A 47,576-nucleotide genomic window follows, 5' to 3' on the forward strand; every position below is an offset into this window, starting at 1 on the left:
TGAAACAAGCCTACTCCGCTGACAATCAGCAAGGCCATGAGCGCCAACGACAACAGCAAGGTGATCTTTATTTTGATAGTCATCCACCACTCCCTCATTCTTCTCATTGTTAGGTTTTCACCAAGCGAAATGGCAATTTAAATGGTATACACAGTGCCGACAAGAGCATGATTGACTACAGGCGTATCTTGTTCAGGCTAGGAAAGGCCATTACGACATACAAGCGGAATCCGGGAATGTGGCGACAAGGGATGGCAGATCAGCAAACGGCGTCCAACGCCAGGCACCCAAAGGAGAATATGGGTATGCGAAGGACAGCAAATCAGGGGGCGGACGATACAAATGAAAAGACCCAGTCATTGCTGACTGGGTCTTGAATGGGTTGGCTCCCCGAGCAGGGCTCGAACCTGCGACCTGCGGATTAACAGTCCGTCGCTCTACCAACTGAGCTATCAGGGAATTGCCTGAGAGACGCGTATATTACTGACAGCGTCCCTCCCTGTCAAGCCTTTTTACTGCTGGCCTGGCCGCGTTTCCACCTGTTGCAGCGGAGCCGCATCACCCTCACCGGATTGAGCGGTTTGACGCAACGCATCACGGCGACGCAAGCCGCCCGCCATGCCGTCATCCGCCGGCGCCGCAGCCGGCTCATTGCCGGCACGGGTGTTCACCATCACCAATTCGCCCAAATCAACCGGCTGGGTCACATCCTCGACCGCCGGCGCAACCTTCTCGACCGCAACAGGCTCGGCGACGACCGGTTCGACGGCAACGGGCTCGGCAACCTCCGGGGCAACAACGGATTCGGCAACCACCGGCTCGGCCAAGGCCATCACCGCAGGCTCACTGAACGACGTCGGCACCGGTTCGGGCTCGATCGCGGCAACGGTTTCCACCACGACCACGGCAGTCGGTTCGCTCACGGCTTCCGCCTTGGGTTGCGCCGATTCCACTACCACCGGCGCAGCGGGCACATCAAGCGGCATCGCAAGTTGCTCGGCCACGGGAGAAACCGTGCTTACCGGCGCCGGTTCGCTTGCGGGCAACGCCTGCGATACGGACGTAGCCACTGGCTCGACCGGCGCAATGACAGACTCTTCAATCTGGGGCGCAGACACAGCCTCTTCAGCCGCCATCGTTTCCTGTTGGCCTGCCTCAGCGGCTACCTCGGCCTCCGATTCCACGCCACCTTGCTCGCCGTTGTCGCGTCGGCGACCCCGGCTGCGACGGCGGCGGCTACGCTCGGAGCGCTCGCCACTTTCCGCTCCATCGGCGGCAACAGGCTGCTCAACCTCTTCGCCTTCCACCAATTTTGCTTCTTCGATAGGCGCCTCATCCACCGGCAGCGGCTGACGGCGTCGCGACGGCACGTTCTGCTCGCGCGGCGCACGTTCGGCGCGCGGCGCGTCGCTCGCGGTCTCCTCGCGGGTCTCGCGCTCTCGGCGCGGGCGCTGCTCGTTGCGGTCCTGACGCTCGTTGCGGTCCTGACGCTCGTTGCGGTCCTGACGCTCGTTGCGATCCTGACGCTCGTTGCGCTCCTGACGCTCGTTGCGCTCCTGACGCTCGTTGCGCTCCTGACGCTCGTTGCGCTCCTGGCGCTCGACACGGTCCTGACGTTCGCCACGCGGCTCCTGGCGGTCTCCACGCGGCTCCTGGCGGTCTCCACGCGGCTCCTGGCGGTCTCCACGCGGCTCCTGACGTTCACTACGCGGCTCCTGGCGGTCACCACGCTCTTGGCGACCTTGGCGGTTATCCGCCTGACCCGGATTGCGACGGCGATTCCCCTCCTCGCCGGGCGCGGCGCGGCGCTCCTCACGCGGCGCATCGCGCCGTGCCTGACCAGCGGCGGGCCGACGGTCGCCACGGCGTGGCGGACGTTGAGCCTCGCGCGCCTGCGGCGCCTTCTTCGCGGGCTTCTTCGCCTGCTCGTCGCCATCGGCGAACAGTCCCTTCAACCAGCTGCCCAGACGGGCGAACAGTCCGGGCTCTTCCGTCTCGGTCGGGCGGGCCGCCACTTGCGGCGCCGGCTGCTGTGGCGTAATGCCTTTCACCGCCGCTTCCTGGCGCTCGACCTTCGGCTTTTCTTGACCGAAGTTGGTCACCACGTCTTCTTCCTGCACTTCGACGCGGCTGTAACTTGGCGCATCGCCCAGTTCGCTCAAATCATCGTGACGCAGACGCACGATTTTGTAGTGCGGCGTTTCCAGATAAATGTTCGGAATCAGCACCACGCTAACGTCGAGCCGCTCTTCGATCATGTGGATCTCGGCGCGCTTTTCGTTCAGCAGGAAGGTGGCGACATCAACCGGCACCTGCGCGTGCACGGCGCCGGTGTTTTCCTTCATGGCCTCTTCCTGAATGATGCGCAGGATATGCAACGCCGAGGATTCGGTGCCACGAATGAAGCCAATGCCGTGACAACGCGGGCACGGCTCGTGGCTCGTCTCGCCCAGCGACGGCTGCAGGCGTTGGCGCGACAGCTCGAGCAGACCGAAACGCGACAGTTTGCCCATCTGAACCCGCGCGCGGTCATGCTTGAGCACTTCGCGCAGACGGTTTTCGACGTCGCGCTGGTTCTTCGCGCTCTCCATGTCGATGAAGTCGATGACGATCAAGCCGCCCAGGTCGCGCAGACGCAATTGACGGGCAATCTCTTCCGCGGCCTCGAGGTTGGTCTTGAATGCCGTTTCCTCGATGTCGGCACCCTTGGTGGCGCGCGCCGAATTCACGTCGACGGATACCAACGCCTCGGTGTGATCGATGACGATCGCGCCGCCGGAAGGCAGTTGCACGCTGCGCGAGAAGGCGGTCTCGATTTGGTGTTCGATTTGGAAGCGGGAGAACAGCGGCACCTGATCCTTGTACAGCTTGACGCGGCTCAGGGTATTGGGCATGACGTGGCTGATGAATTGGCGCGCCTGGTCGTGAATTTCTTCCGTATCGATCAGAATTTCACCGATATCGGCATGGTAGTAATCACGGATAGCGCGGATCACCAGGCTGCTTTCCTGCAGGATCAGGAACGGTGCGCTTTGCGCGCCCGCCGCGCCCTCGATGGCACGCCACAGTTGCAGCAGATAGCCCATATCCCATTGCAGCTCCTCGTAGCTGCGGCCGATCCCTGCGGTGCGGGCGATCAGGCTCATGCCCTGCGGCACTTCCAACTGGCCCAGCAGATCCTTCAGTTCCTGCCGTTCCTCGCCCTCGATACGACGGGACACGCCGCCGCCGCGCGGGTTATTCGGCATCAACACCAGGTAACGCCCAGCCAAGCTGATGTACGTGGTCAGCGCGGCGCCCTTGTTGCCGCGTTCGTCCTTTTCCACCTGCACGATGACTTCCATGCCTTCGCGCAGCACATCCTGGATGCGCGGGCGGCCGCCGTCGTAATTTTGGAAATAGGTGCGGGAGACTTCTTTGAAGGGCAGAAAACCATGGCGTTCGGTGCCATAGTCGACGAAGCAGGCTTCCAGCGAGGGTTCGATACGGGTGATGACGCCTTTGTAGACGTTCCCCTTACGTTGCTCCTTGCCGACCGTTTCGATATCCAGATCGACGAGCTTCTGCCCATCGACGATCGCCACGCGCAGCTCTTCCGCTTGCGTGGCGTTAAACAACATCCGTTTCATTCTATTTTCCTTGCGCGGCACTCACGCAAGGCACAGCAAGTATTTGACGGCCCAGTGGCTAAAATGGGCGCTTTCCGAAAGAAGTGTCTGTATAAAGAACAATAAATCAATATATCAAGCCGACTTCCTGAAGTACGTCACACGGGCGTTGCATTTTCCGTCGCGCGTCGGTCCGTCTTGCCTGGACCTGCTTCGGCGCCGTGACACCCGTGCCGGGTCAAACTTTGCCATGGTACCCCCTGACTGGCTTTTGCATCAGGAGATGGAATACTGGTGAGTGCGCTATGTGTCCAAATGCATTACCATCGCTGCTTTTCGGTGAGCGAGTTAACCTCGGCTGCGTGCGCAGATTGCGGCGTCAGGTCAGGGCCATGCCCTGCCGGCCGTATGGCTGCGCAGCAGCAGCGTCTTTGAGCGGACACCGCTCGCGACCTTGCTCTGCAGGTTTTGCCATGACCATTTCTTTGGTCAAGCGCAGGAAGTATAAGCAAAATGACTGATATTCGCAAAGATTCCGTTACCTTCCACCAGGTCGGCGAAGACGCGGCCGGGCAACGGATCGACAATTACCTGACGCGCCTGCTCAAAGGGGTGCCCAAAAGCCATATTTACCGCATCCTTCGCTCCGGCGAAGTGCGCGTCAACAAAGGCCGCGCCGACGCCTCGCGCCGCCTCCAAGCCGGCGACACGCTACGCATCCCACCGATCCGGCTTGCCGAGCGCGACGAATCCGTCGTACCCGGCGCCACCTTCCCCGTCGTGTATGAAGACGACGCCATGCTGGTGATCGACAAACCCGCCGGCGTGGCGGTGCACGGCGGTAGCGGCGTATCGTTCGGCGTCATCGAACAGTTGCGCCGCGGCCACCCGGAATACCGCTATTTGGAGTTGGTCCACCGGCTCGACCGCGAGACCTCCGGCCTATTGATGCTGGCAAAAAAGCGTTCGGCGCTGGTAAAGCTTCACGACATGATGCGCGAAAGCACGCCGGACAAGCGCTATCTGGCGCTCGGGGTCGGCCATTGGGACGCCCAGAAGAAGCATGTCAAATTACCGCTGCATAAATTCACTACCGGCGATGGCGAGCGCATGGTGCGCGTGACCGAGGACGGATTGAGCGCGCACACCATTTTCAGCGTCGAACGGCGCTTTCGAGATTTCACGCTGGTCGAGGCCCGGCTACGCACCGGCCGCACGCACCAAATCCGCGTGCACATGGCCGCCAGCGGCTGTCCGATCGCCGGCGACGAAAAGTACGGCGATTTCGCGCTGAACAAGGTCTTGGCCAAGCGTGGGCTGAAACGCATGTTCCTGCACGCCTGGCGCCTTTCGCTGCCGCATCCGCTGACCGGCGCGCCGCTCGAATTGAGCGCGCCGCTGCCGCCCGACCTGCAACGCTTCCTGGACACCCTGCAAAACGATGAGCCAAGCCTTTGATTTGATCGTCTTCGACTGGGACGGCACGCTGATGGACTCCACGGCGCACATTACCCGCGCCATCCAGCATGCTTGCGCCGATCTGGGGCTCGCCGTGCCGGATGCCCGCCAGGCGCGCGCGGTCATCGGGCTCAGCCTGGCCGAGGCACTGGCCACGGCCTGCCCAGACCTGCCGCCGGATCGCTATCCGGAAATGGTAACGGCCTATCGCAATCATTTTTTCATCGGCGACGAGGAAGTGGATCTGTTTGCCGGCGTCGACGCGGCCCTGGCCGAATTGTCCGCGGGCAGCGCGCTGTTGGCCGTGGCCACCGGCAAGAGCCGGCGCGGCCTGGAACGGGCACTGACGGCAACCGGGCTTGCACGGACATTCGCCGCGACGCGCACGCAAGACGATTGCCCATCCAAACCCCACCCCGCCATGCTGCTGGAATTGATGGACCAGCTGGGCGCAGCCCCCGGCCGCACGTTGATGGTCGGCGACACCACCCACGATTTACGCATGGCCGAAGCCGCCGGCACGTTGGCGGCCGGCGTGCTGTCCGGGGCGCACACGCGCGAAGAGCTGGCGACTTGCCCTACACTAGGGTTGTTCGAAGACTTCGAGGCGTTCTACGCATGGTTGAAGACACAGACCACCTGATCTGCCCGTCGGCCGAGCTGGTCGAACGCGGCCCGGCCAGGCGCTTCGACATACCGGCCGAACCGTGCGCCTGGCCCGCCTTCGTTGTCCGCTATCAAGGCAAGGTGTACGGCTATCTCAATGCTTGCCGGCACGTCCCCGTGCAGCTCGATTGGCGCGAAGGCGAGATATTCGATCTGAGTGGGCATTATCTGATCTGCAGCATGCACGGCGCGCGCTATCTTCCCGATAGCGGCGTGTGCGTCGCCGGCCCGTGCAAGGGACAGCGCCTCATCCCGGTCATCACAAAGGAGTTGAACGGGATGATATATTATGTCAAACCAATCGCCGCGCCAGAGCGGCCCGCCCCTGGAGTCACCGAGTGAGCGATCAAAACTGGGAACGCACCCTGCTAGAACAACTGGCCAGCGCCGCGCTGGTCGAACAACGGCGCGCGCGCCGCTGGAAGATCTTCTTTCGCTTCGCGTGGCTCCTGTTGTTCGCCGCCGTGGCCGCCTCGCTGTTCTGGCGCGGCGACGACAAGTCCGTCTCACGCCTGACCGGCGGCGGCCATGCGGCGATCCTGCGTCTGGATGGCGAAATCAGCAGCGAGAACGAAAGCGCCGACAAAATGATCCAGGGACTGGCGGACGCCTATGCCGACAAAGACACGCGCGGCATCATCGTGCGCGCCAACAGCCCTGGCGGCAGTCCCGTTCTCTCGGGCATGGTCTATGACGACATCCGCCGACAGAAAAAACTGCACCCGGCCATTCCGGTGTATGTTGTCGTCGAGGAAATGTGCGCGTCAGGCTGTTATTATATTGCTAGCGCAGCGGATAAGATTTTCGTCGACAAAGCCAGTGTCGTCGGCTCGATCGGCGTGCTGTCCGACGGTTTTGGCTTCACCGGCCTGATGGACAAGCTGGGCATCGACCGCCGCTTGAAAACATCCGGCGAGAACAAGGCGATGGGCGACCCCTTCTCGCCGGTCAATCCGAAACAGGAAGCGGTCCGCCAGCAATTGCTGGACGACATTCACGCACAGTTCATCAAGGCGGTGCGCGACGGACGCGGGCAGCGGTTGAAGGAAACACCCGACATGTTCAGCGGGCTGATTTGGATTGGAGAGAAAAGCATCCCGCTCGGCTTGGCGGATGGCTACGGCACCGTGGCCTCGGTCGCGCACACCGAGTTGAAAACCGACCAGACGGTGGACTACACGCCAACCGACGATCTGGGGAGCCGCGTGGCGCGCCGCTTCGGCGTTGCCTTCGGCACCGGCTTGAAGAGCTTGTTCGACACACACCTGTTCTGACACGAGGACTGGAAAGAGGAATTCGTCATGCCACGAAAACTGCCGGACGATCACGACAATCACGACCGTTGGCTGGTCTCTTACGCCGACTTCATTACGCTGTTGTTCGCCTTCTTCGTCGTGATGTATGCCATTTCCTCGCTCAACGAGGGCAAATATCGCGTACTGTCCACATCGCTGGTCAACGCCTTCCGTTCCGGCACCAACATCAGCCTTAGCACGAACCCGAGCGGCTCGGCCAACACGCTGATCCAAGTACCGGAAACCAAGCCGATCGCCAAATCGGTTCAAAGCGAGGCGGCCGTGCGCGAACAAGCCAAGCTTGGCAAGCTCGCGGCCGACATGCGGCGCATCCTGGAGCCACTGGTCAAAGGCGGCCAGGTCAAGATTTCGCAAAACCCCAAGGGGATCGAGATCGAAATCAAGGACAGCGCGCTCTTCCAGACCGGTCAGGCACAACCGTCGGACAATTCGGTCCAGGTGTTGACCCAGGTCGCCACGCTGCTGACCCGCGTCGACAATTCGGTCAGCGTCGAGGGCTTCACCGACAACGTGCCGATCAAAACCGCCAACTTCCCGTCCAACTGGGAATTGTCCGCCGCCCGCGCGGGCAGCGTGGTGCGACTGTTCCAGGAAAACGGCGTGGCGCCGGATCGACTAGTGGCCGTAGGCCGCGCGGAAAACATGCCGGTGGCCAGCAACGACGCGAGCGATGGCCGCGCCCGCAATCGCCGGGTCTCCATCACGGTACTGACCAATGACGTCTCTTCGGCGTCTGGGCAATCGGTGCCGGTGGAGCAGATGCGGGCACTGAAGGATTTCGCGGCGTCGGCGCCGCTCAGCGCGGCACCGCCAGCGCAATAACCCTAGCCACGCAGTCAACGGGAGACTTTGCATGACCACCCCCATTGGAAAATCAGCCCTGGATCAGCTGTTCTACAATGCCCGCACGCACAGCCACTGGCAAAAGCGCCCGGTGCCGGAGGCCCTATTGCACCAGCTGTTCGAACTGCTCAAGCAGTGCCCGACCAGCGCCAACTGCTCGCCGGCCCGTTTCGTCTTCATCACCAGCACCGATGCCAAGGCCCGGCTGCTGCCTTGCCTGGCGGAAGGCAACGTGGAAAAGACCCGCGAAGCGCCGGTCACGGTGATCGTCGGCATGGACTTGGCCTTCCACCAGCACTTGCCGCGGCTGTTCCCCCATGCCGACGCGCAAAGCTGGTTCAACGGTCATGATGAACTCATCAAGAGCACCGCGTTCCGCAACAGCGCGCTGCAAGGCGCCTACCTCATTCTCGCGGCGCGCGCGCTGGGGCTGGATTGCGGACCGATGTCCGGTTTCGACGCCGCGCTGATCGATGCGGCCTTCTTCCCGCAGGGCAACGTGCGCACCAACTTCCTGATCAATCTCGGATACGGCGAGGCAAGCAAGCTTTATGGCCGCTCTCCGCGTTTCGACTTCGACGAAGTCTGCCAAATCCTGTAAAATCGCGCTTGCTTCTCGATCCCATGCCCGGCGCCGCCGGGCATTTTGCTGGAGAAAATCCGCGATGCTCTATCCGCTGCTACGCCCGCTACTGTTCCGGCTCGATCCGGAAAAAGCGCACGAACTGACGCTGCGGTCGCTCGATCTGGCGCATCACTGTCATCTCATGCGGCTAGCCGTGCCTGCACCGGTGATCGCGCCGGTCACGGCCATGGGCATCACCTTCGCCAACGCAGTGGGCTTGGCGGCGGGCCTGGACAAGAATGGCGCTCATATCGACGCCTTGTTCGACATGGGGTTCGGCTTTGTCGAAATCGGCACCGTGACGCCCCTACCCCAGCCGGGCAACGACAAGCCGCGCATGTTCCGCGTCGTCGAACAGCAAGGCATCATCAACCGCATGGGCTTCAACAACCTCGGCGTCGACGCGTTGGTGGCCAACGTCCGCCACAGCAAGCGCGCGGGCATACTAGGCATCAACATCGGCAAGAACGCCGTCACGCCCATTGAACGCGCCGCGGACGATTACTTGGCGGCGATGGACAAAGTCTATCCGCTCGCCGATTATATTGCGGTCAACATCTCGTCGCCGAATACCAAGAATCTACGCCAGTTGCAGCAGGGAGACGAATTGTCCGCCCTGCTGCTGGCACTGAAAACCCGCCAGCAGGCGCTCGCCGATCAGCATGGCCGCTACGTGCCGCTGGCGGTCAAGATCGCACCCGACCTTGATGCCGCGCAAATCGCCGATATCGCACGCTTGTTGATTGCGCATCGCATCGATGGCGTCATTGCGGGCAACACCACGCTGTCGCGCGACGCCATCGCCGGACACCGTCATGCGGCCGAAGCGGGCGGCCTATCCGGCGCGCCGCTCACCGACAAAGCGACTGCACTGATTCGCGCGCTCGCCGTGGAACTCGACGGCGCTTTGCCTATCATAGGCGTAGGAGGTATTTTGTGCGGACGTGATGCTACGGATAAAATCGCAGCGGGCGCCACACTGGTACAGCTATACAGCGGCCTGGTCTATCGCGGCCCGGCCCTGATCGCGGAAATCGCCCGGGCAATTGCCCAGCGTGCCGCGAACGGTAATTGAATTCTGTTTCACTGTAAGGGAGACCAAACATGTATAAGAAGGCAATGGCGATGACACTCGCCGCCGCGCTGGCAGGCGGCATGCTGGCAGGTTGCGCTACCGATTCGGCCATGGTGTACTCGCAAGGCCAGACGCGCCAAGCGCAAAGCGTTCAGTTGGGCACGGTCATTTCGGTCCATGCCGTTAAGCGCGAAGGCAGCAACAACGAACTCTTGACGCTGGGCGGCGCCGCACTGGGCGGCATCGCCGGCAGCAACCTCGGCAACGGCAACAGGGCCAACGCCGCTGGCGCCATCGCCGGCGCCCTGTTGGGCGGCTTTGGCGCGCAAGCCGCGCAAAAGAGCATGGGCACGAAGGACGCCTATGAAATCACCGTCAAGCTCGATAGCGGACGCCTGATTTCCATCGTGCAGGACACCGACGTCCAACTGGAAGTCAACCAACGCGTGCGCGTCCTATCCGGCGGCGGCACCGACCGCGTCGTACCGCTGTAAACAACGCGGCTGAAAACGACGACGCCCCGCTTTGGCGGGGCGTCATTTTTTAGCTGTGCGCCGGATCAAACGGCACCCATCGCCCGGCAGATAGTCGCTCCAGCGGCCGGTAAGACGATTTGTAGGCCATCTTGCGGCTCTGGGCGATCCAGTAGCCGAGATACAGATGGGAAAGCCCTAGCTGGCGGGCCAAATCGATCTGCCACAGCACATTGTAAACGCCGTAGCTCGCGTGTTTGTCGTCCGGGTCGTAATAGGTGTACACCGCGGACAGTCCATCATCCAGCCTGTCGATCAAGCTCACCATCTTCAGCGTTTCTCCCTCGCGGAATTCCGCGAGCCAACTCTCCACGCCGCTTTTCAAGATGAACTCGGCGTATTGGGCCGGATCATCTTCGGACATGCCGCCGCCTCGGTGCCGCGCCGCCTGATAGCGGCGGTACAACGCATAGTGCTCGGCGGAATATTTGAGCGGCAGCAGGTGCACAGTGAGATTGCCGTGGAGCTTCCAGGCGCGGCGCTGGCTGCGATTAGGCGCGAAGTCGCGCACGGGCACCCGCACCGGAACGCAAGCCTGGCACAAATCGCAATAGGGGCGATACGTATGCAACCCACTGCGGCGAAACCCCAACTGCACCAGTTGACTGTAGACGCGGCGATCGATCGATTCGGCGGGGATGGCCACCTGCGAGCGCGCCTCACGGCCTTGCAGATAGCTACAAGCATAGGGCGCGGTCGCGTAAAAGTGGATGGCCACAAACTGGCCGGCGTCACGATGGCTCATTGCGGTAATGGTAATTCCACAGGTTGATGGGCTGCGCTCGGGCAAGCTGCTCTTTCAGAGTAGCAAGAAACGCGTCGCGTGGAATCAATCTCGCACCTAAACTGGCCAAGTGCGCGGTGTGCATCTGACAATCGATCATACCGCAGCCGTGCGCCGCCAAGTGGCGCACCATATGCACGAAGGCCAGCTTCGACGCGTCGCTTTGGCGCGAGAACATCGATTCACCGAAAAACATCGTGCCGAGTGAGACGCCGTAAAGTCCACCCACCAGCTCGCCATCGATCCACGTTTCCCAAGAATGCGCGACGCCGCGGTCGAACAACCGGCAATACGCATCGACCATCTCCGGCAGAATCCAGGTGCCGCGCTGGCCGCGCCGCGGCGCGCCACAGGCCTCCATGACCTGGCGAAACGCGGTGTCGACTCGGATTTCGTAACGGGTATTGCGCAAGGTCTTGGCGAGCGAACGGCTGACCTTGAGCTGAGGAGGGAACAACACCATGCGCGGCGCCGGACTCCACCATAGGATGGGCTCATCCGGACCATACCAGGGGAAAATGCCGTGCGAATAGGCAGCAAGCAGACGCGCAACGGACAAGTCGCCCCCCGCGGCCAAAAGGCCGGGTGGGTCGTCAAGCGCGGACTCGGGCGGCGGAAAGACCGGCGCGCGCCCTAGCCAAGGAAGCATCAGGACTCCTGTCCGGCTCCGTGTTTAGCCAAGCAATCCGGACACTCGCCATACATGTACAGCGCGTGTTCCATGATGCGGAAACCGTGTTCGCCGGCAATCCGGTCCTGCAACGCTTCGATCTCCGGATCGAAAAACTCGACCACCCGCCCGCACTGCACGCACACCATATGGTCATGGTGCCCACCCTGGTTCAATTCGTACACGGCCTTGCCGGTCTCGAAATGGTGCCGCACCAGGATACCGGCCTGCTCGAACTGCGTCAGCACGCGGTAAATCGTGGCCAGACCGATGTCGATGTTTTCGGCCAGCAAAGTGCGGTAAACGTCCTCAGCGGACATATGGCGCACGCCGGCAGTCTCGAACAGGTCCAGAATTTTCAATCGGGGGCCGGTCGCTTTCAGGCCGATATCTTTGAGGTGACTGGCTTTGCTCATCGTGATATAAAGTGGCATCAGATTTAGGCCATCATAATGCCTTTTGGCTGGTTTGCCTAATTCATCCCGAATTTTTCGCTACTCGTTGTGGAGTCTCATGCGCGCCCTGACCCTCGTTGCCGTCATAGCCCTTTCAGGCTGCACCTATCTCAACCCCGCGAACTGGCACCCCTACCATATGGATATTCAGCAGGGCAATCTAGTCACCCAGGACGACGTTGCCCGGCTCAAGGTCGGCATGACCCGCTCGCAGGTGCGTTTTGTGCTCGGCACGCCGCTCATCGTCGACAGCTTCCACGCCAACCGCTGGGACTACAAATACCAACTGTTCCAAAACGGCAAGAAGGTCGCCGATAAACACCTGACGGTCACCTTCAACGGCGACGTATTGAGCCAGATCGACGGCGACGCCATGCCGCCGGAAGTGCCGGCCGCGCGCCTCGACACCTCGGCGCCCGCGGCTTCCGCACCCGCCGCGGCGACTCGCCCATGAAGCCGCTGAACGTCGTGATCGTCGGCGCCGGCGGGCGCATGGGCAAGACCCTGATCGAAGCCGTCCTCGACCAGCCGCAGGCTTTCCGCCTGCACGCCGCGCTCGACCGTCCCGAATCGCCCGAACAGGGCCGTGATGCCGGCGCATTGCTCGGACACGACACCGGCGTTGCCATCACCCATGACGTCGAGGCCGCGCTCGCGGACGCGGATGTGCTGATCGACTTTACCCGTCCCGAGGCCACGCTGGACTACCTCCAGACCTGTGCCGCGCGCGGGGTCAATATGGTGATCGGCACCACCGGTTTCGACGCGGAGGGCAAGCGGGCCATTACCGCGGCCGCTCAGCGCATCGGCATCGTCTTCGCGCCGAATTTCAGCGTGGGGGTCAATCTGACGTTCAAATTGCTCGACATCGCCGCCCGGGTCTTGTCCCAGGGCTACGATATCGAGATCGTCGAAGCGCATCATCGCCATAAGGTCGACGCACCGTCCGGCACAGCGCTGGCGATGGGCGAGGTCGTCGCCCAGGCGCTAGACCGCGATCTCGACGCCTGCGCCGTCTATGGCCGCGAAGGCACGACCGGCGCGCGAGACCCGTCCACCATCGGCTTCGCCACCGTGCGCGGCGGCGATATCGTCGGCGACCATACGGTGCTCTTCGCCGGAACCGGCGAACGCGTCGAAATCACCCACAAGGCATCGAGCCGCGCCACCTTTGCACTCGGCGCGCTCCGCGCCGCCGGCTGGCTCGCTCAGCACAAGCAGGGGCTCTTCAATATGCAGGACGTCCTGGACCTCCACTGAGGCAAGCCGTCCCATGCGTCTGTTGCCTTTCGTCGTGCTCATGTCCGCCGTCATCGCGCTGACGGCGGGCACCGCGCTGACGCTTACACCCGATGGCAGGCCCGAACCGCTCCTTGCCCTCTTTTCCGGCAATCTTCCGCCCATCGAACGCGAACTGTTGTGGCAGCTGCGCCTGCCGCGCCAGTTGCTGGCCTTTACGGCCGGCGCGCTGCTGGCCGCGGCCGGCGGCGCCATCCAGGCCCGATTCAAGAATCCGCTCGCCGAGCCGGGGCTCATCGGCATCAGTGGCGGCGCAGCGCTTTCCGCGGCGTTAGCGCTGCAATGCGGCTTACCGACGCCCTGGGTGCCGCTGGCCGCTTTCGGCGGCGGCTTGGCCGCGCTCGGTCTCACCAGTCTGATGAGCCGTCCCGGCACCGATGGCGACCGCCTGATTCTCGCCGGCATTGCCGTCAATGCCATTTTCGGCAGCCTTTTGACCATACTGATCGCCACCCTGCCGGACGGCTCGCTGCGCACCATCACTTTCTGGCTGATGGGTAGCTTCGCCAATGCCGATTGGCCGCAGGCGGAGCGTTTCGTCATCGCCGCGCCCATCCTGCTTTGGCTGCTGTTTCGCGAGTGGCGCCTGCTCAACGCGCTGCAGCTAGGCGCGGCAACCGCATTTCATCTGGGGTTCGACGTCCGTCGCGGCGGCGCCCGCGTCGTGCTGTTGGCCGCGCTGGCCACCGCGCTGGTGGTGTCTCATTGCGGCATGGTCGGCTTCGTGGGTCTGATGGCGCCGCATTTGGCGCGTCAACTGGTCGGCAGCCACGCGCGCCGGCTGCAGATCGCGGCGCCCTTGTTGGGCGGCTGGCTCGCGCTTTTGGCCGACTGGCTGGCGCATAGCTTGATCTACCCGGCCGAACTGCCCGTCGGCGTAATCACCAGTCTCGCCGGCGCGCCCTTCTTCCTGTGGCTATTATGGCAAAGCAATCGTCGGAGGCGGCATGCTTGAAGCGCGCCGCTTGACCTTGCGCCGCGGCGAGCGCGCGCTGATCGACGACCTCTCGCTCACGGCGGCTTGCGGCGAACTGACGCTGATCGTCGGACCCAACGGTGCCGGCAAAAGCACGCTGCTCTCGCTGTTATCCGGGCTCACGCCGCCCACCAGCGGCGACCTGCGGCTGGCCGGGCGCGATGTGCGCACACTCAGCGCCCGGGATCTGGCGCGCCTGCGCGCCGTGGTCGAACAAGAACCGGGTTGGCAGCCGGGCTTCAATGCCGCGGAGCTGGTCATGATGGGCGGTTACCTGCAAGGCGGTAGCCGAAACGGCTGGCGCGAGGCGATGCGGCTGATGCAGTGCGATGCGTTGGCAAAACGCCAGCTGGAGACGCTATCGGGCGGCGAGCGCCAACGGGTGCATCTGGCGCGCGCGCTATGGCAGCTCATGAGCTCCGGCGAATCGCAGCGCTTTTGGCTGCTGGACGAACCGACCGCCGCGCTCGATTTCGGCTTGGCCGATGCGCTGTTGGCCGAAGTGCGCGCCCTGGCGCAGACCCTGCGTCTCGGCGTCGTCGCCGTGGTGCATGACTTGAATCTAGCCTGGCGGCACGCCGATCAGATTTTATTGATGGAAAGCGGCCGTGGCGCCGCTTTCGGTCCCCCTGGCGAGATCATGCAAAAAGACCGGCTGGAAGCCCTTTACGGTGTCCGCTTGGCCGAGCTGATCAGCCACGATGAACAACTGCGCGCGTTCGTTCCGCTCGCCGAGCCGCGAACGCGCGATTAACACCACGCTATTTCGAGGAATTCAATTGCAAGCACGACATATTATTTCTCTGAGCCTGAGCTTGGGGCTGCTGCCGTTATCCGTTCATGCCGCGGCCACCGACCCCACTCCCCTGATCGACCAATATACCCGGCAACTCCGCGCCGCCGCCCAGCCGGTCGGCCTCACGCTGGTGGTGGTCGACGGCAACCGTACCTGGCAACGCTATCTCGGTGAAACGCACTACGGCAACCACACGCCGCCGCAATCGGACACGCTGATTCGTATTGCCTCGCTCAGCAAGCTATTCACCGGCGAAATGCTGGTATCGCTGGCCGCCGATGGCCGGCTGAGCCCGAACGACCCGCTGCAAAAATACGCGCCGGCCGGTGTTGCCGTGCCGCAAGGCGGCAAGGGACAAGTCATTCGGCTGATCAATCTGGCCACCCACACCAGCGGCCTACCGCGCGAAATGCCAGGCGAACGCCCCGCCGACGCGCCCGTATTCTCCTGGCCGACCACCGGCCAACGTTGGCAGTGGCTGGCGCAGGGACGGTTGAACGCCGTGCCGGGCACGCGCGCGGCTTACTCCAACCTGGCCTTCGATTTTCTGGCCGACGCGCTCGCGCGCGCTGGCGGCAAACCCTATCCGGTCTTGCTGCGGGAGAAGATCACCGCCCCGCTCGGCATGAGCAATACCACGTTCACCCCCTCGGCGGCGCAATGCGCCCGGCTGATGGATGGCATCGACGCGAGCCCCTGTACCGACTCGCAGTCGGCCGAAGGCAGCGGTGGACTCTACTCCACGCCGCACGACATGGCGCTGTGGCTGCAGGCACAGTTGCATCCGAAAAGCCCGGTGCTGCAGCGTGCCCAGCAAATGGTCTACCGCCGGCGCGATTTGCGCGCCATCAACGGCATGGATCACGCGGGTCAGGCGGATGCGCTGGGGCTCGGCTGGGTCTACATGGACGCGCGCGCCGGTCAGCCGGCCATGCTGCAGAAGACCGGCGGCGGCGGCGGTTTTTTGACTTATGTCGCCATTGATCCGCAACGCCGCATCGGCGTGTTCGTCGCCATGACGCGTAGCCGGCATATCTCGCCGCGCGGCATGATCAATCAGGCCAACAAGCTGGTGACGGCGCTGGCGACGCGCTAGGTTAAAAGCAAAGGCCGCCCGTTTAGGGCGGCCTTTGCGGCAAGGGAAACCGCCGCTAGGCGATCTGATACTCCTGCGGCAACGCCTTGGCCTCGAAGGTCTGACAGACGTGCCCGCTTTCGTCCATGCTTTCCAGCCGGACGTCGAAGCCCCACAACCGCGCCACGTGCTTGAGCACTTCCTCGGTGCTGCTCTCTTCCAACGGCCGGCGCTGGTACATGCTATGACGCAAGGTCAGGCTGCGATCGCCGCGAACGTTCACCGACCACACCTGGATATTGGGCTCGCGCGAACCCAGGTTATATTGCTCGGACAGCTTCTGACGCACCTGCTGATAGCCGTCCTCGTCGTGGATCGACGTGATCTCCAGTTTGTCGTCCAAGTCGTTGTCGCGGATGCTGAACAGGCGGAAGCTGCGGATCAGCGTCGGCGACAGATATTGCGAGATGAAGCTTTCGTCCTTGAAGTTGCGCATGGCGAAATCCAACACCTCGCGCCAATTCCCGCCGGCAATGTCCGGAAACCAGGCACGGTCCTCGTCGGTCGGCGCCTCGCAAATGCGGCGGATGTCCTGATACATGGCAAACCCCAGCGCATAGGGGTTGATGCCGTGATACCACTTGGCGGTCACCGGCGGCTGATAAATCACGTTGGTGTGCGACTGCAAAAACTCCAGCATCGCGCCGTCGGTCACCCGCCCCTTGTCGAACAGCCGGTTCATGATGGTGTAATGCCAGAACGTGGCCCATCCTTCGTTCATCACCTGCGTCTGACGCTGCGGATAGAAATATTGCGCCACCTTGCGCACGATGCGCACGATCTCGCGCTGCCACGGCTCCAACAGCGGCGCCGACTTCTCGATGAAATACAGCAGATTTTCCTGCGGCTCCGGCGGGAAACGCACGCTGCCCTTGTCGGCATCGTCGCGATCGCGGCGCGGAATGGTCCGCCATAGATCGTTGACCTGCATCTGCAGATAGTGCTCGCGCTCCTCCTGCCGCGCCTGCTCCTTGGCCAGCGACAGCTTCTGCGGCCGCTTGTAGCGGTCGACGCCGTAGTTCATCAGCGCGTGGCACGAATCGAGCAGGCTTTCCACCGCGTCGATGCCGTAGCGCTCCTCGCAGCGGGCAATATACCCCTTGGCGAACACCAGATAGTCGATGATGGCCGAGGCGTCGGTCCACGTCTTGAACAGGTAGTTGCTCTTGAAGAACGAATTGTGACCATAGGCGGCGTGAGCAATCACCAGCGCCTGCATGGTCATCGAATTTTCCTCCATCAGATAGGCGATGCAAGGATTCGAGTTGATGACGATCTCGTAGGCGAGCCCCATCTGGCCGCGTTTGTAGCTTTTCTCCGTCGAGACGAAGTGCTTGCCGAACGACCAGTGATGGTAGTTGACCGGCATGCCGACCGACGAATACGCGTCCATCATCTGCTCGGCGGTGATGATCTCCAGTTGCACCGGATAGACATCCAGGCCAAATTCGTCCACCGCGATGGCACGGATCTCGCGGTCGTATTCATCGATCAGGTCGAAGGTCCATTCGGAACCGGTAGAAATCGGCGTCATGGCGCATCTCCTTCAGCGTGAGGCTGGCTGGCGCTTGAACAGCTCGCGGAACACCGGATAAATATCCGCCGCCGCGTGGATCTTCTGCATGGCGAAGTGGCGGTTGCGTTCCTTGACGTTCAGATATTCATACCATAGATTTTGCGGCTCGCCGTCGGTGATCTCGATATAGGCGTAATACTGACAATACGGCAGCAGTTGCTCCTCCAGTATGCGCGCGCAGTTGGCCGAGTCGCTGTCCCAGTTGTCGCCATCCGAGGCTTGGGCGGCATAGATGTTCCAGTCGCTGGTCGAATACCGCTTCTGGATCACCTCGCGCATCAGGTTGAGCGCCGAGGACACCACGGTGCCGCCCGACTCGCGCGAATGGAAAAAGTCGTGCTCGTCGACCTCGACCGCACTGGTATGGTGGCGGATAAAAACGACCTCGATCTTGTCGTAATTGCGCTGCAGGAACATGTACAGCAGGATGAAGAAGCGCTTGGCCATATCCTTCTTGGCTTCGTCCATCGAGCCGGAAACGTCCATCAGGCAGAACATCACCGCCTGGCTCGTCGGCATCGGCAACTTGATGCGGTTGTTGTAACGCAAGTCGAACGGGTCGATGAAGGGAATGCTGGCCAGGCGCTCGCGCAGCTTGTGGATCTTCTCGCGCCGTTGGCGCACGTCGAGCGCCACGTCGTCGTCGGACTCGATCAGGGCATCGAGCTCCTCCTCCGCCTCGTTAAGCTGCGTCAAGGTCGGGGCCGCCATCGCCACACGGCGCGCCAACGCGCCGCGCAACGAACGCACGATGCTGATGTTGGTCGGCGTGCCGTCGTTGGTGTAGCCCGCGCGCACCGATTTGAGCTCGTCGATCCCCATCAGCTGGGTTTTGATCAAATTGGGCAGCGCCAGATCGTCGAAGAACACGTTCATGAACTCTTCGCGCGACAGCTCGAAGGCGAAGTCGTCCTCGCCCGAGCCGTCCTTGCTGGCCTTGCCGCCCCCGCCGCCCGCGCCGCCGCCCTGGGGCCGGTCGATGCGGTCGCCGCGCACGTAATCCTCGTTGCCCGGATGCACGTTCTCCCAGACGCCGCCTTGCCCGTGATGGAATTGCGGCTCGGAGATATCCTTGACCGGAATCGACACTTTTTCGCCGCTATCGATATCGGTGATGCTGCGCCCCTTGATGGCGCGTGACACGGCCTCCTTGATTTGCGCCTTGAAACGGCGCAGGAAACGCTCGCGGTTGACCGCGGACTTGTTCTTGCCGTTGAGACGTCGATCGATCAGATGAGCCATGGCGACCTCGCTTGGGGCGCCCGTTGGGGCGCCCCGCTTCAGAATGGTGGGAGCCGTGCCTTCATGAGGACTTACGCACGCGCAAATACCATTCGCACAAGAGCCGCACCTGCTTGGCGGTATAGCCCTTCTCGACCATGCGGTTGACGAAGTCTTCGTGTTTCTTGGCATCCTCCGCGCTGGCCTTGGCGTTGAACGAAATCACCGGCAGCAGCTCCTCGGTGTTGGAGAACATCTTCTTCTCGATCACCGTGCGCAGCTTCTCGTAACTGGTCCAGGTCGGGTTTTTGCCGCCGTTGCTCGCCCGGGCCCGCAACACGAAATTGACGATCTCGTTGCGGAAGTCCTTCGGGTTGGAAATCCCCGCCGGCTTCTCGATCTTCTCCAATTCGGCGTTCAGCGCGTTGCGGTCGAAAATCTCGCCGGTATCCTGGTCGCGGTACTCCTGGTCCTGGATCCAATAGTCGGCGAAGGTCACATAGCGGTCGAAGATGTTCTGGCCGTACTCGGAGTAGCTTTCCAGATAGGCGGTTTGGATCTCCTTGCCGATGAACTCGACATACTTGGGCGCCAGGTACTCCTTGATGAACGACATGTAGCGCTGCTCGGTCTCGGCCGGGAACTGTTCGCGCTCCACCTGCTGCTCAAGCACGTACAGCAGGTGCACCGGGTTGGCGGCCACTTCGGTGTGATCGAAGTTGAACACCTTGGACAGGATCTTGTAGGCGAAGCGCGTCGACAGCCCGCTCATGCCCTCGTCCACCCCGGCAAAATCGCGATACTCCTGCAGCGACTTGGCCTTCGGATCGGTATCCTTCAGGTTTTCGCCATCATAGACCTGCATCTTGCTGTAGATGCTGGAGTTCTCCGGCTCTTTGAGGCGCGAGAGCACCGCGAACTGCGCCATCATCTTCAGCGTGCCCGGGGCGCAAGGCGCGCTCCCCAGCGAGGAGTTGGTGATCAGCTTGTCGTAGATGCGGATCTCGTCCTTGACGCGCAGGCAATACGGCACCTTGACGATGTAGATCCGGTCGAGGAACGCCTCGTTGTTCTTGTTGTTGCGGAACTGTTTCCACTCCGATTCGTTCGAGTGGGCGAGAATGATGCCGTCAAACGGAATCGCGCCAAACCCCTCCGTGCCCTTGAAGTTGCCTTCCTGGGTCGCGGTCAACAGCGGGTGCAGCACCTTGATCGGCGCCTTGAACATTTCCACGAACTCCAACAGCCCCTGGTTGGCCAGGCACAGCCCGCCGGAATAGCTGTAGGCATCTGGGTCGTCCTGCGCGTATTTCTCCAGTTTGCGGATGTCCACCTTGCCGACCAGCGACGAGATGTCTTGATTGTTTTCGTCGCCCGGCTCGGTCTTGGCCACCGCGATCTGGCGCAGCACCGACGGATAGCGCTTGACCACGCGGAATTGGCCGATGTCGCCGTTGAATTCGTGCAGCCGCTTGACGGCCCACGGGCTGGGGATCGGTTTCAGGTAACGGCGCGGAATGCCGTATTGCTCTTCCAGAATCGGGCCGTCTTCCTCGTAGTTGAACAAGCCCAACGGCGACTCGTTAACCGGTGAACCCTTCAAGCAATAGAACGGCACGAGTTCGGTTAGCTCCTTCAGCTTCTCCGCGATCGACGACTTGCCGCCCCCCACCGGACCGAGCAGGTAAAGAATCTGCTTCTTTTCCTCCAAGCCCTGCGCGGCGTGACGGAAATAGGCCACCACCTGCTCGATGACCTCTTCCATGCCGTAGAAATCGCGGAAGGCCGGGTACACCTTGACGATTTTGTTGCTGAAGATACGGGATAGTCTCGAATCGTGGCGCGTGTCGACCAGTTCAGGTTCGCCGATTGCCATCAACATGCGCTCGGAGGCCGTGGCGTAAGCCCCGGGGTCCTGCTTGCACAATTCGAGATATTCCTGGATGGTGAATTCTTCTTCACGGGTACGATCGTAGCGCGTCGCGTACTGACTGAAGATATCCGGGTGCATGGCTCTCTCCTGGCAAATTGCAGGGTAACGCGGGACTGCTTGTTCGCACCCAGCGCCCCTTGCACAAATTAGAGTGACTGCAGCAAATTCCGTTCTGTTTTTTTAGGGTATAGCACAATGACAGGCCGATGACACAAGCCAGAAAGCCCGATAAATCCGTCGTTTCAGGCGACAATCGTCGCGACGGCAGGAAAAAACACTGTAGAAACAAAAACAAACGAGACAAAGAAAAGCATCAACATGTGTTGCTAACGACGGGTAAGAATCTTTGCGCCGATCTCGTATAAGCGATGACGCTCCAGTTCGTTGCAGCGACGTACCTCCACCTCAGCCTCGAACGGCCGGCCGGGCACGCTGCCGACGGCTGGCGTCAGCACCAGCACCATCAGGTGCTCGCCGTACTGCGGCACATAGGAAGTATGCAGCGCGATGCCATCGACCGAAATATCGGCGCACTCGCCATAGTGCGTCTCGCCGGTGTGCAACGATTTGATGCGCGCCTTGCAGCGCATCGACACGCGGCGCGAGCCGCGTCGGTTGTGATGGGAATCAAACGGCACCGGGCATTCTCCCTTCAAGATGAGCTTGCAGCCAGTAAAGACCGACCAGGCTCTTGCTATCACAGATTGCACCGTTGAGCGTTCGCGCGATCACTTCCGTCAGCGGTAAGGTCACCACCTCGAGAAACTCGCCATGATCGAGCTGTCGCTCCGAAAGCGTCAGTCCACGCGCCAAAAAATAATGAATCTGTTCGTCGGCATAGCCGATGCACGGGTGCGCGGTACCGAGAAACGTCCACTCGCGGGCCGAGTAGCCGGTTTCCTCCATGAGCTCGCGCCGCGCGCATTGCTCGCGCGCTTCTCCGGGATCGAGCTTGCCGGCGGGAATCTCGAGAAACTCACGCCCGGCCGGGTAGCGATATTGCCTCTCCATCACCAGCCGGCCATCGTCCGTCAGCGCCAATACCGCCACCGCGCCGGGATGGCGGATATATTCCCGCCAGCTTTCGCTTCCGTCCGGCAACCGAATACGATCGCGCCGCACTTTGAGGAACCCACCCTCGAACACCAACTGCGAATCAATCGTCTTCTCGGTCAAATCCACGGCAACCCTTTCATGCCACAGTAAAAAAATCGATGAGATCGGCCGAGCTCATTGTACCGGCGGTCGCCAGCCGTAAACACAAAATATTGAGTTCATTCTAGTACACGATCTCCAGATATACCGAAAACCTGCATCCAACTCGCCCAGCGCCCTGTGCAAAAATACAACGCAAGCCGCCCCCCGCCCCCCCTCCCGAACGTCATATAACACTTGTCAAAGGCCGAAAAATAATTTAAACAAACGTTTGAATAATTGACGCGCCGCGCAGCCTCCTCAAAGACAGGTCATGAACCGCATGGCCGCCGGGCGCCAATCTCGATGAAGCGACTGCTTAACGCCACCGCACGACCTGGAGAAACCCATGCCCGCTTATCACGCCCCGCTGCGCGATTTTGACTTCGTTCTCAACGAATTGTTTTCCGTGCAGCAGACACTGCAAACCCTGCCGGGGTTCGAAGAGCTGGACCGCGAAACGCTGTCGTCCTACCTGGAAGCAGCCGCCACCTTCTGCGAAAACGAACTGCAGCCGCTAAACCGAGCCGGCGACGAGCAAGGCTGCCAGTTCGACCCGGCGAGCCATAGCGTCACTACGCCGGAGGGTTTCGCCGCCGCCTATCGCCAGTACTGCGAACTCGGCTTCCCCGGTCTCGATTGCGATCCGCAGTTTGGCGGACTCGGCATGCCCAAGGTGCTCGCCTTCCCGGCAATGGAAATGCTGTGCTCGTCCAACGTCGCCTGGTCGATGTATCCGGGCCTGTCGCACGGCGCCTACGCCGCCATCCACGCGCATGGCAGCGATGCGCAAAAGAACCGGTTCCTGCCTAAACTTGTCGACGGCAGCTGGACCGGCACCATGTGTCTGACCGAGCCGCACTGCGGCACCGATCTGGGCCTGCTCAAGACCAAGGCCGAGCCGAATGGCGACGGCAGCTACGCCATCACCGGCACCAAGATCTTCATCTCGGCCGGCGAGCACGACCTCGCGGACAACATCGTCCATCTGGTGTTGGCGCGCCTGCCGGACGCGCCCAAGGACGTCAAGGGCATTTCACTGTTCATCGTGCCCAAGTTCCACGACGACGGCAGCCGCAACGACGTGTTCTGCGGCAGCCTCGAGCACAAGATGGGCATCCGCGCCAACGCCACCGCGGTGCTCAACTTCGAGGCGGCGCAGGGCTACTTGCTCGGCGAGCCGAACAAAGGCCTCTCCTGCATGTTCACGATGATGAACGCCGCCCGCCTGGGCTGCGGCATGCAAGGTCTGGGCCTGGGCGAGGCCTCCTATCAAGGCGCGCTGGCCTACGCCAAGGAGCGCCTGCAAATGCGCGCGCTCAACGGCCCCAAGGCGCCGGAAAAGGCCGCCGACCCGATCATCGTCCATCCCGACGTGCGCCGCATGCTGCTGACGCAGAAGGCCTATACCGAAGCCGGCCGCGCGCTGACCACCTTCCTCGCGTTGCAGTTGGACATCGAGGAGAAGCACGCCGACGCCGACGCGAAGAAGACCGCCGCCGACCTGGTGGCGCTGTTGACGCCGGTGGCCAAGGCCTTCATGACCGACAACGGCTTCATCACCACCAACCTGGGGGTGCAAGTGCTGGGCGGGCATGGTTACATTCGCGAATGGGGCATGGAGCAGCTGGTGCGCGACAGCCGTATCGGCCAGATCTACGAGGGCACCAACGGCATCCAGGCGCTCGACTTGTTGGCGCGTAAGGTGCTGTCGGACCAGGGGCAAAAGCTGCGTCAGTTCTCCACGCTGATCCAGCAGTTCTGCAAGGAGGCCGAAGAACGCGCGGAACTGGCGGAATTCACCGCGCCGCTGCAACTGTTGATGAAGAACGTGGGCGAAGTCAGCGTCAAGATCGGCATGGCGGCCATGCAGGACAAGGACGAGGTCGGCGCCGCGGCCACCGATTATCTGCGCCTGATCGGCCATCTCACCTACGCCTGGCTGTGGGCGCGCATGGCGGCCGTCTCGTTCGCCCATGACGACGACTTCCACAAGGCGAAGATCGCCACCGCGCGCTTCTACTTCGCCAAGCTGCTGCCGGAAACCCAGGGACTGTTGGCGCAGTTGAAGAGCGGCGCCAAGCCCGTGATGAAGGACGCGGACTGCGCGCTGCTGTAAATAGAACACGCCCCCGCGGGCATTGGCCCGCGGGGGCGTGTCTTTTCTCCAAGCAAAACGGGCTCAGCTATCCTTGCCGCAACACGCCTTGTACTTCTTGCCGCTGCCGCACGGGCAAGGATCGTTGCGGCCGACCTTGTCGCCCTCGCGCCGAACCGTCGCCGGCGCATTGGCCTTGGCATGCCAATAGTTGAATACCGACTGCACGGCGTCGGACAATTGTTCCTTGAAGTCGTCGAGTTCCTCAGGACTGAAGTCCACCAGATCGTCGCCGTCGTCCTCCTCGAACATGCCGCCCAGCGCCATCACCGGCAACAACAGCTCCTCGAAGCCTTCGTCGTCCGCCTTGTCGAACCAGTCGGTCGGCACGCTGTCGAGCGCGTACAGATAGGCATTGCACCACGGCCAGTAGTCCGCCTCGTCAGAATCCTCCTCGGCATAGAGAATCAGATCCAGCGGTTCTCCCGCCGCCAGCGTGTCGGCGGTGGCGTCATACAATTTTTCCAGCAGCGCCAAAAGCTCCGCCTTGTCGGCCTCGCTGCCGAATTCCGGCGCGTCGCCCAAGACCTCGGACCACCAAAACGAAGTCGCGAGCTCGTCCGGGCCGCTGATCAGCGCGGCGAAGAAACCTTGCACCTCATCCGGACGCATGGTGCTGCCGGCGGCAGACAAGGGATTGAGCAGGTGCTCGAGACGGGCCAGATCCTTATCGTCGAATACGGTGTCACTCATGATGCATCCTCGGTTGAAGGGGTTGGGGCGAATTGTAGCCAATAACGGCCCCGGGCGCGGCATATTCGTGAAAATTCATATTGCCCGCTGGCCGTGATGTCGTCCAAAAGGCAAAATTGGCGCTTTGCCGCCCATCAATTAAGATAAAACGCTATACAATCGCGACCACCGACCCTTTTTGCCGGCCAGCGCAGTCCGTAAAAAGAGCGTCAACAGGCCCAACGGGAACACGCAGGAACATCATGGAACAGGACACCTACAGCATCTCGGAACTGGCACGCGACCTCGACGTCACCGCGCGCACCATCCGCTTCTACGAAGAACAAGGCTTGATCGAGCCTGAGCGGCGCGGCCTTCAGCGCATCTTCACCCGCCGCGACCGCGCGCGCTTGAAACTGATTTTACGCGGGAAACGCATTGGCCTGTCACTGGCGGAAATCCGAGAAATCCTCAATCTCTACCAGCGCGCCCGCGACGAGGCGCCGCAGTCGCAGCTGTTGTTGCAGCTATTGACCGAACGGCGCCAGCAATTGGAGCTGCAGCGGCACGACATCGATGAGGTGCTGAAAGAAATCGACGTCCTGTCGGCGCACTGCCGCGAAGTCATCGCCAAGGCTTAGGGCCGGTTTCTCCTCGGATGGCGTTAGGCGATATCGACATTGACGTTGACGTAAACGTCATGGATGATAAAGCAAAACACCAAGGGAGAAACCAGATGGACCAACAGAGCCTGGACATGCTGCGCGACAGCGTGCGCCGCTTCGCCGAACAGGAGATCGCGCCGCGCGCCGCCGACATCGACAAGGACAACGCCTTTCCGCCCGACCTATGGCAGAAGCTCGGCGACATGGGCCTCTTGGGCATCACGGTTACCGAAACCTACGGCGGCAGCGACATGGGTTATCTGGCGCAGATCGTCGCCATGGAGGAAATCAGCCGCGCCTCGGCCGCCGTCGGCCTATCCTATGGCGCCCACGCCAATCTGTGTGTCAACCAGATCTACCGTAACGGCAGCGACGCGCAAAGGCGCCGCTTCCTGCCCAAGCTCATCAGCGGCGAGCACGTCGGCGCGTTGGCCATGTCCGAGCCCAATGCCGGCTCCGACGTGGTCGGCATGCAGCTCAAGGCGCGGGCCGACGGCGATCATTTCGTGCTCAACGGTTCGAAAATGTGGATCACCAACGGCGGCGACGCCGACGTGCTGGTCATTTACGCCAAAACCGACGAACGCGACATCACCGCATTCCTGGTGGAAAAAGGCACGCCGGGCTTCTCGGCCGGCAGCAAGCTCGACAAGCTCGGCATGCGCGGCTCCAACACCTATCCGCTCTTCTTCGACGATTGCCGCGTGCCGCGCGCCAACGTGCTCGGCGAGGTCGGCCAGGGCGTCAAGGTATTAATGAGCGGCCTCGACTACGAGCGCGCCGTGCTCGCTGCCGGGCCGGTAGGCATCATGCAGGCCTGTCTCGATCTGGCGCTGCCCTATCTGAAGGAACGCAAGCAGTTCGGCCGCGCCATCGGCGACTTTCAACTGATGCAGGGAAAATTGGCCGATATGTACGTCGCGCTGTCCGCCACGCGCGCCTACGTCTACGCGGTCGGCGCGGCGCTCGACGACGGCCGCGAGGGCCGCGCGGTGCGCAAGGATGCCGCCGGCGCCATTCTGTTCGCCGCCGAGCAGGCCACGCAGATGGCGCTACAGACGATCCAGTGTCTGGGCGGGAACGGCTACATCAACGATTTCCCCGCCGGCCGGCTGCTGCGCGATGCCAAGCTGTACGAAATCGGCGCCGGCACCAGTGAAATCCGCCGCTGGCTGATCGGCCGCGAACTGATGACCGATCAGGCCTGACGGAGGGCGTCATGTCGATACTCGAAACCCGACTGTCGCCGCAGGCGGCGGACTTCCAGGACAACGCCCGCGCCATGCGCGCGCTGGTCGACGACTTACGCGCCAAGCTTGCCAAAGTAGCCAAGGGCGGCGGCGCGGCGGCGGCGGCCAAACACGTCGCCCGCGGCAAAATGCTGGTGCGCGACCGTATCGACGCGCTCTTGGACGTCGATTCGCCGTTTTTGGAGCTCTCGCCGCTCGCCGCCTGGGACATGTACCACAACGAGGCGCCTGCCGCCGGCATGGTGTGCGGCATCGGCCGCGTCAGCGGCGTGGAGTGCATGATCGTGGCCAACGACGCCACGGTCAAAGGCGGCACCTACTATCCGATGACGGTGAAAAAACACCTGCGCGCCCAGGAAATCGCTCTGGAAAACCGGCTGCCCTGCCTGTATCTGGTCGACTCCGGCGGCGCCTTTCTGCCGCTGCAGGACGAGGTGTTTCCCGATCGCGACCACTTCGGCCGCATCTTCTACAACCAGGCCAACCTATCGGCAGCCGGCATCAACCAGATCGCCGTGGTCATGGGCTCTTGCACCGCAGGCGGCGCCTACGTGCCGGCCATGAGCGATGAGACCATCATCGTCAGAAACCAGGGCACGATCTTCCTCGGCGGCCCGCCGCTGGTGCGCGCCGCCACCGGCGAGACGGTCAGCGCCGAGGAGCTCGGCGGCGCCGACGTCCACACCCGGCTATCCGGCGTAGCCGACTACCTGGCGGAAAACGACGGCCACGCGCTGGCGCTGGCGCGGCGCGTGGTCGACAGCCTCAATTGGCAAAAGCGCGGCACGCTCGACCGCACCGCCGCGCGCGCGCCGCGCCGCGCCGCGGAGGAGCTGTACGGCGTCATTCCCAACGACAGCAAAAAACCCTTCGACGTGCGCGAGATCATCCTGCGGCTCGTCGACGATTCCGACTTCGACGAATTCAAGCAGAACTATGGCGCCACGCTCGTCACCGGCTTCGCCCGGCTTGACGGCTACCGTGTCGGCATCATCGCCAACAACGGCATTTTGTTCTCCGAGTCGGCGCTCAAGGGCGCGCACTTCATCGAGTTGTGCTGCCAGCGCGGCATCCCGCTGATCTTCCTGCAGAACATCACCGGCTTCATGGTCGGCCGCAAGGTGGAAAACGCCGGTATCGCCCGCGACGGCGCCAAGCTCGTCAGCGCCGTCGCGGCGGCGCGCGTGCCCAAGTTCACCGTGCTGATCGGCGGCAGTTTCGGCGCCGGCAACTACGGCATGTGCGGCCGCGCTTTCGGCCCGCGCTTTCTGTGGATGTGGCCCAACAGCCGCATCTCGGTCATGGGGGGCGAACAGGCGGCGGCGGTGTTGGCCCAAGTCAAACGCGACCAGTTGGGCGACGCCTGGAGCGACGCGGAAGAAACCGCCTTCAAGGCGCCCATCCGCGAGCAATACGAGAAGCAGGGCCACCCCTACTACGCCAGCGCCCGCCTGTGGGACGACGGCGTCATCGATCCGGCGCAAACGCGCGAGGTCCTGGCGCTGGCCCTGTCCGCCAGCCTCAACGCCGAGATCGGCGAGACGCGCTTCGGCGTCTTCCGCATGTGAGAACGACCATGACCGCTACCCTGACTCTGGAACAACGCGGCGCACAGGCCTGGATCTGGCTCGCGCGCCCCGACGTGCATAACGCCTTCAATCCGCAACTCATCCAAGAACTCACCGAGGCGTTGACCGCGCTGCAGGCACGCGCCGATGCGCGCGTCATCGTGCTCGCCTCGCACGGCAAAAGCTTTTGCGCCGGCGCCGACCTCAACTGGATGCAAAGCGCCGGACAACTCGACGACGCGGCCAATTTGGCCGATGCGCGGCAGCTGGCGGCCTTGTTTCGCGTGTTGTACCGCTCGTCCAAACCGACCATCGCCCGGGTGCAAGGCGCGGCGCTGGGCGGCGGCATGGGGCTCGTCGCGGCCTGCGACCTCGCCGTCTGCACCCCGGCGGCGCGCTTTGCCTTGTCCGAGGTGCGTCTCGGTCTGATCCCGGCCGTCATCGGCCCTTATGTCGCCGAGGCCATCGGCGCGCGGCAGATGCGCCGCTATGCGTTGACCGCCGAGCCGATCGACGCCGCGCGCGCGCTTACGCTCGGACTCGTGCATGAGGTGACGGACGAAGGCGAGTTGGATCGCACCGTCGACCAGCTCGCCGAACACCTCGTCCGTGGCGGGCCGCGCGCGCTCGACGCCGCGAAGGACCTGTTGCGCCATCTCGGCACCGGCCCGGGCGACGACGCGGTGCTCGACGACTGCGCGGCGCGCATCGCCCGCTTGCGCCAAGGCGCCGAGGCGCGCGAGGGACTCGCCGCCTTCCTCGATAAACGCGCGCCCGGCTGGCAAGGAGACGTCTGATGTTGAGGAAGATCCTGATCGCCAATCGCGGCGAAATCGCCTGCCGCGTGATCAAGAGCGCGCGCGCCATGGGCATCGCCACCGTGGCGGTGCACGTGGCCGCCGATGCCGGCGCCCTGTTCGTGCGCCAGGCCGACGAAGCCTGGCATCTCGCCGGGGAGAGCTATCTGGACATCGACGGCATCCTGGCCGTGGCGCGCGCAAGCGGCGCCGATGCCATCCATCCCGGTTACGGCTTCCTATCGGAAAACCCCGCGTTCGCGCGCGCCTGCGACGCGGCTGGCATCGTCTTCATCGGCCCACGCGAAGCCGCGCTCGCCACCATGGGCTCCAAATCGGCGGCCAAGACGCTGCTGGAACAAAGCGCTATTCCTCTGGTGCCGGGTTATCACGGTGACGAGCAGACACCGCCGCGGCTGGCCGCCGAAGCCGACCGCATCGGTTACCCGGTATTGATCAAAGCCTGCAGCGGCGGCGGCGGCAAGGGCATGCGCATCGTCGCGCGGCGCGAGGACTTCGCCGCCGAGCTTGCCGCCTGTCAGCGCGAGGCCGCGGCGAGTTTCGGCGACGAGCGCGTGCTGATCGAAAAATATCTGCAGGCGCCGCGCCATATCGAGATCCAGGTGTTCGCCGACAGCCATGGCCAGTGCGTCTATCTGTTCGAGCGCGACTGCTCGGTGCAGCGCCGCCACCAGAAAGTAGTGGAAGAGGCGCCGGCGCCCGGGCTGTCGGCCGAGATGCGCCGCGCCATGGGCGAAACCGCCTGCGCGGTCGCGCGCGCGGTCGATTACCTCGGTGCCGGCACGGTCGAATTCATCGTCGACGGCGACAGCGGCGACTACTTCTTCATGGAGATGAACACCCGGCTGCAGGTCGAACATCCGGTAACGGAAATGGTCACGGGACTCGATCTGGTGGCGTGGCAGATCCGTGTCGCGCAAGGCGAGCCGCTGCCGCTGACCCAGGCGCAATTGACCTTGCAAGGCCACGCCATCGAGGCGCGGCTGTATGCCGAAGATCCGCAGGCCGGCTTTCTGCCCTCCTGCGGCACGCTCACCCATTGGCAGCCGCCCGCCCTCACGGAGGGGGTGCGCATCGACACCGGCGTCAGCGGCGGCGACACCATCACGCCGCTGTTCGACCCGATGCTGGCCAAGCTGATCGTCTGGGGACCGACGCGCGACGAAGCGTTGGCGCGCATGGCGCAAGCACTGGCCGCCTTCCAGGTGGACGGCGTGATGACCAATTTCGGCTTTTTGCACAAGCTGATTACCCACCCGGCATTTTGTAACGGTATAGTGGATACAGGTTTCATCGAGCGCCACCAAGCGGCGCTGTTGCCGCCCCGCTTGCCACCCGCCCCCACCGCGCTGGCCCTGTTGGCCCTGGCGGACACCCTGGCGGCGCAACCGGCCGGCACGGGCGCCTGGGATGGCGCCCTGCCCGGCTGGCGGCTCGGCGGCGCTGCGGCGACGCGGCACTGGACCTACCGCTGGCGCGACGAAACGCACGCCGTCACCGTCAGCCGCCAAAATGGCGCTTGCCGGATAGAGGCCGGCGGGGAAACGTTCGTCGTCGCCGATGCGCAATGGCAGGCGCCGCGGCTGACGGCGCGCCTGAACAGCCAACGCCTCGCCGCCACGGTGCTCGCGCGCGGCGCGGCGCGCACGCTGTTCTGGCAAGGGGAGCGCTGGACGCTGACCTGGGACGATCCGCTGGTGGCGGATGCCGCCCACGCCCAGGACAGCGGCCACCTGCGCGCGCCGATGCCGGGACGGGTGGTGGCGTTGTGCGCCGAGGCCGGCGTCCGCGTAAAGAAAGGGACGGCGCTTTTGATCATGGAAGCGATGAAGATGGAGCACACCCTTTTCGCTCCGGCGGACGGCCAAGTCGGCGCCTACCACTTCGCGCCCGGCGCGCAAGTGGCCGAAGGCATGGATTTGCTGGATTTCGAAGCACAGGACGACACACCATGACCGACCGCGTCAGAATTGTCGAAGTCGGCCCGCGCGACGGCCTGCAAAACGAGGCGCGCGCCTTGACGGCCGACGAACGCGTCACGCTGATCCACCGGCTAGGCGACGCCGGGCTGACCGAGATCGAGGCGGGCGCAATGGTCTCGCCCAGCCGCATACCGCAGATGAGCGGCTCGGACGCGGTATTGTCGCGCCTGACCCACGACGGCGGACGGCGCTACCCGGTGCTGGTGCCAAACCTCAAGGGGCTGGACGCGGCGCTCGCGGCCGGTGCGCGCGACATCGCCGTGTTCGGGGCTGCCAGCGAAACCTTCAGCCAGCGCAACATCCAGTGCGGCATCGAGGAGAGCCTGCGCCGTTTCGAGCCCGTGGTGGCCCGGGCGCGCGACTTGGGCCTGCGGGTGCGCGGCTATGTCTCCTGCGTGGCGGGCTGTCCTTATGAAGGCGCCATCGCGCCGGGCAAGGTGGCCGACGTGGCACACGCGCTCTACCTGATGGGCTGCGAAGAGATTTCGCTGGGCGACACCATCGGCATCGGCACGCCGTCGAGCATCTTGGCGATGCTCGACGCGGTGGGCCGCCGCGTGCCGATGCGCCACCTCGCCGGCCACTATCACGACACGCGCGGCATGGCGCTGGCCAACATCTTCGCTTCATTGCAAGCCGGCGTGCGCTGTTTCGACGCCTCGGTCGGCGGTCTGGGCGGCTGTCCTTACGCGGACGGCGCCTCGGGCAACGTCGCCACCGAGGAGGTCGTCTACCTGCTGCACGGCATGGGCTATCAAACCGGCATCGACCTCAAGGCGCTGGTGCGGACCGCCTGGTGGGCATGCGGGCTGCTGGGCACCGAACCCGCCAGCAAACTGGCGCACGCGTTGAAAAACGCGCACGCGGCAAAGGAGGCGTCATGAACGAACCATCCGACATGCCCTTATGGCAACCGAGCGCGGCCCGGTTGGCCGGCACGCATTTGACCGCGTTCACCCGGCTGGCCGAAACGCGCCTGAACCGGCGCTTCCCCGACTATGAAGCCTTGTGGCGATACAGCGTCGATCAGCCGGGCGCATTCTGGTCGCTGGTCTGGGATTATTGCGGCGTCATCGGCGTCAAGGGCGACGTGACGCTTGCCCATGGCGACAGCATGCAGGCGGCGCGCTTTTTCCCGCACGCCCGGCTCAACTACGCCGAGAACCTGCTGCGGCGGCGCGATGACGCGCCGGCGGTGATGTTCTGGGGCGAGGACAAGGTCCAGCGCCAATGGTCGTGGCGCGCGCTATACGACATCGTCGCCCGCCTGCAGCAGGCGTTGCGCGCCGAAGGCGTCAAACCGGGCGACCGCGTCGCCGGTTGGTTGCCGAACCTGCCCGAAACGCTGGCCGCCATGCTTGCCACCGCGAGTCTCGGCGCCGTGTGGACCAGCTGCTCGCCCGACTTCGGCACCGACGGCGCGCTCGACCGTTTCGGCCAGACCGAGCCCAGCGTGCTGTTCTGCGCCGATGGCTATTGGTACAACGGCAAGCCGTTCGACTATCGCGACAAGCTCGCGCAGCTGGCGGACGCGCTGCCGGGCCTCACGCGCATCGTCGTCGTGCCCTATCTCGGGCAAGCCAACGCGGTGGCGCGCGCGCTGCCCGGCGGCGTGACCCTCGACGACCTGATCGCGCCCTACCCAGCATGCGACATCGCCTTTGAAGCAGTGGCGTTCAACCACCCGCTGTTCATCCTCTATTCCAGCGGCACCACCGGTAAACCCAAATGCATCGTTCACGGCGTGGGCGGCACGCTGCTGCAGCACATGAAAGAACATCAGCTGCATAGCGACATCCATACGCTCGACCGCTTGTTCTATTTCACCACCTGCGGCTGGATGATGTGGAACTGGCAGATGAGCGCGCTCGCCAGCGGCGCCACCTTGCTGCTCTACGACGGCTCGCCGCTTTACGGCGGCGGGGACATCCTCTGGCGCTATGCCGAAACGGCCGGCGCCACGCATTTCGGCACATCGGCCAAATTCATCGACAGCACGCGCAAACTGGGCATCCTGCCCAACGAGCGGCATCGTTTCACCGCGCTGCGCGCGCTATTCTCCACCGGCTCGCCGCTGTTGCCGGAGAGTTTCGACTGGATCTACCGGGCGGTGAAACACGACCTCAATCTGGCATCGATCTCCGGCGGCACCGACATCGTCTCCTGTTTCGCGCTGGGCTCGGCCAATTTGCCGGTCTATCGCGGCGAACTGCAATGCCGGGGTCTGGGTATGGCGGTAGAGGTCTTCGACGAGCACGGCAATGTACTCGTCGGCGAGAAGGGCGAGCTGGTCTGCACCCGCCCCTTCCCGTCGATGCCGATCGGCTTCTGGCGCGACGAAGACGGCAGCGCCATGCGCCGCGCTTACTTCAACCGCTTCCCCAACGTGTGGGCGCACGGCGATTTCGCCGAAATCACCGCGCACCGGGGGGTGATCATCCACGGCCGCTCGGATGCGGTGCTCAACCCGGGGGGCGTGCGCATCGGCACGGCGGAGCTCTACCGCCAGGTCGAGGCCTTCGACGAAATCGAGGAGGCGCTGGCGGTGGGCCAGCCCTGGGACAACGATGAACGGGTGATTTTGTTCGTGCGCATGGCGCGCGGCGCCGTGCTCGACGAGGAACTGACAACGCGGATAAAGGAAAGCATCCGCCGCGGCGCCAGCCCGCGTCACGTGCCGGCGCACATCGTCGCGGTCGCCGACATTCCGCGCACCGCCAACGGCAAAATCGCCGAGCTCGCGGTCAAAAACGTGCTCGCCGGCCAACCGGTGAAGAATCTCAGCGCGCTCGCCAACCCGGATTCGCTGCGGCTCTACCAGGATCTGGCGGAGCTCAAGTCCTAGGTGGGGGAGTCGGGAGTGGGGAGTAGGGCGCACTCGCCGAAGGCAGTGCGCCACCGAGGTTTGGCGCAATGTCGCGCGTTGCGCGTCGATTGCGCCCTACTCCCTACTCCCGAACCCGCCGCTCAAGCACGTAGACTTCGCTGTCCTCGCGCGGTCGGCTACCCTGCCACAAGACTTGCCATGCAGGGTCCGGCGCCACACTGTGCGGGCGCACCGACAAGCGCAGCGCGCAGGCGGCCGGATCGGTGACAAGCGTCATATCGGCGAAGTACTGCCAGCTCATCCGCCCGATCCAATTCTCCTTCGACGTCGATACGCAGCCGGCACCGGCGGGCAGGTGGCGCACCATGTCAGCCACCACCGGGCGGTAACTCTTGAGCGCGTCGAGCCAAGGCAGCCACAACGTGCCGGCCAAGCCCCAGAACAAGGTAATGCCGGCCGCCCAGTTGGTGACCGCCTGCCTGCCGCGCAGATGGCGCCGTGTCAGTGCCCAAATCCATACCAGCGTGGCAAACAGCGCGGCCAGCGCCATCGGAATGGAAACGGTCGGCACATAGTACGGGCTGAAGTAATGCGCCCGCCCGGCAAGCCGCTCGGGCCAGCCGAAGTTCATCGCCGCCCAGCCGAACCAGATCAGCAAGCCGAAGAAACCGAACGTCATCAGCCCAAACCAGTTGAGCGCGGCGGCGGCGCCGCGTCGCAACGTATCGAGTTCGATGGCCGCCAACAGCGTCAACGGCAACAACAGCGGCATGGTGTTCTTGGTTTCCTGCACCCCGGACAAAGTAAGCAGCAAGATGAACACGACGAAGAACAGCCCAGGCAATTGCATCATCGGCTGGTCGAAGCGGCGGCGGCGATACACGGTCCAGCCCGCCAACGGCCACGCCGGCCAGGCGTACCATAGCGAGGTTTTGAAGTAGTAGCCGAAGCCATGGAATAGATCGGGCCGGGCGAAACCGGCGATCTCGCCGAGCGCGTCGTTGCTCCACCAAAGCTGGAACAGCGCCGGATAATAGCGGGCGAAGGCCACCGGCCACACCAGCAGCAACGGCAAGCCGCACAGCAGCGCCATGGCCACCGTGGTGGCATAGCGCTTGTTGCGCCAAGCGGGGAATATCGGCAGCAACACCACCACGGCCCACAAGAGCGACAGATCGAGCAGGCTCGAGGAGAGAAACAGCACAGTGCTGGCGAGTGCCAGCAGCGCGCCGGACAAGGCCGGCAGACGCGTGCACAGCGTCAACGCATAGAGAGCGGCGGCGTACCCGGCGAAAGCGGCCACGCTCGAAGTCATCTGGTGCCCGGTATCGATCAGGCCGATGCAGCCGATCAAGATCAGCACGGCGCTACGGCCATGGCGGCGACCGATCAGCTCGCGCCCGGCGCCGCCCACGCACCATAGCGCCATGGCCATGAAAAACGGCGTGGCGAGCCGCGCCGCGTCATGCGCCGGCAACGCCCAAGGCGATAGGAACCGCACGAACACGCTGGCCACCCAGTAATACAGCGGCGGCGTATCGAGCCAGGGGGTCCCCTGAATCGTCGGCACCAGCCAATGGCCGTGCTGAAGCATATCCAGCACCACGGCCAGCACGTACGGCTCATCCGGCTTCCAGGGATCGTGACCGAGCACGGTCGGCCATAGCCAAATAAAGGCCAAGAGCAATAACACCCACGGCTTTTCAGTCGGGCGCGGCAGTTGATTCCGATCGTTGGGGGAGAAAGTCAGCATGCGCGTAAAGCGAGGTGGCGAACGTGGGACGCTAGCTTAGCATGGTTGCGCAGAAATGAGAAAAGGCAGCCCTGAGGCTGCCTTGCGGTCATGCTTTGGCGCGAAAAAATCAGCCGCGCTTGAAGAAGTTGCCGAACTTCTGGTTGAACTTGTCAACGCGGCCGGCGGTGTCGACGATCTTCTGCTTACCGGTGTAGAACGGGTGGCAGCTCGAGCACACTTCAATGTGGAAACTATCTTTGGTCATCGTCGACTTGGTCGTGAAGGTGTTACCGCACGAGCAGGTCACGTTGACGTCTTTGTAATCCGGATGAATATCGGTCTTCATAATTTTCCCTTTACTCGGGTACAGGGGTTTTGCCTGTACCGCTTGACGAAACAGCGGATTATCCGCCGATTGCGCCCGCTTGACAAGCACTTCGGCAAAGCCTAGCCACGACGCCAGGTGGTGCCGCCCGCGCCATCTTCCAAAATCACGCCGGCGGCGGTCAGTTCGTCGCGGATGCGGTCCGACTCGGCCCAATCCTTACGGGTGCGCGCCAAACGGCGCGCCTCGATGCGCGCCTCGATCTCGGCGGCCGGCATCTGCCCGTCGCCACCCTGCCCGCCTTGCAAGAAGGCCTGCGGATCGCGGCCTAACAGGCCGAGCACGCCGGCAAGCGCCTTCAGCAGACCGGCAAGCGTCGCGGACTGGCTCTTGTGCACTTCGCCCGCCAGATCGAACAATACCGCCATCGCTTCAACGGTATTGAAATCGTCGTCCATCGCTTCCTTGAAGCGCACGGCATACTCGCTGTGCCAATCCAGCGGCACATCCACCGGCGGCACGTTCTTCAGCGCGGTGTACAAGCGGGTCAGCGCGGCGCGCGCGTCGTCCAGATGCGCGTCGGAATAGTTGAGCGGGCTGCGGTAATGCGCGCGCAGGATGAAGAAGCGCACCACCTCCGGGTCGTACTTGGCCAACACCTCGCGAATGGTGAAGAAGTTGCCCAGCGACTTGGACATCTTCTCGTCGTCGACACGAATGAAGCCGTTGTGCATCCAGTAGTTGACGAAGGTATGGCCGTGCGCGCCCTCGGACTGGGCGATCTCGTTCTCGTGGTGCGGGAACTGCAGGTCGGCGCCGCCGCCATGAATGTCGAAATGCGTGCCCAGCAGGTGTTCGCTCATCACCGAGCACTCGATGTGCCAGCCCGGGCGGCCCGGGCCCCACGGCGACGCCCACGACGGCTCGCCGGGCTTCGCCGCTTTCCACAGCACGAAGTCCATCGGGTCGCGCTTGTGCGGATCGACCTCGACGCGCTCGCCGGCGCGCAGGTCTTCCAGGCTTTTGCCCGAAAGACGGCCGTAGTCGGCAAAGGCGTGCACCGCGTAGTACACGTCGCCGTTGTCGGCGGCGTAGGCGTGGCCGTTGGCGATCAGCGCCTCGATCATCCGGATCATGCCGGGCACGTAGGCGGTGGCGCGCGGCTCATGGTCGGGGCGCTCGACGCCCAGCGCGGCGCTATCCTCGTTCATGGCGGCGATGAAACGCTGCGTCAATTCGCCGATCGATTCGCCGTTCTCGGCGGCACGGCGAATGATCTTGTCGTCGATGTCGGTGATGTTGCGCACATAGTTGACCTGGTAGCCCGAGGCGCGCAGCCAGCGCGCCACCATGTCGAACACCACCATCACCCGCGCGTGGCCCAGATGGCAGAAGTCGTACACGGTCATGCCGCAGACGTACATGCGCACCTTGTTCGGCTCGAGCGGCGTGAAGACCTCTTTATGACGGGTCATCGTATTGTGGAGTTTCAGCATCGCTTACTTGCTCCAGGTGTCGCGTAGACCCACCGCGCGATTGAACACGGCCTTCTTGCCCGGCTGATGGTCGAAGCGGTCGGCCACGAAATAGCCCAGACGCTCGAACTGATAACGGGTCTCCGCCGGCGCGTCGAGCGCGGCCGCTTCCAGATAGCCCGTGGTCACGGTCAGCGAATTGGCGTTCAGGAATTGGCGGAAGTCGACATATTCGCCATCCTCGCCGCGCACCGCGTCCGGGCGCGGTTCGGTGAACAGCCGATCATAGAGCCGCACCTCGGCTTCGACCGCGTGAGACGCGCTGACCCAATGGACCACGCCCTTGACCTTGCGGCCCTCGGGGTTCTTGCCAAGCGTGTCATGGTCGATCGAGCACTTGAGCTCGACCACCTCGCCCGCCGCGTCCTTGACCACCTCGTCGCACTTGATCACGTAGGAATAGCGCAGGCGCACCTCGCCGCCCGGCGTCAGCCGCTGCCAGCCCTTGGGCGGCACTTCGGCGAAATCGTCGCGCTCGATCCAGATTTCGCGCGCGATCGGCACGTCGCGCTCGCCGAATTCCTCATGGTGCGGATGATACGGCGCGCTGCGCGAGGCGCTCACGCCCTCGGCGAAGTTCGTCAGCGTCACCTTGATCGGGTTGAGCACCGCCATGATGCGCGGCGCCTCGGCTTCCAGGCTCTCGCGCACCGCGCCTTCCAGCACGCTCATGTCGATGATGTTGACGCTCTTGGAGATGCCGATGCGTTGCGCGAACAAGCGGATGCCGGCCGGGCTGTAGCCGCGGCGGCGCATCCCTTCGATCGTCGGCATGCGCGGGTCGTCCCAGCCGCTGACGAGGCCTTCGGTCACCAGCGCGTTGAGCTTGCGCTTGGAGGTCAGCGTCGACAGCATTTCCAGGCGGGAAAACTCGTACTGGCGCGGATGACAGGGCACGTCGATATGGTCCAGCACCCAATCGTACAGCGGGCGATGATCCTCGAACTCGAGCGTGCACAGCGAATGGGTGATGCCTTCGAGCGCGTCGGAAATACAGTGGGTGTAGTCGTACATCGGGTAGATGCACCACTTGTCGCCGGTGCGGTGATGATGCACGCGGCGGATGCGGTAGATCACCGGGTCGCGCAGATTGACGTTGCCCGAGGCCATGTCGATCTTCAGTCGCAGCGTTTTGCTGCCGTCGGGGAATTCGCCGTCTTTCATGCGCGAGAACTGATCGAGGTTCTCCGCCACGCTGCGATTGCGGTACGGGCTGTCGCGGCCCGGCTCGGTCAGGCTGCCGCGATATTCGCGCATCTCTTCCGGCGTCAGCTCGCAGACATAAGCGTGGCCCGCCTGGATCAGCGCCACGGCATAGCCGTACAGGGCGTCGAAATAGTCGGAGGCATAGCGCACGTTGCCATCCCATTGATAACCGAGCCAACGGATGCTGTCCTGGATCGAACGCACGTATTCGTCGGACTCTTTCTCCGGGTTGGTATCGTCCATGCGCAAATGGCAGTGGCCGTGATAATCGTCGGCCAGGCCGAAATTCAGGCAGATCGACTTGGCGTGACCGACGTGCAGGTAGCCGTTCGGCTCCGGCGGAAAGCGGGTGACGATGGCGGCGTGCTTACCGCTGGCCAAATCCTCGTCGATGATGGAGCGGATGAAATTGCTGACGACAGGCGTGTTATTTTCCGTGCTCATTATCTGTTCAGTTGCCGGTTAATGCGTAATTGGTCGATTGTACCCGATTTGCGCAGACAAAATCAGGCCGACTTTTTATGACAAAACTCTATCGACGCCGGGATAGCAACGCAGTAGCATGACATTATCCATATTGATGAAGTGGATATTCGCCATGACCCGAGACCCGTCCGCCCCGGCCCCTACCGCCGATACCATCGCGCCAACGCCCGCCGCCGCACCCAAAGCACGCACCCGGCCCTCGCCTCAATCCACGTCCCGCTTGCAAGCGAACCGGGCCGAGCGCGCCGCCGCCGCCCGCGCCGAGGCCGCGCGCGAAATCGAGGCCATCAGCCAATCGCCAATGGCGCTGAAGATCGCCCATGCGCCGCGCGGTTCGTCGGAAGACAGCACCACCGCGCCGCTGCCGGCCGACTATCCGTACAAAACCCGCATGCGCCGGCCGGAGTATGAGCGCATCAAGGCCGACCTGCAGATCGAACTATTGAAAGTGCAGAACTGGGTCAGGGAGTCGGGCCAACGCATCGTCATCCTGTTCGAGGGGCGCGACGCCGCCGGCAAAGGCGGCACCATCAAGCGCTTCATGGAGCACCTCAACCCGCGCAGCGCGCGCGTGGTGGCGTTGGAGAAGCCGACCGAGGTGGAGCATGGTCAGTGGTACTTCCAGCGCTATGTGCAGCATCTGCCGACCGCCGGTGAAATGGTGTTCTTCGACCGCTCGTGGTACAACCGCGCCGGGGTCGAGCGCGTGATGAGCTTCTGTACCCCCAACGAATACCTGGAGTTTTTGCGTCAGACGCCGGAATTCGAGCGCATGCTGGTCAATAGCGGCCTCAGGCTGTTCAAGTACTGGTTCTCCGTCAGCCAGGAAGAACAGCTGCGCCGCTTCGTCTCGCGCCGCGACGACCCGCTCAAGCGCTGGAAGCTGTCGCCGATCGACATTCAGTCGCTCGACCATTGGGACGACTACACCGCGGCCAAAAAGGCGATGTTCTTTCACACCGACACCGCCGATGCGCCTTGGACGGTGATCAAGGCCGACGACAAGAAGCGCGCGCGGCTCAATTGCATCCGCCATTTCCTGTGGCAACTGCCCTACCCCGACAAGAACACCCGCGCCGTCTACGCGCCGGACGCGCTGCTCACCGGGCCGACGTCCAACATCATCGGCGAGCAGGACAACCACGTCATCGATCACTTTTAGGAATCCCGCGGCGTTGGCGCAATGCCGCGCGTTGCACGGCGATTGCGCCCTACAATCAAGGATGCTCGCGTAGGGTGCAGTCGCCGAAACTAAAGATCAATCATCAGAAAAAAAACAAGGCGGGCAAACGCCCGCCTTGTTTTCCGCGACATCGGCGCTTAGGCCACCGACGGCTCGCGCATCAGCAGCGTCAGCAAGTCGGCGACGCGCTGCTTCATTTCGCGCCGGTCGACGATCTGGTCGATTGCGCCCTTCTGCAGCAGGAACTCCGAGCGCTGGAAGCCTTCCGGCAGCGTCTGGCGCACGGTCTGCTCGATCACGCGCGGGCCGGCGAAGCCGATCAGCGCGCCCGGCTCGGCCAGCACCACGTCGCCAAGGAAGGCGAACGAGGCCGACACGCCGCCCATGGTCGGATCGGTCAAGATGGAAATGAACGGCAGACGCGCCTGCGTCAGCACATCGAGCACGGCGCTCGTCTTGGCCATCTGCATCAACGAGTTCAGGCCTTCCTGCATGCGCGCGCCACCGGACGCCGACACGCAGATGAACGGCGCGCGCGCCTCGACCGCGGCTTCCACGCCACGCACGAAACGCTCGCCCACCACCGAGCCCATCGAACCGCCGATGAACTTGAATTCGAACGCAGCCACCACCGCCGGCACGGACAAAATACTGCCCTGCATGACCGCCAGCGCGTCGTCCTCGCCGGTATCGGCCTGGGCGGTGCTCAAGCGATCGATATAGCGCTTGCCGTCCTTGAACTTCAGCACGTCGACCGGCTTGACCTCGCTGCCGATGTCGCGGCGGCCTTCCTGGTCGAGCAGCATGTCGAGCCGCGCCCGCGCGTGCAGCGGATGATGGTGCCCGCACTTCGGGCAAACCTGTAAATTGGATTCCAGGTCGGTGTAATACAGGACGGCTTCACAGGCGGAGCACTTGCTCCACAAACCCTCCGGTACTGCCGACGGTCGATCGGCGCGGCCTTCGCGCTTGATCTTCGGCGGCAGGAGCTTATTCAACCAGCTCATGCAGACTCCTTGGACAATTCGGCCCAGCTCAGCCGGGCCGTCACGTCAGGCCTTGTACGCGCCGGAGCATTTGCTCTAGCGAATGGCCGACTTCAGTTCGGCCACCAGACGCGCGAGCCGCTGCTTGGCGGCTTGCGGCTCGGCGGCCTCGATTTCCTGCACCAGCCGGCTGCCGACCACAATGGCGTCGGCCGTGCCGGACAGCGCACGGGCGGTCTCGGCATCGCGGATGCCGAACCCCACTCCGATGGGAACGGTAATTGATTCCCTAAGGGCGGCAATTTTACCCGTAACTTCAGCAATGTCCAGATGACCCGCGCCTGTGACACCCTTTAGTGACACATAATAGACATATCCGCGCGCCAGCTGGCCGATGCGCGCCACCCGATCAGGGGGCGTGGTCGGCGCCACCAGGAAGATCGGATCGAGCCCGGCGGCGACAAGCGCTCCGGTCAGCTCATCGGCCTCTTCCGGCGGGCAATCCACCGTCAGCACGCCATCGACGCCGCATGCCGCGGCACGCTCGGCGAAACGCTGAAATCCCATCGCGCACACCGGATTGAGATAGCCCATCAGCACCACCGGCGTATAGGTGTTTTCTAGACGAAAAGTGGCCACCATATCCAGCACCTGAGCCAGGCTCACATGATGCTTGAGCGCACGCTCGGACGCGCGTTGGATCACCGGACCGTCGGCCATCGGATCGGAAAACGGCACCCCGAGTTCGATGATGTCGGCGCCGCCGTCGACCAAGCCATGCATCAATTCGACGGTCAGCTTCGGATTGGGATCGCCGGCGGTGATGAACGGAATCAGCGCCTTATGGCCGGCAAGCCGGTTGAAACATTCTGCGATACGCGACATGCGTCCCTCCCCGATTACAGGCTGATGCCGGACAGGCCGGCAATGGTGTTGATGTCCTTGTCGCCGCGGCCGGACAGGTTGACCAGGATCACCTGGTCGCGTCCCATGGCCGGCGCCGCCTTGGCGGCCCACGCGAGCGCATGGCTCGACTCCAGCGCCGGAATGATGCCCTCCAGGCGGCAACAGTCGTGGAAAGCGCGCAGCGCCTCGTCGTCGTCGACGGCGGTGTACTCGGCACGGCCGATGTCCTTCAGGTAGCAATGCTCCGGACCGACGCCGGGGTAATCCAGGCCGGCAGACACCGAATGGGTTTCCATGATCTGGCCGTCGGCGTCCTGCATCAGGTAGCCGCGGAAGCCATGCAACACGCCCGGCGTGCCGGCCGACAGCGGCGCCGCGTGGCGCACGCCCTGCAGCCCCTCGCCGCCCGCCTCGACGCCGACGATACGCACGTCGGGCACGTCGATGTACGGGTGGAACAGGCCGATGGCGTTGGAGCCGCCGCCGACGCAAGCCACCACGACATCCGGCTGGCGGCCGATCAGTTCCGGCATCTGCACCTTGCACTCCTCGCCGATCACGCGCTGGAAGTCGCGCACCATCATCGGGTACGGATGCGGGCCGGCGGCGGTGCCGAGAATGTAGAACGTGGAATCGACGTTGGTCACCCAATCGCGCATCGCCTCGTTGAGCGCGTCCTTGAGCGTGCGCGAGCCGGATTCGACCGGCACCACGGTGGCGCCCAGGAGCTTCATGCGGTAAACGTTGGGCGACTGGCGCTTGATGTCCTCAGAGCCCATGTAGACCACGCACTCCATGCCATAGCGCGCGGCCACGGTAGCGGAAGCCACGCCATGCTGGCCGGCACCGGTTTCGGCGATCACGCGCTTCTTGCCCATGCGCCGCGCCAACAGCGCCTGGCCGATGGTGTTGTTCACCTTGTGGGCACCGGTGTGATTCAGATCTTCCCGCTTGAGGTAGATCTGGGCGCCGCCAAGCGCCTCCGACCATCGGCGCGCGTGGTAGACCGGCGACGGCCGGCCGACGTAGTGCGCCAACTCGTGACGGTACTCGGCCCAGAAAGCCGGGTCGGCTTTGGCGCGGGCGTACTCCGCCTTGAGTTCCTCAAGTGCCGCCATCAGCGTTTCGGCGACAAAGATGCCGCCGTAGGCGCCGAAATGGCCGCTGGCATCGGGAAGATCATACTGCTGCATATTTCGCTCCTTGTATGAATGCCGCCATGCGTCCGGCATCCTTCAATCCTTTTGATTTTTCCACGCCGCTGGATACGTCCACCGCCGCGGGCCGCACTTGGCGCACGGCCTCGGCGACGTTGTGCTCGTCCAGGCCGCCGGACAGAATCAGCGGCACCGGCAGCGCCGCCGGCAACAGCGACCAATCGAAGCGCGTGCCGGTGCCGCCATGCACGCCTTCGACGAAGGCATCGACCAGCACGCCGCGCGCATCCGCGTAGTCGGCGGCCAGGGCCGCCAGATCGGTGCCGGGGCGCATGCGCACCGCCTTCAAGTACGGCCGTTGAAACGACCGGCAAAATGCCGGCGTTTCGTCGCCATGAAACTGCAGCACGTCGATCGGCAACGCCGAGAGCACCTGTTCGACCTCATCGCGCGACGGATCGACGAACAGCGCCACCACGCTGACGAAGGGCGGCAGCGCCGCCACCACCGCACGCGCCGCGTCCAACGTCACATAACGCGGGCTCTTGGGGTAAAACACCAAGCCGATGGCGTCGACGCCCAGCCGGGCCGCCTCGGCGCCGTCCTCTGGACGGGTGATGCCGCAAATCTTCACCCGCGTCATCGTCATCTCCATAACGTCAGCCGCGCCGGGTCCGCCGCGGCTGGCAATTGGTAAACATCCGGATAGCCGACCCCCGTCAGGTACAAGCCATCGGGCATGAAAGTCGGCGGCGCCGCGGTGCGGTCGCGCGCCAGGAGGAGGCTTTGCACGTCCGCCGCGCTCAGCGCGCCCTTGCCGACGTACACCAGCGTGCCGACGATGTTGCGCACCATATGGTGCAAAAAGGCGTCGGCCAGCAGATCGAAGCGGATCATCCCCTGATGCTCGGTCAGGTCCAAGCGCTGCACATCCTTGACCGGACTCTTGGCCTGGCACTCGGCGGCGCGAAAACTGGAAAAATCGTGCCGGCCGAGCAGGTGCGCGGCGGCCGCGCGCATCGCAGCCACGTCCAGCGGCTGGTGAAACCAGCCGATCTTGCCCGCCAACAGCGCCGGACGTACCGGCGCCGACAGCAGAAAATAACTATAGCTGCGGCTAAAGGCCGAGAAGCGCGCGTGGAAATCCTCGCTGACGCGACGCGCCCACAGCACCGCCACCGAATCCGGCAAGTGACTATTGACGCCGCGCACCCAGGCCGTATCCGGCCGCACCGCGTCGCAATCGAAATGCACCACTTGCTGCGAGGCATGCACCCCGGCATCCGTCCGTCCCGCCGCCACGGTATGCACCGGGGCGCCGGCGATCGCCGCCAGGGCGCGGTTCAACGCGTCTTGCACGGTATTGCCGTGCGGCTGGATCTGCCAGCCCGCGAACGCCCGACCGTCATACTCCACGCCGAGCGCGATTCTCATCGATATTCCATCCTAAATCCGACAGCTTATTCTGCGACCAAACCTTCACTCTACCTTAGCCACCGCGCGCTGGCCACGGGCGGCAAGGCATTTTAAGGAATCGAGGTAAACCGTGACGGGGAAATTTCCGAACGAGGGGAGCCTTAATGGCCAGGATGGCGGCTGTACTGGCGCGCCGACTGCTGGTCGCCCATTTCCAGGAAGAGTTCGGCCAGCGCCTGATTGTCGAGCGGCTCGGGCATCTGCGCGGCGTCGTCAGGCTCGGCCTCGGGCGAGGTCAGCATCGATAGGTTGTCGGCCCAATCGTCCAACCCATCCATCGCCAACAGCGGCGATGCCGCCGGCGCGGCAAGGCTCACGGTGGACGCCGGAGCGGGCTCGGGCGCAGCCGGCACGGCGGCCTGCGGTCCGCTCCAGGGATAATCCGGCGCGAGCTCTTGCCCCATCGTCACCACCGCCTGCCACATCTCGCCGGCGGGATCGAAGCGCGGGCGCGCCTGTTCGGCCTGGTCGATAAACCCCTCGCGGTCGTTCTGGCTTGCCAGCAGCAATAGCAATCGATAGCGCAGATCGTCGCGGGAGGGATCGTAACGCAGCCATTGGCGCATACCTTCCGCCGTAGGCGTGCCGCGTTCTCGCGCCGGCGATGCCTGGCGTTGGCGTAGCCGCCGACGGCGCAGCGCCAGCGCGGTGGCCGCGGCGGCCGCCAAAAAAGCGCTCCCCAACGCGGTTTCGACCCCGGGCGGGATCGGCCGCGCGCTGCGAGGCGCGGGCTCGGCCGCGGCGCCGTCATGGCGGCGCTGCAAATCGGCCAGTTTCTGCTCCAGCGCTTGCGACACGGCATGCGCGCTAGAGAGCAAATGTTCTTGCTGTTTCAGCTTGCCGGAGAGCACCGCCGCCCGCGCGGCATCCTCCGGCTGCGCCGGCAACGGCGCGGCGGGCGCCCATTGCGCCGGATAGCGCAGCAGCACGCCAGCCAGCAGCCGGTCGATATTGCCGTCGATGAACGCACGCGGGTTTTCCCGGTAGAGCTGCGCGATCGCCGCTGCGGGCGAAATGCCCTCATGCCGCAGCCGCCGCGCCACGGCCGACAGCGTGTCGCCCGGCAATACCCGGAGCACGCGGAAAGCGGCATGTGCCGGCATCACGCTATGCTCGGCCACGCGGATCGTCGACCCGGCCACCGTCAGGCGATAGCGGCGCGCGGCGCGCGCGCCGTCCAGGCTGACATCCAGACGGAAATCCAGCTGCGCCACGTCCAGCGGCAAGTCGGAATGCAGTTGCAGCACGCGCCCCTCGCCCGGCCCCGGCGCCAGCGCATACTTCATCGAAGACAGCAGTGCCAGCACCTCGGGGGCTGGCCGCCCCTCGCCCACCGGCGAGACGCGCACGCGCAGGCGCGCGGGATCGGACGGCGCCCGGCCGAGCCAAGCGACCTCGGCCATCAGCGGCGCGCCCGGCGCGGAATTCACCCTCAGCTTACCCAGCGCGATATTGTCGCCGCCGCCGTGGGAGGCCGGCATGGCCGCCGGCTTTTTGTCCCCCCCACGCGCGGGCGCGGGGGTATGACGCGGGTCGACCTGGTATTCGCGCACCAGGCCGCCATCGTGCCAGCGGACCGCCACGGCGAAATCCAGCTCGCGTTCGGTAATCGGCGCCGTGCCGGACACCAGCACGCCGGTCGGATGGCCGTCGGCGGCGCGGCGCAGCGAAAATTGCAGCCGCTCGGCCGACGGGCTATACGGCGACAAGATCGGATAGCGGGCGCGCTCGGCCAATGACACGCTCACATCATTGCCGGGCGCGTCCTCGACAAAGGGAATGACCGCGGCAAACGGCTCGTCCGGCGCCGACAGCACCTCGATCGGCCCGAGCCCGGCCAAGGCGGCGCGCGGACAGGCGAACAGCCCCGCGACCACCGCCGCCAGCATATAGCGCCGCCACGGCTGCCTGGACGGCGCGCGCGCGGGACAGGGAGCGGGACGGACGCGTTTCATGCCGCCATATCGGCCAGCATCTCTTCGGCCCGCTGTTTGAGTGTTCCCTTGGCTTCGCCGATCAGCTCGTGAAGCACCTCGCGCGCGCCCTCGCTATCGCCCATATCGAGATAGACCTGCGCCAAATCGAGCTTGGTCGCCAGCGCCTCATCCTCCTTCGACGGCGGCACGGTGACGGCCTCCACGGTCACATCTCCCGGGGCGGGCGCCGGCTCAGGCTCCGGCTCCGCCGCAGGCTCCGCAAAGGCCGCCTCAGGTTCGCCGAAGGCCGCCTCAAGCTCGGCTTCCGGCAGCGGCGCCGCGGCGGCCGGCGCCGGCGCTGTCTCCCCCGGCTGGTCGGGCCAGGCCAAGTCGGCGGCGGCAGGCGCGGCATCGCGCGCCGGCTCGGCGGGCAGATCGAGCACGGATAAGTCGGGCTCGGTCTGGCTCAAATCGGCGCCGGGCGCCGCGTCCTTGCCCTCAAGCGAGAAGTCGAAGTCAAGCAGGCTGTTTTCGGCTGCCGGCCCGGGCGCCGCCGACGCCG

The 47,576-nt window shown here is 63.8% G+C and carries 43 protein-coding genes and 1 tRNA gene; 22 read left to right on the plus strand and 22 right to left on the minus strand.

The features are described 5' to 3' along the window. Positions 1-383: 383 nt before the first annotated feature. A tRNA-Asn gene (locus JOZ06_RS07550) sits at positions 384-459 on the minus strand. 53 nt (positions 460-512) lie between these two features. Continuing rightward, complete coding sequence (locus tag JOZ06_RS07555) at positions 513-3,629, minus strand: Rne/Rng family ribonuclease (RefSeq protein WP_293230807.1); 3,117 nt, start codon at positions 3,627-3,629, stop codon at positions 513-515. A gap of 492 nt (positions 3,630-4,121) precedes the next feature. Between JOZ06_RS07555 and JOZ06_RS07560 the strand changes: the two genes are divergently transcribed. The 8 genes from JOZ06_RS07560 to JOZ06_RS07595 all read left to right on the plus strand — a co-directional run bounded on the left by JOZ06_RS07560 (position 4,122) and on the right by JOZ06_RS07595 (position 10,085). Beyond that, a complete protein-coding gene (locus JOZ06_RS07560; RefSeq protein ID WP_293230810.1) occupies positions 4,122-5,066 on the plus strand; it encodes an RluA family pseudouridine synthase in 945 nt (314 codons plus the stop codon). Next, positions 5,050-5,709 carry an HAD-IA family hydrolase gene (locus JOZ06_RS07565; protein WP_293230813.1) on the plus strand — a complete coding sequence of 220 codons (660 nt, stop codon included), beginning with the start codon at positions 5,050-5,052 and terminating at the stop codon, positions 5,707-5,709. The genes JOZ06_RS07560 and JOZ06_RS07565 overlap by 17 nt, the downstream gene beginning before the upstream one ends. Continuing rightward, complete coding sequence (locus JOZ06_RS07570) at positions 5,685-6,074, plus strand: Rieske 2Fe-2S domain-containing protein (RefSeq protein WP_293230816.1); 390 nt, start codon at positions 5,685-5,687, stop codon at positions 6,072-6,074. The genes JOZ06_RS07565 and JOZ06_RS07570 overlap by 25 nt, the downstream gene beginning before the upstream one ends. Further along, entirely contained in the window at positions 6,071-7,006 is a 936-nt protein-coding gene (locus JOZ06_RS07575; protein ID WP_293230819.1) for a S49 family peptidase, read from the plus strand. Before JOZ06_RS07570 ends, JOZ06_RS07575 begins: the two co-directional genes overlap by 4 nt. Before the next feature lie 27 nt (positions 7,007-7,033). Continuing rightward, positions 7,034-7,870: a flagellar motor protein MotD gene (gene motD, locus JOZ06_RS07580; RefSeq protein ID WP_293230822.1), complete on the plus strand. Its 837-nt coding sequence runs from the start codon at positions 7,034-7,036 to the stop codon at positions 7,868-7,870. 31 nt (positions 7,871-7,901) lie between these two features. After that, on the plus strand, positions 7,902-8,492 hold the full coding sequence (locus JOZ06_RS07585; RefSeq protein ID WP_293230825.1) for a malonic semialdehyde reductase: 591 nt from the start codon (positions 7,902-7,904) through the stop codon (positions 8,490-8,492). Between the two features lie 64 nt (positions 8,493-8,556). Further along, positions 8,557-9,591 carry a quinone-dependent dihydroorotate dehydrogenase gene (locus tag JOZ06_RS07590; RefSeq protein ID WP_293230828.1) on the plus strand — a complete coding sequence of 345 codons (1,035 nt, stop codon included), beginning with the start codon at positions 8,557-8,559 and terminating at the stop codon, positions 9,589-9,591. A gap of 29 nt (positions 9,592-9,620) precedes the next feature. After that, positions 9,621-10,085 carry a hypothetical protein gene (locus JOZ06_RS07595; RefSeq protein ID WP_293230830.1) on the plus strand — a complete coding sequence of 155 codons (465 nt, stop codon included), beginning with the start codon at positions 9,621-9,623 and terminating at the stop codon, positions 10,083-10,085. 49 nt (positions 10,086-10,134) lie between these two features. Here JOZ06_RS07595 and JOZ06_RS07600 read toward each other — a convergent pair whose 3' ends face one another. Genes JOZ06_RS07600 through fur form a run of 3 tightly spaced genes read right to left on the minus strand, consistent with a single transcriptional unit; the run spans position 10,135 to position 11,994 of the window. Then, a complete protein-coding gene (locus JOZ06_RS07600; protein WP_293230833.1) occupies positions 10,135-10,869 on the minus strand; it encodes an arginyltransferase in 735 nt (244 codons plus the stop codon). Next, the gene (aat, locus tag JOZ06_RS07605; protein WP_293230836.1) at positions 10,856-11,557 is read right to left on the minus strand and encodes a leucyl/phenylalanyl-tRNA--protein transferase; all 702 of its coding nucleotides are present in this window, start codon (positions 11,555-11,557) and stop codon (positions 10,856-10,858) included. The genes JOZ06_RS07600 and aat overlap by 14 nt, the downstream gene beginning before the upstream one ends. Further along, complete coding sequence (fur, locus tag JOZ06_RS07610) at positions 11,557-11,994, minus strand: ferric iron uptake transcriptional regulator (RefSeq protein ID WP_293230925.1); 438 nt, start codon at positions 11,992-11,994, stop codon at positions 11,557-11,559. The genes aat and fur overlap by 1 nt, the downstream gene beginning before the upstream one ends. A gap of 97 nt (positions 11,995-12,091) precedes the next feature. Between fur and bamE the strand changes: the two genes are divergently transcribed. From bamE to ampH, 5 genes are read left to right on the plus strand one after another with little or no spacing between them, the layout of a single operon-like run. Beyond that, positions 12,092-12,487: an outer membrane protein assembly factor BamE gene (gene bamE, locus JOZ06_RS07615; protein WP_293230839.1), complete on the plus strand. Its 396-nt coding sequence runs from the start codon at positions 12,092-12,094 to the stop codon at positions 12,485-12,487. After that, complete coding sequence (gene dapB, locus JOZ06_RS07620) at positions 12,484-13,293, plus strand: 4-hydroxy-tetrahydrodipicolinate reductase (RefSeq protein WP_293230842.1); 810 nt, start codon at positions 12,484-12,486, stop codon at positions 13,291-13,293. The genes bamE and dapB overlap by 4 nt, the downstream gene beginning before the upstream one ends. Positions 13,294-13,306: 13 nt before the next feature. Beyond that, on the plus strand, positions 13,307-14,287 hold the full coding sequence (locus JOZ06_RS07625) for an iron ABC transporter permease (RefSeq protein ID WP_293230845.1): 981 nt from the start codon (positions 13,307-13,309) through the stop codon (positions 14,285-14,287). Next, positions 14,280-15,062 carry an ATP-binding cassette domain-containing protein gene (locus JOZ06_RS07630; RefSeq protein ID WP_293230848.1) on the plus strand — a complete coding sequence of 261 codons (783 nt, stop codon included), beginning with the start codon at positions 14,280-14,282 and terminating at the stop codon, positions 15,060-15,062. Before JOZ06_RS07625 ends, JOZ06_RS07630 begins: the two co-directional genes overlap by 8 nt. A 25-nt stretch (positions 15,063-15,087) precedes the next feature. Then, positions 15,088-16,200: a D-alanyl-D-alanine-carboxypeptidase/endopeptidase AmpH gene (ampH, locus tag JOZ06_RS07635; protein WP_293230851.1), complete on the plus strand. Its 1,113-nt coding sequence runs from the start codon at positions 15,088-15,090 to the stop codon at positions 16,198-16,200. A 55-nt stretch (positions 16,201-16,255) separates the two neighbouring features. On the opposite strand, the gene JOZ06_RS07640 is transcribed toward ampH, so the two are convergent. The 5 genes from JOZ06_RS07640 to JOZ06_RS07660 form a co-directional block, all read right to left on the minus strand. Further along, positions 16,256-17,773 (minus strand): SpoVR family protein, encoded by a 1,518-nt coding sequence (locus JOZ06_RS07640; RefSeq protein ID WP_293230854.1) that lies wholly within the window; start codon positions 17,771-17,773, stop codon positions 16,256-16,258. Positions 17,774-17,785: 12 nt separating this feature from the next. Next, positions 17,786-19,057, minus strand: a complete 1,272-nt coding sequence (locus tag JOZ06_RS07645) for a YeaH/YhbH family protein (RefSeq protein ID WP_293230857.1) — start codon at positions 19,055-19,057, stop codon at positions 17,786-17,788. 61 nt (positions 19,058-19,118) lie between these two features. After that, the gene (locus tag JOZ06_RS07650) at positions 19,119-21,047 is read right to left on the minus strand and encodes a PrkA family serine protein kinase (RefSeq protein WP_293230859.1); all 1,929 of its coding nucleotides are present in this window, start codon (positions 21,045-21,047) and stop codon (positions 19,119-19,121) included. Positions 21,048-21,295: 248 nt separating this feature from the next. Further along, positions 21,296-21,607 carry a PilZ domain-containing protein gene (locus JOZ06_RS07655; protein ID WP_293230862.1) on the minus strand — a complete coding sequence of 104 codons (312 nt, stop codon included), beginning with the start codon at positions 21,605-21,607 and terminating at the stop codon, positions 21,296-21,298. After that, the gene (locus tag JOZ06_RS07660) at positions 21,597-22,151 is read right to left on the minus strand and encodes an NUDIX hydrolase (protein ID WP_293230864.1); all 555 of its coding nucleotides are present in this window, start codon (positions 22,149-22,151) and stop codon (positions 21,597-21,599) included. Before JOZ06_RS07660 ends, JOZ06_RS07655 begins: the two co-directional genes overlap by 11 nt. A gap of 361 nt (positions 22,152-22,512) precedes the next feature. Here JOZ06_RS07660 and JOZ06_RS07665 point away from each other — a divergent pair, with 361 nt between their 5' ends. Further along, a complete protein-coding gene (locus JOZ06_RS07665; RefSeq protein ID WP_293230867.1) occupies positions 22,513-24,282 on the plus strand; it encodes an acyl-CoA dehydrogenase C-terminal domain-containing protein in 1,770 nt (589 codons plus the stop codon). A 63-nt stretch (positions 24,283-24,345) separates the two neighbouring features. On the opposite strand, the gene JOZ06_RS07670 is transcribed toward JOZ06_RS07665, so the two are convergent. Beyond that, complete coding sequence (locus tag JOZ06_RS07670) at positions 24,346-25,014, minus strand: UPF0149 family protein (RefSeq protein WP_293230869.1); 669 nt, start codon at positions 25,012-25,014, stop codon at positions 24,346-24,348. A 242-nt stretch (positions 25,015-25,256) separates the two neighbouring features. Between JOZ06_RS07670 and JOZ06_RS07675 the strand changes: the two genes are divergently transcribed. The 7 genes from JOZ06_RS07675 (at position 25,257) to JOZ06_RS07705 (ending at position 34,121) form a co-directional block, all read left to right on the plus strand. After that, positions 25,257-25,634: a MerR family DNA-binding transcriptional regulator gene (locus JOZ06_RS07675; RefSeq protein WP_293230871.1), complete on the plus strand. Its 378-nt coding sequence runs from the start codon at positions 25,257-25,259 to the stop codon at positions 25,632-25,634. Positions 25,635-25,729: 95 nt separating this feature from the next. After that, the gene (locus tag JOZ06_RS07680; RefSeq protein ID WP_293230874.1) at positions 25,730-26,866 is read left to right on the plus strand and encodes an isovaleryl-CoA dehydrogenase; all 1,137 of its coding nucleotides are present in this window, start codon (positions 25,730-25,732) and stop codon (positions 26,864-26,866) included. A gap of 11 nt (positions 26,867-26,877) precedes the next feature. Further along, entirely contained in the window at positions 26,878-28,476 is a 1,599-nt protein-coding gene (locus JOZ06_RS07685) for a carboxyl transferase domain-containing protein (protein ID WP_293230877.1), read from the plus strand. An 8-nt stretch (positions 28,477-28,484) separates the two neighbouring features. Continuing rightward, positions 28,485-29,273, plus strand: coding sequence for an enoyl-CoA hydratase-related protein (locus JOZ06_RS07690; protein WP_293230880.1), 789 nt, complete (start codon positions 28,485-28,487; stop codon positions 29,271-29,273). Further along, positions 29,273-31,249: an acetyl/propionyl/methylcrotonyl-CoA carboxylase subunit alpha gene (locus JOZ06_RS07695; RefSeq protein ID WP_293230883.1), complete on the plus strand. Its 1,977-nt coding sequence runs from the start codon at positions 29,273-29,275 to the stop codon at positions 31,247-31,249. The genes JOZ06_RS07690 and JOZ06_RS07695 overlap by 1 nt, the downstream gene beginning before the upstream one ends. Further along, positions 31,246-32,160 (plus strand): hydroxymethylglutaryl-CoA lyase, encoded by a 915-nt coding sequence (locus JOZ06_RS07700; RefSeq protein ID WP_293230886.1) that lies wholly within the window; start codon positions 31,246-31,248, stop codon positions 32,158-32,160. Before JOZ06_RS07695 ends, JOZ06_RS07700 begins: the two co-directional genes overlap by 4 nt. Then, on the plus strand, positions 32,157-34,121 hold the full coding sequence (locus JOZ06_RS07705; RefSeq protein WP_293230889.1) for an acetoacetate--CoA ligase: 1,965 nt from the start codon (positions 32,157-32,159) through the stop codon (positions 34,119-34,121). The genes JOZ06_RS07700 and JOZ06_RS07705 overlap by 4 nt, the downstream gene beginning before the upstream one ends. A gap of 103 nt (positions 34,122-34,224) precedes the next feature. Here JOZ06_RS07705 and JOZ06_RS07710 read toward each other — a convergent pair whose 3' ends face one another. The 4 genes from JOZ06_RS07710 to JOZ06_RS07725 all read right to left on the minus strand — a co-directional run bounded on the left by JOZ06_RS07710 (position 34,225) and on the right by JOZ06_RS07725 (position 39,348). After that, positions 34,225-35,856 (minus strand): hypothetical protein, encoded by a 1,632-nt coding sequence (locus JOZ06_RS07710; protein ID WP_293230891.1) that lies wholly within the window; start codon positions 35,854-35,856, stop codon positions 34,225-34,227. 109 nt (positions 35,857-35,965) lie between these two features. Then, positions 35,966-36,184, minus strand: coding sequence for a 50S ribosomal protein L31 (gene rpmE, locus JOZ06_RS07715; protein WP_293230894.1), 219 nt, complete (start codon positions 36,182-36,184; stop codon positions 35,966-35,968). Between the two features lie 101 nt (positions 36,185-36,285). Beyond that, positions 36,286-37,659 carry a cysteine--tRNA ligase gene (gene cysS, locus JOZ06_RS07720; RefSeq protein WP_293230896.1) on the minus strand — a complete coding sequence of 458 codons (1,374 nt, stop codon included), beginning with the start codon at positions 37,657-37,659 and terminating at the stop codon, positions 36,286-36,288. 3 nt (positions 37,660-37,662) lie between these two features. Then, positions 37,663-39,348 (minus strand): glutamine--tRNA ligase/YqeY domain fusion protein, encoded by a 1,686-nt coding sequence (locus JOZ06_RS07725; RefSeq protein ID WP_293230899.1) that lies wholly within the window; start codon positions 39,346-39,348, stop codon positions 37,663-37,665. 154 nt (positions 39,349-39,502) lie between these two features. On the opposite strand from JOZ06_RS07725, the gene ppk2 reads away from it, so the two are divergent. Further along, entirely contained in the window at positions 39,503-40,552 is a 1,050-nt protein-coding gene (gene ppk2 / locus JOZ06_RS07730) for a polyphosphate kinase 2 (RefSeq protein WP_293230902.1), read from the plus strand. Positions 40,553-40,710: 158 nt separating this feature from the next. On the opposite strand, the gene accD is transcribed toward ppk2, so the two are convergent. From accD to JOZ06_RS07765, 7 genes are all read right to left on the minus strand, one after another. Continuing rightward, positions 40,711-41,580, minus strand: coding sequence for an acetyl-CoA carboxylase, carboxyltransferase subunit beta (accD, locus tag JOZ06_RS07735; protein WP_293230905.1), 870 nt, complete (start codon positions 41,578-41,580; stop codon positions 40,711-40,713). Positions 41,581-41,655: 75 nt separating this feature from the next. Further along, positions 41,656-42,444: a tryptophan synthase subunit alpha gene (trpA, locus tag JOZ06_RS07740; protein WP_293230908.1), complete on the minus strand. Its 789-nt coding sequence runs from the start codon at positions 42,442-42,444 to the stop codon at positions 41,656-41,658. Between the two features lie 14 nt (positions 42,445-42,458). Continuing rightward, a complete protein-coding gene (trpB, locus tag JOZ06_RS07745) occupies positions 42,459-43,658 on the minus strand; it encodes a tryptophan synthase subunit beta (protein ID WP_293230910.1) in 1,200 nt (399 codons plus the stop codon). Then, positions 43,645-44,265: a phosphoribosylanthranilate isomerase gene (locus JOZ06_RS07750; RefSeq protein WP_293230913.1), complete on the minus strand. Its 621-nt coding sequence runs from the start codon at positions 44,263-44,265 to the stop codon at positions 43,645-43,647. The genes trpB and JOZ06_RS07750 overlap by 14 nt, the downstream gene beginning before the upstream one ends. 2 nt (positions 44,266-44,267) lie before the next feature. Continuing rightward, the gene (gene truA, locus JOZ06_RS07755) at positions 44,268-45,056 is read right to left on the minus strand and encodes a tRNA pseudouridine(38-40) synthase TruA (RefSeq protein WP_293230916.1); all 789 of its coding nucleotides are present in this window, start codon (positions 45,054-45,056) and stop codon (positions 44,268-44,270) included. 143 nt (positions 45,057-45,199) lie between these two features. After that, positions 45,200-47,053, minus strand: a complete 1,854-nt coding sequence (locus tag JOZ06_RS07760) for a hypothetical protein (protein ID WP_293230919.1) — start codon at positions 47,051-47,053, stop codon at positions 45,200-45,202. Continuing rightward, the coding region (locus JOZ06_RS07765; protein WP_293230922.1) for a FimV/HubP family polar landmark protein at positions 47,050-47,576 on the minus strand (527 nt) is incomplete at its 5' end. The genes JOZ06_RS07765 and JOZ06_RS07760, both read right to left, overlap by 4 nt.

This window comes from Paludibacterium sp., assembly GCF_019232825.1.
Classification (GTDB): domain Bacteria; phylum Pseudomonadota; class Gammaproteobacteria; order Burkholderiales; family Chromobacteriaceae; genus Paludibacterium.

Coding starts and splice junctions, on each gene's coding strand:
- JOZ06_RS07725 (WP_293230899.1), bottom strand. CDS start 39,348: ATGAGCACGGAAAATAACACGCCTGTCGTCAGCAATTTCATCCGCTCC.
- JOZ06_RS07590 (WP_293230828.1), top strand. CDS start 8,557: ATGCTCTATCCGCTGCTACGCCCGCTACTGTTCCGGCTCGATCCGGAA.
- JOZ06_RS07640 (WP_293230854.1), bottom strand. CDS start 17,773: ATGACGCCGATTTCTACCGGTTCCGAATGGACCTTCGACCTGATCGAT.
- cysS (WP_293230896.1), bottom strand. CDS start 37,659: ATGCTGAAACTCCACAATACGATGACCCGTCATAAAGAGGTCTTCACG.
- JOZ06_RS07675 (WP_293230871.1), top strand. CDS start 25,257: ATGGAACAGGACACCTACAGCATCTCGGAACTGGCACGCGACCTCGAC.
- JOZ06_RS07560 (WP_293230810.1), top strand. CDS start 4,122: ATGACTGATATTCGCAAAGATTCCGTTACCTTCCACCAGGTCGGCGAA.
- JOZ06_RS07670 (WP_293230869.1), bottom strand. CDS start 25,014: ATGAGTGACACCGTATTCGACGATAAGGATCTGGCCCGTCTCGAGCAC.
- JOZ06_RS07600 (WP_293230833.1), bottom strand. CDS start 10,869: ATGAGCCATCGTGACGCCGGCCAGTTTGTGGCCATCCACTTTTACGCG.
- JOZ06_RS07595 (WP_293230830.1), top strand. CDS start 9,621: ATGTATAAGAAGGCAATGGCGATGACACTCGCCGCCGCGCTGGCAGGC.
- accD (WP_293230905.1), bottom strand. CDS start 41,580: ATGAGCTGGTTGAATAAGCTCCTGCCGCCGAAGATCAAGCGCGAAGGC.
- dapB (WP_293230842.1), top strand. CDS start 12,484: ATGAAGCCGCTGAACGTCGTGATCGTCGGCGCCGGCGGGCGCATGGGC.
- JOZ06_RS07690 (WP_293230880.1), top strand. CDS start 28,485: ATGACCGCTACCCTGACTCTGGAACAACGCGGCGCACAGGCCTGGATC.
- JOZ06_RS07700 (WP_293230886.1), top strand. CDS start 31,246: ATGACCGACCGCGTCAGAATTGTCGAAGTCGGCCCGCGCGACGGCCTG.
- JOZ06_RS07760 (WP_293230919.1), bottom strand. CDS start 47,053: ATGAAACGCGTCCGTCCCGCTCCCTGTCCCGCGCGCGCGCCGTCCAGG.
- JOZ06_RS07685 (WP_293230877.1), top strand. CDS start 26,878: ATGTCGATACTCGAAACCCGACTGTCGCCGCAGGCGGCGGACTTCCAG.
- motD (WP_293230822.1), top strand. CDS start 7,034: ATGCCACGAAAACTGCCGGACGATCACGACAATCACGACCGTTGGCTG.
- ppk2 (WP_293230902.1), top strand. CDS start 39,503: ATGACCCGAGACCCGTCCGCCCCGGCCCCTACCGCCGATACCATCGCG.
- JOZ06_RS07630 (WP_293230848.1), top strand. CDS start 14,280: ATGCTTGAAGCGCGCCGCTTGACCTTGCGCCGCGGCGAGCGCGCGCTG.
- JOZ06_RS07625 (WP_293230845.1), top strand. CDS start 13,307: ATGCGTCTGTTGCCTTTCGTCGTGCTCATGTCCGCCGTCATCGCGCTG.
- truA (WP_293230916.1), bottom strand. CDS start 45,056: ATGAGAATCGCGCTCGGCGTGGAGTATGACGGTCGGGCGTTCGCGGGC.
- JOZ06_RS07650 (WP_293230859.1), bottom strand. CDS start 21,047: ATGCACCCGGATATCTTCAGTCAGTACGCGACGCGCTACGATCGTACC.
- JOZ06_RS07665 (WP_293230867.1), top strand. CDS start 22,513: ATGCCCGCTTATCACGCCCCGCTGCGCGATTTTGACTTCGTTCTCAAC.
- JOZ06_RS07645 (WP_293230857.1), bottom strand. CDS start 19,057: ATGGCTCATCTGATCGATCGACGTCTCAACGGCAAGAACAAGTCCGCG.
- rpmE (WP_293230894.1), bottom strand. CDS start 36,184: ATGAAGACCGATATTCATCCGGATTACAAAGACGTCAACGTGACCTGC.
- trpB (WP_293230910.1), bottom strand. CDS start 43,658: ATGCAGCAGTATGATCTTCCCGATGCCAGCGGCCATTTCGGCGCCTAC.
- JOZ06_RS07565 (WP_293230813.1), top strand. CDS start 5,050: ATGAGCCAAGCCTTTGATTTGATCGTCTTCGACTGGGACGGCACGCTG.
- fur (WP_293230925.1), bottom strand. CDS start 11,994: ATGAGCAAAGCCAGTCACCTCAAAGATATCGGCCTGAAAGCGACCGGC.
- JOZ06_RS07705 (WP_293230889.1), top strand. CDS start 32,157: ATGAACGAACCATCCGACATGCCCTTATGGCAACCGAGCGCGGCCCGG.
- JOZ06_RS07695 (WP_293230883.1), top strand. CDS start 29,273: ATGTTGAGGAAGATCCTGATCGCCAATCGCGGCGAAATCGCCTGCCGC.
- trpA (WP_293230908.1), bottom strand. CDS start 42,444: ATGTCGCGTATCGCAGAATGTTTCAACCGGCTTGCCGGCCATAAGGCG.
- aat (WP_293230836.1), bottom strand. CDS start 11,557: ATGCTTCCTTGGCTAGGGCGCGCGCCGGTCTTTCCGCCGCCCGAGTCC.
- bamE (WP_293230839.1), top strand. CDS start 12,092: ATGCGCGCCCTGACCCTCGTTGCCGTCATAGCCCTTTCAGGCTGCACC.
- JOZ06_RS07750 (WP_293230913.1), bottom strand. CDS start 44,265: ATGACGCGGGTGAAGATTTGCGGCATCACCCGTCCAGAGGACGGCGCC.
- JOZ06_RS07570 (WP_293230816.1), top strand. CDS start 5,685: ATGGTTGAAGACACAGACCACCTGATCTGCCCGTCGGCCGAGCTGGTC.
- JOZ06_RS07585 (WP_293230825.1), top strand. CDS start 7,902: ATGACCACCCCCATTGGAAAATCAGCCCTGGATCAGCTGTTCTACAAT.
- JOZ06_RS07555 (WP_293230807.1), bottom strand. CDS start 3,629: ATGAAACGGATGTTGTTTAACGCCACGCAAGCGGAAGAGCTGCGCGTG.
- JOZ06_RS07680 (WP_293230874.1), top strand. CDS start 25,730: ATGGACCAACAGAGCCTGGACATGCTGCGCGACAGCGTGCGCCGCTTC.
- JOZ06_RS07710 (WP_293230891.1), bottom strand. CDS start 35,856: ATGCTGACTTTCTCCCCCAACGATCGGAATCAACTGCCGCGCCCGACT.